This window comes from Micromonospora sp. NPDC005367, assembly GCF_040606825.1.
In the GTDB taxonomy this organism is placed as follows: domain Bacteria; phylum Actinomycetota; class Actinomycetes; order Mycobacteriales; family Micromonosporaceae; genus Micromonospora.
The window spans coordinates 1-57,154 of the sequence record NZ_JBEXFP010000031.1 but is presented as its reverse complement, the minus strand read 5'-3'; the positions used below and the strand labels follow the sequence as shown (position 1 = coordinate 57,154).

Sequence of the window (57,154 nt, the reverse complement as noted above, 5' to 3'; positions counted from 1 at the left end):
CGGCGGGGCGGCCGGCGCCGCTGGGTCCGCGGCCCTCCCGGCGGCGCGTTCGTTCTCGGCCGGTCGGTGCTCGTCCGGCGCGACGGGGTACGTGTGAACGCGTTCGACGCCCGGACGGCCCCGGTCCGGCGGTTGTTCGCCGGGCGTGCCCCGATCCGGAGTGGACGGCGGCTCCGGGGTGGGGCGGAACTCGGGTCGCACACCGCTCCCCGGCGGACCGGAGACCGGCCTGCGGTGCGCGGTCGAACCGGACGCCGGCATCCCTGAGGCGTGGCTCGGAGGCGCGGGGGAGACCGGTCGCGCCGATGCGGGGGAGACGGGTGCGGGGGAGACCGGTCGCGCTGGTGCGGGGGACACGGGTGTCCCCGGGACGTGGCCTGCCGATGCGGGGGAGACGGGTGCGGGCGAGACCGGTCGCGCCGGTGCGGGGGACACGGGTGTCCCCGGGACGTGGCCCGCCGATGCGGGAGAGACGGGCGCGGGGGAGACCGGGCGAGCCGGCGCGGGTGAGATCGGTCGGTCGGGCACGCCGGGCCGTGCGGGAGCCGGGTGCGCCGGTGGGGCCGGGGGCGCCGGCGGGTACGGCCCGCTGGCCGGCGCGGGTCCCGTGGGTCGGCCGCCCGTCGGGGCGGGCGAGACGGGCGGGCCGGACATCGGCACGTCCCGGGTGGCGGCGGCCGGAGGGTAGGGCCGGCCGGTCGGGCGCTGCGTGTCGTCGAACCGGGGCGGCATCTCCTGCCGTCCGGCGCCGCGAGGCGGTACCTCGGGCTCGACCGGCCGCCGTGGCTCCGGTCGCGGTTCGCCGCGCTGTCCCGGGTCCCGACCGGGGCGCGCAGGTCCCGGCGGCCAGGACGCGGCTCGTGCCTCGTGCTCCGGTCGCGGCCACCCTTCGCGGTGCGCCTCCGGCCGGACCTCCTCGCGCGCACGCCGGTCGGCGTACGGATCGGTGTAGCCGGCCGCCTCGCGGGGCCGCCCGCGCCGGTCCGGCTCGGGGCGCGGATTCCCGCCACGGTCGTACGCACGGTCGTCCTCGTGATGCGGGCGACCGTGCCGCTCCGGCTCGGGGCGGCGGAGGTGTTCGTCGTCGTTGCGGGGTCGCGCGGCGGGGTGCTGCGGCCCGTCCTCGTAGCGTGGCCCGTCCGGGTAGCGTGGCCGGTCGTCGCGGCGCGGGCCGCGTGCGTCGTCGGGGTGCCGGGTGTGGTCCGGGTGGCGTGGCCGGTCCATGTGGCCGGGCGGCTCGTGCCGGAGGTCGTCCGGACGGCGGTCCCGCTCCGGGGCGTGACCCCACGGGTAGCGTGTACGGCCGCCGGCCGGCGGGCGTCCCTCGTGGCCGGTGGACGGCCGCCCGCCGTCGTATCGGCGGGATGGCCCCTCGTCCGGCTCGGGCATCCAACCCGGGTGGGGTGAGCGGGGCGCGGGGGACACCGGAGGGGCGGGCGGATACCCCGAGTTGCGTTCGGCCCGGGGCGGGCGGACATCCGGCGCCGGTCCTCGCTCCCAGGTGTTCTCCCGAGTGCCGCGATCCTCGCCGCGCGAGCGGCGGTCCGCCCAATCGGTCCGGCCGTCCGGGTCGCTGCGGCGCGTCGGTGGTCGATCGTCGGGCCAGGCCGGTTCGGCGCGCGGCGCGCGGTACGGCTCGTCGTCGTACCGGCGTGTGTCGGCGCGGTCCGGCCGGCGGTCCCAGCCGTGCGGCTCCTCGTCGGGAGTCGGCTCGTCTTCCCAGGACCGGCCCACGTACGTGCCGTCCGGCCGGGTCGGGGCGAGCGGCGGCACGTCGGCGCGGCCGACCACGGCGGCCCGGCCGCGGGGTGGCGGGGTGTACCGCGCGCCGATGTCGCCGGGGTAACGCTGACCGGGGAACTGCGCGTGCCACTCGTGGGTGGGTTCGACCATCCAGGACGGTTCGGCCGGGTCCTGCCACCGGTCCGCGTACCGGCTGCTCATCCGGCGTGCCTGTCGCCTCGCCCGGGGTGCGTGCCGGTGCCCGTGCGACGCCGTCCGGCCAGGGCCGCGACACGGTGACCGCCGGACGCCGGGCCGCCGAGGACCGCGCTCCGGTGGCCGGCTCGCGTCCGCTCGCTCACGGCGTTGTCACCTCGTTGCCAATTGTCGCGCTGGGCACCCGACCCGCCGGCGGAGTTCGCCGTTCCGGCAGGGTGTGGCTGCGGATGGAGGGTAGCGGCGTGGGCTCGCCCATCGCCACTGTGGCACCGTTCACCACCTCAAACGTTATCCTACTGTTCCGGACATTTTGGGCGATAGCCGCATCCGGCCTCCGACGATACTCCACCTACCGGTGAGTGGGTCTGAGCGGGATCGTCCACCACTGTGGATATCGCTGGTTCCGCGTCTTCTGCGGACACCCGCACGCCGGCGGCGGCCGGAGCGCGAGTTCCGGGCCGACCCGGCGGGCGGGGCCGGCCGGGCGTCGCGTCAGGGGTGCTCCAGCATCAGCACCGCGAAGGTGCCCTGCGCCAGCGACTCGTACTGGTGCGGGGTGTCCGCCGGGAACGCCGCGTAGTCACCGGGGCCCAACTCGACCAGCTCCGACTCGGGGCCGACCCGCAGCCGCCCGGCCGCCACCACGACGTGCTCCACGCTGCGCGGGGTGTGCGCCTCCGCTCTGCCCACCGCACCGGGCTCCAGTCGGACGAGGTAGAGGTCGCGGCGTACCTCGGCCGAGCCGGCGCTGAGCAGGGCCCCGGCGAAGTCCGCGTGCTCGGAGCGGATCCGGGGACCCTGGCCGGACGGAATCACACGTACCTCGTGCTGCTGCGTCTCGACCAGCCGGGCGAGCGGTACGCCGAGCGCGTCCGCGAGCGCCCAGAGCGTACTCACGTCCGGGTTGCCGTCCGCCGTCTCGAGGTGGGCGAGGGTGGACTCGGAGAGCTCGGCCCGGCGGGCCAGATCGGCCAGCGACAGGCCGGCCCGCTCCCGTTCCCGGCGCAGCGCGGCGGCGATGTCGGCCAGCGGGGGAGCGGGCATGGGTCACTCCGTTGATCTCGATAGCGCATTACACATGGTGAACCATGCGTACGCTACCGCGAACGGAGGGTGATCGGACGCCGCTCGGTCCCGCGCCACCGCACCCGGCGACGACGCGCTGGGTCAGACCCGATCGCCGATGTTGACCTGCGGCTGCGGCGTCCGCATCCGGCGGAACGTGATCGACCGCATGATCGCGTACAGGTAGAGCGAGCCCATGCGCTGGCCGGTGTCGGGGTAGCGCTCGCGGACCAGCTTGCCGATCTTGCGCGAGATGAGGATCGAGTCGACCACCAGGCCGAGTGCCAGCACACCCCAGAGCAGGTTGGAGATCAGCCGAACCAACGGCGGCATCGCGGCGTTCGATCCGAGCAGCACGATCAACGCGCCGCCGAAGAACCAGGTGCCGATGTTGCGCCGGGAGTCGACCACGTTGCGGGCCAGCAGCCGCTCAGGGCCCCGGTCGCGGGGACCGCCCTCGCGGCGGAACTCCGCAGCCGACTCGGCGCGCAGCTCCCGGCGACGCTCCCGGGCCTCCTCCTTGGTGAGGGGCTTGGTGGGGGCGCCGCCCGGGCGCCGGCCCACACTCGGCCGCTTCGGCGTCTCGCGCCCCTTGGCGGGCGTGTAGCCGCGCGGGCGGGCGGACTCGGACTCCTCGTCGGGGGTCACCGAGGTGACGGCCTCGTCGGCGAGGTCGGTGGGCTTGCGGCGAAACAGCGACGGCACGGGGAAAGGGTAGCCAAACGACGGCGCCCGGTGCACATCGCGGTGCACCGGGCGCGAACTTGAGGTTCCAGACGTTACGGACGCTCGGCGTGAGCGCCCAGGTCGGCGAGCTTCGCCTCGAAGTCCTCGTAGCCGCGGTTGATCAGGTCGACGCCGTACACCCGGGAGGTGCCCTCGGCGGCCAGCGCCGCGATCAGGTGGCTGAACCCGGCCCGCAGGTCCGGGATGACCAGGTCGGCCGCGTGCAGCTTGCTCGGACCGGCGATGACCGCCGAATGCTTGAAGTTGCGCCGACCGAAGCGGCACGGGGTGCCGCCGAGGCAGTCGCGGTAGACCTGGATGTTGGCGCCCATCGAGTTCAGCGCCTCGGTGTAGCCCAGCCGCTGCTCGTAGACCGTCTCGTGGACGATCGACAGCCCGCGGGCCTGGGTGAGCGCCACCACCAGCGGCTGCTGCCAGTCGGTCATGAAGCCGGGGTGCACGTCGGTCTCCAGCGCGACCGACTTCAGCTCCCCGCCCGGGTGCCAGAACCGGATGCCGCCCTCCTGGCCCGGCCGGCCGTTGCGCGGCGGCCGCAGGTCGGTCACCTCGTACTCGCCGCCGACGGACCGGAAGATGTTGAGGAAGGTCATCATGTCGGCCTGCTGGGCGCCCAGCACCTCGACGTGACCTCGGGTGGCCAGCGCCGCGGCCGCCCAGCTCGCGGCCTCGATCCGGTCCGGGATCGGCCGGTGGGTGTAGCCGTGCAGCTTCGGTACACCCTGGATCTCGATCACCCGGTCGGTGTGCACCTTGATGATCGCGCCCATCTTCTGCAGGACGCAGATCAGGTCGAGGATCTCCGGCTCCACCGCCGCGTTGCGCAGCTCGGTGACGCCCTCGGCCATCACCGCGGTGAGCAGCACCTGCTCGGTCGCGCCCACGCTCGGGTACGGCAGCGAGAACTTGGTGCCACGCAGGCCGTTCGGCGCGGAGAGGTGCAGGCCCTCCGGCCGCTTGTCGACCGTGGCGCCGAACTCGCGCAGCGCCTGGAGGTGGAAGTCGATCGGGCGCGGCCCGATGTGGCAACCACCGAGGTCCGGAATGAAGGCGTGCCCGAGCCGGTGCAGCAGCGGCCCGCAGAACAGAATCGGGATACGGCTCGAGCCGGCGTGCACGTTGATCTGGTCGGTGCTGGCGCTCTCGACGTTGGCGGGGTCGAAGACGAGCTCGCCCTCGTCCTTGCCGTCGGTCACCTTGACCCCGTGCAACCCGAGCAGGCCCCGGACCACCTCGACGTCGCGGATCTTCGGCACGTCGAACAGCCGGCTCGGGGTGTCACCGAGCAGCGCGGCGACCATCGCCTTGGAGACCAGGTTCTTCGCGCCGCGCACGCGGATCCGCCCTTCAAGCGGAGTGCCTCCGTGCACGACCAGGACGTCGTCGGTCAACGCAACCTCCAGCGCGTCGGTGCTGCCGTGTTGATGGTGGGGCGAACGATGTTCACCGCTACCCCGGATGCGGTCATGTCAAAACGGACCGCCTGCGTCGTTGCTCCGGCAGCATAGTCCTCGGTGGCGAGAATGGAACCGGTCACACCACCCGCAGAGTGTTAAACCGGTGATCCCGCACTAATGGGTATCAACGACGCTACGGAACGTGTTCAGTTGGCGGTCGGAGCCGAGGCGCCGACGCCGGGAAGCGCCAGCATCTGGTCCAGCGCCGCGCGGGCGTGCCCGGCGGTGTCCGGATCCACGGTGATCTGGTTCACCGCCCGGCCGGCCACCAGTTCCTCCAGCGCCCACACCAGGTGCGGGAGGTCGATGCGGTTCATGGTCGAGCAGTAGCAGACCGCCCGGTCCAGGAACATGATCTGCTTGTCCGGGTGGGCGAGGGCGAGCCGGCGGACCAGGTTGAGCTCGGTGCCCACCGCCCACGCCGAGCCGGCCGGGGCCGCCTCGATGGTCTTGATGATGTACTCGGTCGAGCCGACGTGATCGGCCGCGGTCACCACCTCGTGCCGGCACTCCGGGTGGACGAGCACGTTCACCCCCGGCACCCGCTCGCGGACGTCGTTGACGCTGTCGAGGGTGAACCGGCCGTGCACCGAGCAGTGCCCGCGCCAGAGGATCATTTTCGCGTCCCGCAGCTGCTCCGGCGTCAGCCCGCCGTTGGGCTTGTGCGGGTCGTAGAGCACGCAGTCGTCGAGCGAGTAGCCCATCTCCAGCACGGCCGTGTTGCGGCCCAGATGCTGGTCGGGCAGGAAGAACACCTTCGAACCCTGCTCGAAGGCCCAGTCCAGTGCGCGCTTCGCGTTCGAGGAGGTGCAGACCACACCCCCGTGCCGGCCGACGAAGCCCTTGATGTCGGCCGAGGAGTTCATGTACGTGACCGGCACCGTCTCCTCGGCGACACCCAGCTCGGTGAGCACGTCCCAGGCGGCCTCGACCTGACCGAGCACGGCCATGTCGGCCATCGAGCACCCGGCGGCCAGGTCCGGCAGGATCACCTTCTGGCTGTCGGTGGTGAGGATGTCGGCGCTCTCCGCCATGAAGTGCACTCCGCAGAAGACGATGTACTCCGCGTCCGGCCGGGCCGCCGCCTCGCGCGCCAACTTGAACGAGTCACCGGTCACGTCGGCGAACTGGATCACCTCGTCGCGCTGGTAGTGATGCCCCAGCACGAACACCTTGCTGCCCAACGCCGCCTTCGCCGCCGCTGCCCGGGCCACCAGGTCGGGGTCACTGGGCGCCGGAAGGTCACCCGGACACTCCACCCCGCGCTCGGTGGCCGGGTCGCTTCCCCGCCCGAGCAGCAGCAGTGCCGTGGCCGTGTTGGAGGGTTCTACCCAGGTAGAAGTCACGTAGGCCATGGTCCCACAGCGCGAACGGCGCGCAGCTTCCGCCGGTGTGTGCTGCCACACTGCTCGGCATGCGCGTTCTGCTCTGCCCGGACAAGTTCGCCGGCACCCTGTCCGCCCCGGAGGTGGCCGCCGCAGTCGCGGCCGGTTGGCGCGAGATCGCCGAGAGTGACGAACTCCTGATCCGACCGCTCGCCGACGGCGGGCCCGGCTTCGTCGACGTGCTCGCCGACGCGCTCGGCGGGCAGCGGGTGGCGGTGCCGATCGTCGATCCGCTCGGGCGTCCGGCGGCCGGTGAGATCCTGCTCACCGGCGACGGCACCGCCTACGTCGAGAGCGCCCAGGCGTGCGGTTTGCACCTGCTCACCCCGCCCGAGCGCGACCCGAAGGCGACCACCTCCTTCGGGCTCGGTCTGCTGGTCGCCGCAGCGGTCGAGCGCGGGGCCGGGCGCGTGGTCGTCGGGCTCGGCGGCTCGGCCACCAACGACGCGGGGGCGGGCATGCTCACCGCGCTGGGCGTCACGCCGCTGGACGGGGCGGGCCTGGCTCTGCCGTACGGCGGTGCGGCGCTGGCCGCCGTCGCCGGGCTCGACGGGGCGCCCCGGCTGCGCGGTGTCGACCTCGTCGCCGCCACCGACGTCGACAACCCGCTGCTCGGGCTGCACGGCGCGAGCAACGTCTTCGGCCCGCAGAAGGGCGCGGACCGGGCCGACGTGCTGCTGCTGGACAGCGCGCTGGAACGCTTCGCGATGGTGCTGGAACGGGACCTGCCCGGCTGCCCGGCGTCGCTCGGTGCGCTTCCGGCTGGCGGGGCGGCCGGCGGGACAGGCGCGGCGATCCTCGCCCTCGGCGGGCGTTGTGAGTCGGGTATCGGCCTGGTCACCCGGGCCCTCGGCCTCGACGCCGCGTTGGACGCCGTCGACCTGGTGATCACGGGCGAGGGCTCGTTCGACCACCAGTCGCTGCGCGGGAAGGTGGTGGCCGGGGTGGCCGGGGCGGCGCGGGACCGGGGCCTGCCCTGCGTGGTGCTGGCCGGTCAGGTGAGCACCGGCCGCCGGGAGGCGGCCGCGGCCGGGGTTACCGACGCGTACAGCCTGGTGGAACACTTCGGGGGTGACGAGCGCGGCCTCGCGGAGGCGCTCAACCGGCCCGCCGACGGCCTGCGGGAGCTCGGCGCGCGGCTGGCCGGGCAGTGGAGCCGCACCCGGCGGGTGTGACCAACGCCGCCCGAGGTGCCCCCGGGTCACGTCCAGGGGTCAACAACGCCCGGACCGGCCTACAATCAGAAATTGGACCACAGTGGGAATCGCTGACCGACGGGTGACGTTGGTCGGGACGACCACACCACGAGCGCGCAGGGAGAATTCCACGTGACCACGCCAGCGCAGACCGAGTCGACCGAGGCCAAGGCCCCTACCACCGTCGTCCTCACCGACGTCGCGGCGCAGAAGGTCAAGGCCCTGATCGAGCAGGAGGGCCGCGACGACCTGCGGCTCCGCGTCGCGGTGCAGCCGGGCGGCTGTTCCGGCCTGCGGTACCAGCTCTTCTTCGACGAGCGCTCCCTCGACGGTGACATCGTCACCGACTTCGACGGTGTCGAGGTCGTCGTGGACCGGATGAGCGCCCCCTACCTGACCGGCGCCACCATCGACTTCGCCGACCGGATCGACGCCCAGGGCTTCACCATCGACAACCCCAACGCGGGCAGCTCCTGCGCCTGCGGTGACTCCTTCAGCTGAGTCGACCTGTACGACGACGGGGCCGCCCACCTGGGCGGCCCCGTCGTCGTTCCGGCGCGGTTCACCCGCAGACGACCGTCGCCCACCGAGCGCGGATACCGCACGTTTGCCGGGCCGGTAGGCTGACCGCGCCCCGCTCCCGACTCCGAGGGTTGACATGAAGATCGCGGTGACCGGCTCGATCGCCACCGACCACCTGATGAGCTTCCCCGGCCGCTTCGCCGACCAGCTCATCGCCGACCAGCTGCACAAGGTGTCGCTCTCCTTCCTGGTGGACGACCTGGTGTTGCGCCGTGGCGGCGTGGCGGCGAACATCGCGTTCGGCATGGGCCAGCTCGGCCTGCACCCGGCGCTCGTCGGCGCGGTCGGCGCCGACTTCGCCGACTACCGCTCCTGGCTGGAGCGGCACGGCGTCGACTGCGACTCGGTGCACGTCAGCGAGGTGGCGCACACCGCCCGCTTCGTCTGCACCACGGACCTCGACATGTGTCAGATTGCCTCCTTCTACGCGGGGGCGATGAGCGAGGCGCGCAACATCGAACTCGGCCCGGTGAATGAGCGCCTCGGCGGCCTCGACCTGGTCCTGGTCGGTGCGAACGACCCCGAGGCGATGCTGCGTCACTCCGCCGAGTGCCGCGAGCGCGGTTACGCCTTCGCCGCCGACCCCTCCCAGCAACTGGCCCGGATGCCCGGGGAGCACGTGGTCGCGCTGATCGACGGCGCCGACTACCTGATGACCAACGACTACGAGAAGTCGCTCCTGCAGAGCAAGGCCGGGCTCAGCGATGACCAGCTGCTCGACCGGGTCAAGGTCCGGGTCACCACGCTCGGCAAGGACGGCGTCGAGATCGCCGGGCGTGACTTCGAGACGATCCACGTGCCCATCGCCCGGGAGATCCGGGCGGTCGACCCGACCGGCGTGGGGGACGGTTTCCGCGCCGGGTTCTTCACCGCGCTCTCCTGGGGGCTCGGCCTGGAACGGGCCGCCCAGGTGGGCTCCCTGCTGGCGACCCTGGTGCTGGAGACCGTCGGTACCCAGGAGTACCAGGTGCGCCGGGATCTCTTCATCAAGCGACTCGGCGAGTCGTACGGCGACGTGGCCGCGGACGAGGTTCGCCCCTACCTGCTGCCCTGACCCACCGGCGGGCCGAGGCGGCCGGCGCGGGCGGGATCAGTGGATGCGGCGTACGTCGTAGGCGGGACCGTCGGGGCCGGTGACCCGGGCCACGAACTCCTGCCCCCGCATCCGGCACCACGCCGGAATGTCGACCGCCGCCGCCGGATCGTCGGCGAGCAGCCGTACGACCGTGCCGACCGGCAGTTCCGGCAGGCGACGGGCCACCGCGATCACCGGTAGCGGGCAGCGCTGGCCACGGCAGTCGAGCACCTCGTCCGGCATGGTCACAGCCCCACCACCCCTGCCTCGGCCCGCAGGTCGGCGACGATCCCGGGCAGTTCGGCGAGGAACCGTTCCACGTCTGCCGCCGACGTGTCCCGGTGCAGCGACACGCGCACGTTGCCGTGCGAGAGCACACCCATCGCCTCCAGCACGTGCGACGGGCGCAGCGTCGAGGAGGTGCACGACGAGCCGGAGGAGACTGCGAAGCCCCGCCGGTCCAGCGCGTGCAGCAACGCCTCGCCGTCGACGTAGAGGCAGGAGAACGTGACCAGGTGCGGTAGCCGGCGCTGCGGGTCACCGACGACCTCCACGTCCGGCACCTCCGCAGCCACCCGGGCCCGGATCCGGTCGACCAGCGGCGCCAGCCGGGCCGCCTCGGCCTCGGCCTCGGCCGCCACCGCGCGCAGGCTCGCCGCCGCGGCCACCACCGCGGGCAGGTTCAGCGCGCCGGGTGTACGGCCCGACTCCCGCTCGTCGGCCGGATAGGGCGACTCCCAGCGGGTGCCCTTGCGCACCACCAGCAGACCCACCCCGGCCGGTCCGCCCCACTTGTGCGCGCTCGCGGTCAGCACCGACCAGCCCGGCGGCACCGGCACCCGGCCCACCGCCTGCGCCGCGTCGACGTAGAGGGGCACCGCGGCGTCGGCGCACGCGGCGGCCGCCTCGGCCACCGGCTGGAGGGTGCCCACCTCGTGGCTGGCGGCGATCAGCGCGGCCAGCGCCACGCCCGGCGCGCGTACCTCGGCCGACCAGACGTCGAGGTCCAGGCCACCGAGCCGGTCCACGGGCACCGAGGCGGCCTCGCCGCCGTCGGCCACGTGCCGTTCGGCCGCGTGCAGCACCGCCGAGTGTTCGATGGCGGAGTGCACCAGCCGGCGACCGGTTCGCCGCCGACCGGCCAGGCCACCCAGCACGGCGGCGTGCGCGGCGGCGGTGCCGCTGGCGGTGAAGGAGAGTTCGTCGGGACGTACGCCGAGGGTTTCGGCGGCTGCGGCCCGGGCCGCGTCGAGCAGTTGGCGCGAGCGGCGAGCCTGCGTGTAGAGCTTGCCCGGGTCGGCCCAGCCGTCCTCGAGAGCGGCGAGCAGGGCCTGCCGGGCCACTGGGTGCAGCGGCGTGGCCGTGGCGGCGTCCAGGTAGACCGGGGAGGCACTCACGGCTGATTACGCTATCTCGCCGAATGAGCCAAGATCCCCCGTTGGGGGGCGGAGAGTGACCCCAACACGGTCGAGCCGGTAATGGTCGAGTAATCTGCGACCGTCGGTGACGCCTTTGCCGCCGGTGCTGTCCGCTCCGTAAACCGGAGGTCGGCAGGACAAGGACAGACACCGCGGCGCGCTAGGGAGGCAGGACCAGGTGGTCGCAAGGAGTTCGGAGGTACGGCCGTCGGCCGTACGGCACAACGCGGGAGCTGGCGGAGGCCGGCGGCGTGGTGCTGGTCGGCTCGCCGGGCTCGGCCTCGGCGGCGCGGCGTTGCTGTTCCTGCTCACGGGCTGTGACGTCGGCAAGACGTTCCACGGTTTCGGGTGGCCGCAGGGCGGCATCACGCCGGAGTCGCACCGGATGTACGACCTCTGGATCGCGTCCTGCATCGCGGCGCTCGCGGTCGGCGTCTTCGTGTGGTTCCTCATCTTCTGGTGCGTGATCCGCTACCGGAAGCGGGGCAACGACCTGCCGGTGCAGACGCGCTACAACATGCCGATGGAGTTCCTCTACACCATCGCGCCGATCCTCGTGGTGTCCGTGCTCTTCTACTACACGGCGATCGTGCAGACCGACGTGAACAAGTTGAGCCGTAACCCCGACGTCACCGTCGAGGTCGTCGCGTTCAAGTGGAACTGGCAGTTCAACTACCGTGACGGCCAGGGCCGGGACGCCAACACCGTCGCGTCGACGCTCGGCACCAGCGAGGTCATCCCGATCCTCGTGCTGCCGACCGACCGGTCCGTCCGGTTCGAGGAGACCAGCCGGGACGTCATCCACTCGTTCTGGGTGCCGGAGCTGCTGTTCAAGCGCGACGTCTTCCCCGGCAACACCCGTAACGTGTTCGAGGTCTCCAGCCTGGACAGCGAGGGCGCCTACGTCGGGCGGTGCGCGGAGCTCTGCGGCACGTACCACGCGTTCATGAACTTCGAGCTGCGGGTCGTGTCGCCGGAGAAGTACGACCAGTTCCTCGCGGCCAAGCGGGACGGCAAGACCACGCAGGAGGCGCTGTCCGCGATCGGTGAGGATCCGTACGCGCAGACCACCGAGCCGTTCGAGACCCGGCGCACGGAGCACAACTTCAACCCGGCCCCGGCCGGTGCGGGACGCTGAGGGAGCGGGCATGAAGACCGAGTGGCGTATCTTCCTGATCGTTGGTGGCTTCCTCCTCGGCATAGCCGTCCTGTATGGCGCCTGGACCGCCGGTGAGAGTGGTCGCGTCGAGTGGGTCGGCACCACCGCCCTGGCGCTGTCCTTCCTCCTCTGCGCGATGTGTGGCGGCTTCTTCTGGTTCGTCTCCCGGCGGATCGACCTGCGTCCGGAGGACCGCCCGGACGCGGAGATCGCCGACGGCGCGGGCGAGGTGGGCTTCTTCAGCCCGGGCAGCTACTGGCCGATCGGGCTGGCGCTCGCCGCCTCCATCGCCGGCCTCGGCCTGGTGTTCTGGCAGTTCTGGCTGCTCGGCGTCGGTCTGGTGGCGGTCATCTTCGCCGCCTGCGGGCTGCTCTTCGAGTACTACTCGGGCACCCGGCGCACCGCGGAGCACTGAGCCGGCCGCATCCTGAACCGCGACGAAAGCCCGCCTCTTCGGAGGCGGGCTTTCGCGTTTCCCGGGTGGGAGAACCACGCCCACCTCTGAGCGACCCGCGCTTGCGCAGGGGCACCGCGGTGCTGTGCTGGGCACTGTCGAGCTGCCCCATTTCTGGGGCACAGGCGGATCGCGCTGGACCTTCACGTGCGGGTCCCCCGGGCGGCCGTCCCTGTGCGTCCGGTGTGCGCGATCCGCCGAGGAGCCCCTGGCCTGCCGGTGGCCGTCCGTTGCCTGTCGGGTGTGCGTGTCGGCCGGGGGATCTCGGTCGCGCTGTCCGTCGGAGGGTCGTGGCGTCGCGCGGAGGATCTCGGTCGCGGCGTCCGGCGGCGTCCCCAGGGACGGTCGCGACGCCACCCGCCGCTGCCCCGTATCCGGGGCAGCCCCACAGCGCTGGTACGACAACCCGACCGCGGCGCCCTGGCGGCCGGTGCGGCGTCGTCCGTCGAACCAGCCTGCGAGGCTGCCGGACCGCCGGGATGGCGACGGCGGTGCGGGGGCCGAACCGTGTCGGCGTTCACAGGGCGGGGCGAACCGTGCCGTGTCGACGGCGGCGCGCGCCGAGGCGTCGCCGGCGTCAGTCGGGCTGGCATCGGTAGCGGCGGGCGGGAAGGCTGACACCGACATCGCGTGGCGGTGCGGCGGGGTGACCAGCGTTTGGGTCGTCAGACGGGTTGCGGCCGTCAGAGGGCCGTGGCGGGTTCCCGGCCACCGAGCAGGCGTGGCGGTGCCGTCAGGGCGCGTGCGTGGCTGTCAGGGGGCGTGCGTGGCCCTCTCAGGGGCGTGTGGCCGTAGGGCGTGTGTGTGGGCCCGCAGGGGTGTGGCGGGTAGCTGGGCAGGTGGGGGCGGGGTCGCCGGGCGTCGGGTCGGCGCGTGGCGGGATCGTCAGGCGGCCCGGCGGTGGGCCGGCGCGCGCTGCTCCCTCCGGCTGAGGCGAGGCGCGTGGAACGTGAACGTGGCGATCAGCAGGGCGTCGCCGCAGCGGGTGCAGACCAGCTCGGGGCAGTCGACACCGTGCCCGTCGACGCACGGTGGCGTCTCGAACTGCTGAACGCCCTGGCAACCGTCGCAGTACAGCTCACGGTCCGACACGGGCGCCTCCTCTCGCTGCGGTCCGCTCAGGCGACGTCCGGCCGGTCGGGGAAGGACCGGGCGTGGACGTGGTGCTCGAGCGAGGATGAATCACTCCCGTGTAGTTTGGCACGCCCCTCCGACACGACCGGTCGCGCCGGAACACGGGGGACCGGCCGTGGCGGGCGTTCAGAGTGTCTTGGCGACCTCGATCCAGCGCTCCAGAGTGGCGGCCGCCGCACCGGAGTCGATCGACTCGGCGGCGCGAGCCATCCCCGCCCGCAGCGTCTCGACGAGATCACCGTCCAACGGGCCCTGGGTGGCAAGCGCCGCCGCGGCGTTGACCAGGACCGCGTCGCGTACCGGACCGGTCTCGCCGGCCAGCACGCGGCGCGCCACGTCGGCGTTGTAAGGAGCGTCACCGCCCCGCAGGTCGGCGATGGTGGACCGGGCCACCCCCAGGTCGACCGCGTCCAGCAGCGTCTCGCGTACGGAGCCACCCTGCGCCACCCAGATCCGGGTCGGCGCCGCGGTGCTGAACTCGTCGAGCCCGTCCTCGCCCCGCATCACCAGCACCGAGTCGCCTCGGGCGGCGAACACGCCGGCCATCACCTTGGCCATCCGGGGGTCGAAGCAGCCGACCGCGCCGGCCCGCGGGCGCGCCGGGTTGCTCAACGGACCGAGGAAGTTGAACACCGTGGGGACGCCCAGCTCGCGCCGGACCGGGCCGGTGTGCCGCATGCCCGGGTGGAAGCGGGCAGCGAAGCAGAAGCCGATGCCGGCCTCCGTCACGCACCGGGCGACGGCCTCCGGGCCGAGATCCAGCGGTACGCCGAGGTATTCCAGCAGGTCAGCGGTGCCGCACAGGGACGAGGCCGCGCGGTTGCCGTGCTTGACCACCCGCACTCCCGCACCGGCGACCACGAGGGCGGCCATCGTGGAGATGTTCACCGTGTGGGCGAGGTCGCCACCGGTGCCGACCACGTCGAGGGCGGTGGACCGCACCTCGTCGCTCAGCGACACCGGGACCGCCCGGGTGAGCATCGCCTCGACCAACCCGGCCAGCTCGGCCGACGTCTCACCCTTCGCGCGCAGTCCGACGGCGAACCCGGCGACCTGCGCGGCGCTCGCGGCGCCACTCATGATCTCGCCCATCGCCCATGCCGTGTCGGCGGTGGAGAGCTCCTCGCCGCGCAGCAGCGCGTTGAGCAGGTGCGGCCAGGTCCGATCGCCCATCGCGGGCCTCCCGAGCGTGCGGATACGGGTGGGTGAACCGGCGCCGGTCGGTCCGGCGCCGTGGGTCGGTGCCGGAGCGGGGGACGTCAGGCGGGTGCGTGCGTCCGCAGCAGCTCGGCCACCGTGTTACCGGTGGTCACCGGGTCGAGTGGGTGCACCAGGGTGGCGTCGACCTCGGCGTACGCGGCGAGCCATCGGTCCGCGGCGCGGGCGATCACCACGCAGGTCGGGGGCGCGTCGGCTCGGTCGTCCTTGATCTGGCGGGCGATTCCGATGCCACCGCCCGGGGTCGCCTCGCCGTCGAGCAGAAGCAGGTCGATCTCGTAGTCGTCGACCAGCCGGACGACCTCCGCATAGCTGGAGGCTTCGACGAACTCGAGCTGGAGGCCGGGCGCGGGCCGGGTGCCGACGGCCAGCCGCATCCGGTCCCGGACCTGCGGGTCGTCGCTGTAGAGCACGACGGTGCACTCACGATCGCTCATGCCGACACTCCGCTTCGCTGCGTGCCGTCCTGAGGCACCCTTGCACTGAGCTTGATGATTCGCTCGCCGCGCTCGCTCATCGCTAGACAGGCTCCCACCTCGTAGCTGCCCGCCGATCGTACCGGTCGACGTGACACAGCCGACATCCCGCCCGGCGTCCGCCGGCCGCGGATGCTCCCGGTGCAGCTCAGGCCGTCGACTCCGCGGCGCGCTCGCGGGCCTCCTGGCGGTCGAGCTCGCGGTCGATGCGGCGGGCCTCCCGCTCGGATTGCTTGATCCACTGAACGACCAGAACGGCGAGCATCGTCACACTGACGAACTCGCCACCGGCCCAGAGGATGCCGCCGGCGAGCATCTGATCGTCCCAGGGGTCGGCCCAGCCGAGGTTGAGCGAGGGGTACCAGTCGCCGCCGAAGAGCGTGGTGCTCTGCATGACGGTGAGCCCGAGCACGGTGTGGAACGGCACCGAAAGCACCATCAGCAGCGCGCGGGCCGGATACGGCCAGCGACCGGGCAGCGGGTCGAGGCCGAGCAGCGGCCAGAAGAACACGCAGCCGGTCATGATGAAGTGCGCGTGCACCAGTTCGTGCGCCCAGGCGTGCTCCAGCGTGTACCGGTACAGGTCGCTGAAGTAGAGCACGAACGGGTTGACCACGAAGATGGCGAACGCCACCAGCGGGAAGCTGTAGATCCGGGCGATCCGGCTGTGCACGATCGCCAGCAGCCGCTTGCGGGGTCGCTGCGGCAGGGTGCGCAGGGCGAGCGTCATCGGCGCGCCCACTGCCAGGAAGATCGGCGCCACCATCGACAGCATCATGTGCTGGACCATGTGCACGCTCAGCAGCGCCGTGTCGTACGCGTGCAGACCGCTCACCGTGACCAGCGCGATCCCACCGAGGCCGGGCCCGAGGAAGAAGACGGTTCGCGAAACCGGCCAGTGGTCGCCGCGCATCCGCAGCCGGTGTACGCCGTAGAGGTAGAGGCCGGCGGCGAGCACCAGGCCGAGCGCCAGCCAGCTGTCCAACCGGGTCTCGGTCAGGACGGCGCCGATGGTGAACGGCGGCGGGATCGCCTCGCCGCCGGCCGCGATCGGTGGCGTGGTCGAGACGGCCCCGGCGACGTACGACGAGGTAGTCGAGGTGGCGGCGAAGATCGGATCGACGTGCAGCACGCTTTTCAGGCTAGGCCAGGCGAACCGGACGACCACTATCGGGCCACCCTGACCACCGGTTTGGCCCCCCGCTGATCGTGGGTGCCGGTCAGGGGCAATAATGACCGCGTGACTGCGGCCCCAGCCATTGACAAGAGCCGGATCCACTCTCTGACTCGACCGAACATGGTCAGCGTCGGGACGATCGTGTGGCTCTCCAGCGAACTCATGTTCTTCGCGGCGCTGTTCGCGATGTACTTCTCCATCCGCGCGGCGGCGCCGGAGCAGTGGGCGAAGCACACCGAGCACCTGAACATCCCGTACGCGACCACGTTCACGGTGATCCTGGTGTTGTCCTCGGTGACCTGCCAGCTCGGCGTCTTCGCGGCGGAGCGGGGTGACGTGCACGCGCTACGGCGCTGGTTCACGATCACCTTCGTGATGGGTCTGATCTTCGTGCTTGGCCAGCTGAACGAGTACCGCACGCTGGTGCACGAAGGCGTGAAGATCAACGAAGACGGCTACGGGTCGATGTTCTACCTGACCACTGGCTTCCACGGTCTGCACGTGACCGGCGGTCTGGTCGCCTTCATCATCTTCATGATCCGCACCACCATGGGTCGGTTCACGCCGGCTCAGGCCACCTCGGCGATCGTCGTGTCGTACTACTGGCACTTCGTCGATGTGGTGTGGATCGCGCTGTACGCCATGATCTACTGGCTTCAGTGATCTTGGCGCATCACGAACCGCGCCGTTGCTCCGTCCCCTGAGAAGGTCCAACCGGTTAAGGACACAGGTCATGACTTCTGACAACGACCGCCGACGCGGTCTGCTCGCGCGGCTGCGCGGGCGGCCCGCGGCGCGCAGCAGGGGCCGCCGCCGGCTGGGTGCCGCGGTCCGGCTGCTCGCCGCGCTGACGCTCGCCGGCGGCGCCTACACCCTTTTTGCCCCCGGCGCGCAGGCCCAGGACGCTCCGCCGATGAGCAGCGCCGCTGCCGAGGGCAAGGCGCTGTTCGACGTGAGCTGCGTGACCTGCCACGGTCGCAACGCGCAGGGTGTCGAGGGACGAGGGCCGAGTCTGATCGGCGTCGGCGAGGCCGCTGTCGAGTTCCAGGTCAGCAGCGGCCGGATGCCGCTGGCGCGCCAGGAGGCTCAGGCGCACCGCAAGCCGCCGCTGTTCACGGACGAGCAGACTCGCCAGCTCGCCCAGTACATCCAGGAGCTCGGCGGTGGCCCGGAGCTGCCGGAGGGCACCAACCTGCACTCCGACGGCGACGTCGCGGCCGGTGGTGAGCTGTTCCGGATCAACTGCTCGCAGTGCCACGCCTTCGGCGCCGGCGGCGGCGCGCTCTCCTCGGGCAAGTTCGCCCCGAGTCTGCGCCCGGCAACTGACCGGCAGATCTACGCCGCGATGCTCAGCGGCCCGCAGAACATGCCGGTGTTCGGCGACAACCAGCTCCGGCCGGAGCAGAAGGCCGACATCATCGCCTACGTCCAGGAGACCCTGAAGCACGACCAGGACCCGGGTGGTTTCAACCTGGGCCGGTACGGCCCCTCCACCGAGGGTCTGGCGATCTTCCTGGTCGGCATCGTCGCGCTCGTCTTCACCAGCCTGTGGATTGCGGGCAAGTCGTGACCGAGCGGACTCTTCGATCCAGTGCTGCGGTGCCGACGCACGGCACCGCCCGTAACGAGGTGACGGCATGAGCACGCACACCGAGCACCAGGCCCAGCAGGGTCGGGAACCGCTCGACGTGAACACCCCCGGGCTTACCCGCTTCGACATCGTCCGCGAGGGCGCCCGCCGGGACGACATCGAGATCGTGCACTACGAGCCGCAGGTCGTACCGGGCACGAAGGCCGAACGCCGGCTCGTCCGGCTGGTCGCCTGGTTCTTCCTGCTCTCCGGCCTGGTGGGGACGGCCTTCCTGGTCATCTACATCTGGTGGCCGTGGGAGTACGCCCCGGGCCGCGGCAGCGACAAGTGGTACAACCCGCTGCTCGGCGTCACCCTCGGCCTCGCCCTGCTCGGCATCGGTTTCGGCATCCTGACCTGGGGCAAGAAGCTGCTGCCCAAGGAGGTGTCGATCCAGGACCGGCACGAGGGTGCGGGCTCCGGGGACAGCGGCACCATCACCGGCCAGACGATGCTCTACATGGTGGACGAGTTCGGCGTGAAGCGTCGTCCGTTGCTCGGCGTGTCGCTGCTGGCAGGTCTCCTACCGGTCGGTGCGGTCGCCGCGGCTCCACTGGTCGGTGGACTGATCTCCAACCCGCACAAGAACAACCAGATGTTCACCACCGGATTCGCCGCGGCGGAGGGCGGCCAGCGGATCCGGCTGGTCCGTGAGGACGGCCGTCCGGTCCGGCCCGCGGACGTCAGCGCGGGCGGTCAGCTGACCGTTTTCCCCGGGATCGAGAACGGCGTGAGCAACCGGCACGCGGACTCGCCGACGTTGCTGATCCACCTGCGGGACGAGGACGCGCGGGAGTCGCGCCAGGCCAACGAGCGGGTCGGCCACGGCGACTACATGTGGGGCAACTACGCGGCGTTCTCGAAGATCTGCACGCACGCGGGCTGCCCAGCGAGCCTCTACGAGCAGCAGACCAACCGGCTGCTCTGTCCGTGCCACCAGTCGCAGTTCCTGATCACCGACAACGCCCGGCCCGTCTTCGGCCCCGCCAGCCGGCGACTGCCGCAGCTGCCGATCGAGGTAGACTCCGAGGGCTTCTTCGTGGCGAAGTCCGACTACACCGAGACCGTCGGGCCAGACTTCTGGGAGCGGCCATGAAGCGTCGTAAGTTCGACCTGGCGGCGGTGCCGGGCAAGGCTGCGGCGGGGGTGGACGACCGCTTCAAGGTGGCGACCCCGCTGCGCGGCCTGCTGAACAAGGTCTTCCCGGACCACTGGTCCTTCCTGCTCGGTGAGATCGCGCTCTTCTCGTTCATCATTCTGCTGCTCACCGGCACCTTCCTGACCTTCTTCTTCGAGCCGTCGATGACCGAGGTGGTCTACAACGGCAGCTACGCCCCGCTGCGTGGCACCCCGATGTCCGCCGCGTACGCCTCCAGCCTGGATCTCTCCTTCGAGGTCCGCGGCGGTCTGATCATGCGGCAGATGCACCACTGGTCGGCGCTGCTGTTCATGGCCTCGATCGTCGTGCACATGCTGCGGATCTTCTTCACCGGCGCGTTCCGCAAGCCGCGTGAGACGAACTGGATCATTGGCTCGCTGCTCTTCTGGGTCGGCTTCCTGGCCGGCTTCACCGGCTACTCGCTGCCGGACGACGGGCTCTCCGGCACCGGTCTGCGGATCGCGTCGGCGATCATGCTGTCCATCCCGGTGATCGGCTCCTGGCTCACCTCGTCGATCTTCGGCGGGGAGTTCCCGGGCACGATCATCATCAGCCGGTTCTTCATCGCGCACGTGCTGCTCATCCCGGCTCTGCTGCTCGCGCTGATCAGCGTCCACCTGGGCCTGGTGTTCACCCAGAAGCACACCCAGTGGCCCGGCCCCGGCCGGACCAACGGCAACGTGGTCGGCGAGCGGTTCTTCCCGCGGTACGCGCTCAAGCAGGGCGGCTTCTTCATGATCGTCTTCGGCGTGATCGCGCTGATGGGCGGTCTGTTCCAGATCAACCCGATCTGGCTCTTCGGCCCGTACGAGGCGTGGGTGGTCTCCGCCGCCAGCCAGCCGGACTGGTACGTCATGTTCCTGGACGGCTCGACCCGGCTCATGCCGGCCTGGCAGATCGACATCCCGCTCGGCGACGGCTATGTGATCCCGCCGCTGTTCTGGCCGACGGTCGTGCTACCCGGCATCCTGGTCGGTCTGTCCACGCTCTATCCGTTCCTGGAGGCCCGGCACCTCAAGGACTACCGGACCCACCACCTGCTCCAGCGGCCTCGCGACGTCCCGGCCCGCACCGCGGTGGGTGCCATGGCGGTCGCGTTCTACCTGGTGCTGACCCTCTCCGGGGCCAACGACGTCATCGCGGACAAGTTCCAGATCAGTTTGAACGCGATGACCTGGGCCGGCCGGGTCGGCCTGCTGATCCTCCCGCCGCTGGCGTACTACGTCACCTACCGGATCTGCCTCGGTCTGCAGCAGCACGACCGTGAGGTGCTGGCGCACGGCGTGGAGACCGGCATCATCCGGCGGATGCCGGACGGCCGGTTCGTCGAGGTGCACCAGCCGTTGAGCGCGCAGGACCACGACGGCCACGGTGCGCTGGAGTACACCGGCTGGGTGGTGCCGAAGAAGATGAACCGGCTCGGCGCCCTCGGCCCGGCGATCCGGGGCTTCTTCTACCCGATCGAGAAGCCGGTCGAGGCGCCGGTCTCGCCGGGGCACCCGCCGGTCGAACCCCGACCGGAGCGCGAGGAGATCAGCAGCGGTTCCGAGTCGCACCGCTGACCTCGACCTCACCTGGACGTGGCGTCTGCCGGATCACCCCGGTGGGCGCCACGTCCCGTTTGTACCCCCGTCGCACCCGCCGGAAGCGGGCTGAGTCGGCGCAGAGCGGACGCCGGCGCCCGACCGGGTCGTCCCCTCGCGCGCGGGGATCGCAGGAATAACCCCGGTGAGCCGGGTATCCGTGCGGTCCAACGTCTCACGGGGAGGAAGCATGTTGGGTATCAAACGTCTCGGCCTGCTGGCCGCGCTGGTGCTGGTCGGTGTCGCGCCGGCCGCCGCAGCGCAGGCCAAGGCACAACCGTCGGAGCAGGACACCCAATACCTGCAGGCGATCCACCAGGTCAACCTGTTCGAGATCACCGCCGGTGAACTGGCCCAGCAGAAGGGCCAGAACCAGCGGGTCAAGGACCTCGGCAAGATGTTCGTGACGGACCACACGCAGCTGGACCAGACGGTGCAGCAGACCGCCTCCCAGCTCAACGTGCAGCTGCCCAAGGGGCCCACCGCTGACCAGCAGGCGGTGATCGACCGGCTGAACAACGCCAGCGGCAAGAACTTCGACAAGGAGTGGGTGACCGCGGAGCTGGCCGGCCACCTGCAGGCCATCCAGGCCACCCAGACGGAGATCTCGCAGGGATCCGAGCAGTCGGTGATCCAGCTGGCGCAGACCGCGCTGCCGGCCCTCCAGACGCACTATGACGAGCTGGTCCAGCTGGCTCAGCAGCTGGGCATTCCGGTCCCGCAGGCCAGCGCCTCCGGTACGCCGAGCCCCAGCGGCACGGGGACCGAGTCGCCGGCTCCGGGCGGTACGGAGACCGAGTCGCCGGCTCCGGGCGGTACGGAGACCGAGTCGCCGGCTCCGGGCGGTACCGAGACCGAGTCGCCCGCTCCGGGCGGCGGCACCACCGAGGCCCCGGCTCCGGGCGTGAGCTGACCTCGGGAAACACGAACGGCCGGTCCATCGGGCGATGGACCGGCCGTTGCTCGTCCACCGTCAGCCGCCCGGTCCGGGAGCATCACGCCGGCCACGGCCGAGCCTGGCCGCGGCGGCCGGCGAAGGCGGGGTGGTCAGTCGGCGTTGGCCAGACCGATCGCGAACGCCTCCTCGAGGTCGTGCTGGGAGTACGCCCGGAACGCGATGTGCGACTCGGTGTTGCTCACTCCCGGCACCTTCGAGATGCTGCCCGCGATCACCTCGGCGATCTGGTCGAACTCGCGTACGCGGACCACGGCGATCAGGTCGACGTGACCGGCGACCGAGTAGACCTCGCTGACGCCGGGAAGGTTGGCCAGGGTCTCGGCCACCTCGGGAATGGAGTCGGTGGCACAGTCGATCAGCACGATCGCGGTGATCACGGGAAGGTTCTCCGTTCGTCGACGTCGTCGCTCACTCTAGGGCCTGTCCAATGAGACCACGCCCGGCCGGCCGGCACGGTCAGGTCGTCGCCGGCCCGGATCACCTCGTGCAGCCGCTCGCCGGCCCGCACCGTCGCGCCGGGCCAGACCACCGAACGGACGACCTCGCCGTGTACCACTGCGCCCGCCCCGACCACCGACTCCCGGCAGCGCCCGGTGACCGTGGCGGCCGGATCGACCAGGGCGTCACCGCCGGCCGCGTGCAGGTTGGCCGCCAGGTAGTCGGCCGGGGTGCCGGTGTCGTAGAAGGTGCCACGGTAGGGGATCACCCGTAGCGCGCCCGCCGTCTCGGCCGGTCGCCACACGGCGCGTACCAGGTCGCCGAATTCGACCGGCAGGTCGCGGACGAGCCGCCAGGGCAGTAGTGAGAACCCGGTGAACGCGTACCCGGCGAACGTCCCGGGGGCGCCGGGATCGGCGGCCGGCTGACCCAACAGTCGTACCTCGTTCCCGTCCCAGCCGGCGAGCAGCGCCGCGATGTCCGGTCCGGGTTCGGCGGCCGGGTCGGCGAGGTACGCGTCGGCGTTGCCGACCAGCACCGGTCGCCCGGCGATCCAGTCCTTCAGCTTCGCGACCCCGCCCGCGGTGCCGAGCGGGTCACCCGGCTCGACCGAGAGGTGGGCGCGGTTCCCGACGTGCTCGACCACCTGGTCGGCCAGGTAGCAGGCGTTCACCGCGACCCGGGCCGGCCCGGACGGACCGAGTCCGGCGATCCGGGCGAGCGCCCGGTCAAGCAGCGACACGTTTCCGACCGGGCAGAGCGCCTTGGGCGTCCGCTCGGTGAGCGGCCGTAGCCGGGTCCCCTCACCGGCGGCGAGCACCACCGCACAGAGGTCGTCCACGCCGGCCGGCAGCACGCTCACACCTTCGTGTCGGGTACGGGCGGCGGGAACTGCCCCACCAGGGGGCCGATGCCGTAGTGCGCGAGCAGGCGGGCCGTCGCCCAGCTGAGCTGGGGCAGGTCGTCCAGCGGATGCCAAGCGGCCTCGAAGACCTCGGCGCCGTCGACCTTCAGCTCGGTGGTGGACGCCGGCACCTCCGCGGTGAAGACGACGTCCACCCAGCCCTTGGCGTGCACGACCGCGTTGGGTACGGCCGGACTGAGCTGGGTGGGGGAGAGCCGGATGCCGGACTCCTCGTACAATTCACGGGCCGCGCCGACCACCGGGGCCTCACGCCGTTGCAGCAGCCCGGCGGGCAGCGTCCAGCCCTTGCCGGGCGGCTGGCGGAGCAGGAGCAGCCGTCCCGCCCCTTCGGCTTCGGCGTCGCGAACCAGGGTGACCGCGCCGACGATGTACTTCGGTACGGCCAGCCGGACCAGTCGACGGCGTAGCGGCAGCGGCAGCCGGTAGAAGACCTGATAGCCGATGGCCCTGCCGGTGGCGCGCGAGCGGGGGATCATGACATCAGGCTAATGGTCACGAATGCGGCTCGTGCCCGGCGGGGGCTACTGGTCACTGGCGGTGGTCGACGAGATCGATGAGCTGCCGGACCACCTCGTTCGGCTCGATCACCCGGTCGAAAACCGCGACCAGCAGCGTCTCCAGGTCGGGGTAGCCGAGTTCCTCGGCGAGGCGCAGCAGCGGCAGGTCGCTCGCCAGCCCTCGGTTGTGCTGACGGAGCGTGAGTCCGAGGGTGGCCCGGCCGAGGCGCACCTTGTCGTTGATCGAGATGCCCGGTTCGGTGTGTTCGGCGAACCAGCGGTTGATCTGCATCTGCGCGTGCGGGGACTTCACGAAGCTGAGCCACTCCCGGCGAGGACCGCGCGGCGCGGCCTCCGCCTCGAAGCCGTTGTCGGCGTCGTTCTCGGTGAAGATCTCGACGACGTCGCCCTCGTCCAGCTCCGAGGAGAGCGGGGCGAGTCTCCCGTTGATCCGGGCGGCCAGGCAGTGGTCACCCCGGTCGGTGCCGAGCTCGTATGCGAGGTCGACCGGTGTGGCGCCGGCCGGCAGCACGATCTGCCGCCCCTCGGAGAAGACCTCGATCTGGGCCTCGGCCAGGTCGCAGCGCAGCGACTCGAGGAACTGGGCCGGGTCGGCGGCGTCCTGTTCCCAGTCGAGCACCCGGTGCAGCCAGGCGAGCTGTTCGGCGCCGCCCGCGCCGCCGCCCACTCGCGGGAAGCGGTAGTCGGCGGCGATGCCGTACTCGGCAGAGCGGTGCATCTCCTCGGTGCGGATGAGCACCTCGACGGTGCGGTCCCGCGGCCCGCACACGCTGGTGTGCAGAGAGCGGTAGAGGTTGTTCTTGGGCGAGGCGATGTAGTCCTTGAACCGGCCCGGCATCGGGCGCCAGAGCCCGTGGACCGCGCCGAGCGCCGCGTAGCAGTCGGTCGGGGGGCCGTCGACCACCACGGCGATGCGCGGCAGGTCGTACGGGGCGCTGTGATCGCCGGCGACCGTGTCCTTCCAGATCGAGTAGAGGTGCCGGGGGCGGGGCGCCACCTCGGCGTCGACCCGGCCGCGGCGCAGCGCCACCTTGACCTGGGAGACCACCTGGGCGAGGTACGCGTCCCAGCCGGGTCGGTCGTGCACGTGCCGGGCGATGCGGGCGTGCTCCTCTGGGTGCAGGTGCAGCAGCACCACGTCGTCCAGCTCCCGCTTGAGCGTCTGGATGCCGAGCCGGTCGCAGAGCGGGACGAGCACCTCCTCGGTCTTGCGGGCGATCCGCTCTCGGGAGGCGGCCGACCGGACGCCGAGGGTACGCATGTTGTGCAGCCGGTCGGCCAGCTTGATGATCAGGACCCGGACGTCCCGGCCGGCCGCAATGATCATCTTGCGGATCGTCTCGGCCTCGGCGGCCTTGCCGTAGAAGGCCTTGTCGAACTTGGTGACCCCGTCGACCAGGTGGGCCACCTCCGCCCCGAAGTCGTCGGAGAGGGCCTGGAGCGTGTAGCGGGTGTCCTCGACCGTGTCGTGCAGCAGCGCGGCGACGAGGGTGGTGGTGTCCATCCCGAGCTCCGCGCAGATCTGGGCGACCGCGAGCGGGTGGGTGATGTACGGCTCGCCGCTCTTGCGGAACTGCCCGCGGTGCATGGTCTCGGCGATCGCGTACGCCCGGCGCAGCACCGCGGGGTCGGCGCCGGCGTGGATGGCGCGGTGTGCGCGTACCAGCTGGCTGACCGGGTCGGACTCGGTGGTGGGCCAGTTGAGCAGCGACCGGAGTCGGCGGGTCAGTGGCAGGTCACCTGCTCGGGTGGGAAGCGCGCCCCCCAGGGCGGCGCCGTGTCCGGCGTCGACGTCCACGAGGGACACCTCCTCACCCCGGCCCCGCGGCCGCCGGGCGACCGGCAACCGGGAGCAGGCCCACGAATCGGGCAGGAATGCACTTCTCTAACAGCCTAAGGGAGTAGACGTAGTCCGATCGGTCAGTTGGTCATGAGCGTTCGGTCGAGAGTTGATGGGCCGCAGCGGCTTCCGCCTTGGCCAGGAGGCCGCGGAACCGTGCCGCGCCACGTACCGGGGACGACCATCCGGAGGACATCTCGACCAACCGGGTCTCCGGTCGTTCCAACCAGGACAGGATCCGTTCGGACTCCTCCGCGGAGGCGCGGGGGACCGGCCCGTGACCGGGCAGGACCGTCTCGGCGGTGGCCCGGATCGCGGTCAGCGTCGGTCGGGGATGGACGCCCGGCGGGGACACGCCGGCGCCGGCCAACCGGCCGTGCCGGACCAGCGCCAGTTCCCAGCCACCGCCGGCGGCGGGACGGGCCGCGGCCAGCTCGGCGATGCCGGTGAGCGCGGCCAGCCGCTGCATCCGTACCGCCGCGCGCAACAGCGCCACCAGTCGCGCGCGGACCACCGCGGCCTCCTCGTAGCGCTGGTCGCGGGAGAGCGCCTCGATACGGGCCAGCAGAGCGTCCACCACCACCTGCGGGTCGTCGGCGGTCGCCGCGCGGAACGGGGCGGCCGCGTCCTCGTCGTACCTCTCGGGGCTGATCCGGTGCTCGCACGGCGCCGGGCAGCGACCCAGCTCGGCCAGGGCGCAGGCCGGCGTGACAGTACGCAGCGAGAGCCGGTGGGTGCACTGTCGCAACGGCACCGCGTCGTAGAAGCCGGCGGCGGCCAGCTCGGCGGTGCGCCGGGAGGTGAACGGCCCGAGGTAGGCCCGGTCGGTGGGGGCGAGCTCGCGAACCACCGACAGCCGCGGGTAGTGCCCGTCGGTGAGCTTGAGCCAGAGCATCCGCTCCGGATACTTCGACCGACGGTTGTACGGCGGGGCGTGCGCGGCGATCAGCCGCAGCTCCCGGACCTCCGCCTCCAGCGAGTGCGCGCACTCGACCGCCTCGACCCGCTCGGCGGCGGCGAGCATCTCCGAGATCCGGGCCCGCTTCTCCGCCGCGGTGAAGTAGCTGCGAACCCGGGTGGCGATGTCACCGGAGGTGCCGACGTACAGCGGCCGGTCGTCGGCGGCGCGGAAGATGTACACGCCCGGGGACTTCGGCAGCCCCTCGGCCAGGTGCCGCTTGCGGCGCTGGGTGGGGGTGACCGCCTTGGCGAACTCGATCGCGTCGCCGACGGTATCCACCCGGTGCCCGCCGAGCCGGCCGATCAGCGCGTGCAGCACGTCCACGGTCGCCTTGGCGTCGTCCAGGGCGCGGTGACTCGGCGGGGTGGCGGTGCGGAAGTACGCGGCGAGGGTGCCGAGCTTGCGGTTGGGCACTTCGTCGCGGGTCAGTACGCGGCGGGCCAGCGCGGCCGTGTCCAGCACCCGGGGGTTGGGCCAGCGGTAGCCGTGCCGGGCGCAGGCGGCCTTGAGGAAGCCGACGTCGTACGGCGCGTTGTGCGCGACCAGCACGGCGTCGGCGATGAACTCCAGGAAACTCGGCAGCACCTGCTCGATCGGCGGGGCCGGCACCACCATGGCCTCGGTGATACCGGTCAGCACGGTGATGAACGGTGGGATCGGCTGCCCCGGGTTGACCAGGGTGGCGAGCACACCCAGTTCCTCGCCGCCGCGCACCTTGACCGCGCCGATCTCGGTGATCCCACCCTCGTCGGGAGCGCCGCCGGTGGTCTCCAGGTCGACCACCACGAAGGTGGTCGCGTACAGCGGCAGGGCCGGGTCGATACCGCCGCCAGGGGTGGTGTCGAGGCCCGCCAGCGTCTGCTGGACGTACTCCGCCTGTGCCATCCGCGGCACCGTAACGCTCCGGTCCGACACTCCGTTCTCAGCAGTCCCATCAGTCACCACCAGGCTAGGATGAGAGATCGGCTCACTCACCGGGCGGTGGGCCCGGCTGCGGTGGGAGACTTGCCACATGCCCCTCACCGAGCCGTACGACGACCGCCTCCCGCCGGAGGGCCGGGCCGCCGCTGCGCGCGACGAGGGTGTGGTGGGCGGGCCGGCCGGATCGGACGAGGCGGTGACCCCTGCTGACGTCGGCGCCGAGACCGCCACGGACGCTGCCGACCCGGCGGCCGACGGCGGCGGCGCTCCGGAGCCCGAGCCGGTCCTGCCCGAGCCGGTACGGCAGCGGATCGTGACCCTCACCGCCGCGGTGCTGCCCGGTCTCCCCGCCGACGAGGTGCCCGTGCCGCTGCGCCGGGTGGCCAAGTTCGCGCCCAACCGCCGGGCCCGGCTCGGCGCTCCGGCGATCGCCGCCCAGCTCACCGCTGACCCGCTCTTCCGGCAGCGGGTCAGCGCCCGGGTGCTGACCGACGCCGGCGACCTCGGCGCCGCCGTGGTCGAGGGCACCGCCCCGGCCGCCGCCGACCCGGTGGAGGTGGCCGCCCTCGCCTACCTGGCCCGACCGCGCGGCTGGCGGGACCTCATCGAGGCGAGCGGCGCGGCGGTACGCGCCGAGGCGGACAGCGCGGTCGTCGCCGAGCTGGTACGCGAGGCGGAGCAGCGGGCCACCCGGGCCGAGCACGACCGGGCGGTGGCCCGGGTCGAGGCGGAGAAGCTCCGGGACGAGTTGGCCCGGGTCCGTGAGGAGCTCGGTCAGCAGCGTGAGGAGGCCCGGCAGCTGGCCCGTACCCTGCGCGAGACGCAGGCCCGGGAGCGGCGGGCCAACGAGCTGCTCGCCACCGAGCGTGGCCGGGCGGCGCGGGCGACCGCCGACGCCGAGGCGGAGCTGCGCCGGGTCCGGGCCCGGCTGGCCGAGGCCGAGGCCGCCGCCGGCGCGGCCCGCTCCAGCGCCAAGGAGGCCCGTTCGATCGACGACGCCCGGCTATGGCTGCTGCTGGAGACGATCAGCCAGGCCTCGGTCGGGCTGCGCCGCGAGCTGGCGCTCGATCCGGTCGACACCCTCCCGGCCGACTTCGTGGCCGAGGCGTTCGCCGACCAGCCGGGCACCGCGACCGGCGCCGCGACGCGGGCCCGGGACACCGACGACCCGGCCCGGCTGGACCAGCTGCTCGCCCTGCCTCGGGCGCACCTGGTGGTGGACGGCTACAACGTCACCAAGCGCGGTTTCGGCGAGATGTCGCTGGAACAGCAGCGCAAGCGCCTGATCACGGGGCTGGGTGGGATCGCCGCGCAGACCGGCGACGAGGTGACGGTGGTCTTCGACGGCGCCGAGCGCATCCCCGGGCTGCCGCCCACCCCGCGCGGCGTGCGGGTGCTCTTCTCCCGCAAGGGGGAGACCGCCGACGACCTGATCCGGCGTCTGGTCCGCGCCGAGCCGCCCGGCCGGCCGGTGGTGGTGATCTCCTCCGACCGTGAGGTCGCCGACGGAGTACGCCGGCACGGCGCGTACCCGCTCGGCGCGGACTCGCTGCTGCGCCGGCTGGCCCGCTCCTGACCCGCTCCGGGTCGGGTGCTGACCCGCTCCGGGTCGGGTCCTGACCCGCTCCGGGCCCTCGGTTCGCGCACCTGCGCGGCGGGCACCCACCTGCTCGGGTGATCCACTCGCGTTGCATGAAGTCGGGGTGACGCCGTGCCGCTGATGCCCCGACTTCATTGACGTCGAGTTGATCGGCGCGGGTTCGGGGCTCGTTGTCCGGTTCTGTCGTACCCGACGCATAGCGTGGGCATGACCGACGGTGGTCGGGTGGCGACGTTCCGGTCGTCCAGGCCGCCGCAACCCGTCAGGAGGCGTTCATGCTCATCGACTGCGAGCGGTGCCGCATCCGGGGAGCCGGCTGCTCCGGCTGCCTGGTGACCGCCCTGCTCGACGAGGATTCCCCCACGGCCGATCTCGGCCCGGCCGAGCACCGGGCGATCGAGATGTTCGTCCGCGCCGGGTTCGGGGTGGAGGTGCTGCCCGCGCCGCGGCCGCCGGCCGCCCAGCCCCGGCCGCTGCGCCGCCGCCGGATCGCCTGACTCCCACTCCACCGCGCCGACGCCGGCCGGCTCCGGCCCGTCCCCGGGCGGCTCCGGCCCGTCCCCGGGCGGCTCCGGCCCGTCCCCGGGCGGCTCCGGCCCGTCCCCGGCGGGTTCCGGTGAGATCGATCGGGCGGCGCTTCGAGGTGGCGCTTCGAGGTGGCGGCGGCACGACCGGCGATCCGTGGCGCGCACCGGTACGGGGACCGCGGTTGTCGCGTCCCGGCCGCCGCTCGGCGTGAGCGTGCGGGCCACGGCGCCGCGGCGGCGGGCGGGAGCCCTAGGATTGGCGGTCACAGCGGGAGGAGCGCGGAATGACGCGGGTATCGCGGGGCGGTAACGGGCGCCCGCGCGGCGGGGTGCCGCGATGAGCCCGCGCGGCTGGGCGCTGCTGGCGCTGGCCGGGCTGGCCCTCGCGCTGGTGGTCACCACCGCGCTGCTGATCCCCTGGAACCGTCCACCGGCGCCCCGCGCCGACCAGCTCGCCGCGTTGCGCGCCCTGCCGGCCGACCAGGTGGCGCACGGGCGTGAGTTCCGGGCCGCGCTGCGCCCGGCCGGTTACGCGAGCATCGTGGTGGGCCTGCTGATCGCCCTAGCCCTCGGGCTGACCCCGCTTGGTAGCCGGTTGATCGAGCTGGCCGGACGCCCCTTCGGCGGGCACTGGATCGCCCAGGCCGTGCTCGGCGGTCTCGCCGTGGTGCTCATCGCCGACCTGGTCACGCTGCCGTTGTCCGCCTGGCGGCAGGCCGTGCTCACCCGCTACGGGCTGAGCACCAACGGCTGGGCCGGCTGGGTGATCGACCTGCTCAAGTCGTACGCGGTGAGCGCGGTCGTCGGCGCGGTGGCGCTGCTCGGCTTCTACGCGGTCATCCGGCTCGCCCCACGCTGGTGGTGGGCGTTCGGCGCGGCCGGGGCGGCCGGCCTGGTGGTGCTGCTCTCCTTCGTCCTGCCGGTGCTGGTCGAACCGGTGTTCAACCGGTTCACCCCGATGGAGCAGGGCCCGCAGCGTACCGAGCTGATGGCGATGGCGGCGCGCGACGGCGTACCGGTGCGGGACGTCCTGGTCGCCGACGCGTCCCGCCGGACGCGGGCGGTCAACGCGTACGTCTCTGGTATCGGGCCGACCCGACGAGTGGTCGTCTACGACACCCTGCTGCGCGAGGCCCCGCCGGAGGAGGTGACCGCAGTCGTGGCGCACGAGCTGGGGCACGCCCGCGACCGCGACGTCACGGTGGGCACCCTGACCGGCGCGCTCGGCGCCGCCGCGGCGGTGGTCGCGCTCTACCTGATCGGCTCGTGGGCCCCACTGCTGAGGCTGGCCGGCGTTGACTCGGTCGCCCAGCCGCGCGCGTTCCCGCTGCTGGTGGCCCTCGTGACGGTCGCCGGGCTGGTCGCCACGCCGGTCCAGGCGCTGATCTCCCGGCGGGTCGAGGCACGCGCCGACGCGCACGCGCTCGCGCTCACCGAGGACCCGGCCGCCTTCGAGTCCATGCAGCGCCGGCTGGCCACGGTCAACCTGGCCGACCCCGACCCGCCGCGCTGGGAATACCTCTACTCCGCCACCCACCCGTCCACTGTCGAGCGGATGGCCGCCGCCCGCGCCTACGCCAGGGAGGCCGGCAGATGAGCCGGACGTTGTTAGTCACGAACGACTTCCCGCCCCGCCCCGGCGGGATCCAGTCCTTCGTGCACAATCTCGCGGTGCGCCAGCCCACCGGCTCGGTGGTGGTCTACGCGTCCACCTGGCGCGGGGCGGAGAAGTTCGACGCCGACCAGCCGTTCGAGGTGATCCGGGAACGCACCCGGGTGCTGCTGCCCACCCCGCTGGTGGCGCGGCGGGCCGCGCGGCTCGCCCGGGCGTACGACTGCGACACGGTGTGGTTCGGCGCGGCGGCCCCGCTCGGGTTGCTCGCCGGCGGACTACGCCGCCGGGCGGGCATCCGCCGAATCGTGGCGCAGACGCACGGGCACGAGATCGGCTGGGCGGCGCTGCCCGGCGCCCGGGCGGCGCTGCGCCGCATCGGGCGGGGCGTCGACGTGACCACGTACCTCGGTGAGTACACCCGGGTCCGGCTGGCCCGGGCGTTGACCGGGCTCACCGAGCTGCACCGGCTCGCGCCCGGGGTGGACGTCGACACGTACCACCCGGATGTCGACGGCGAGCCGGTGCGGGCCCGGCTCGGGCTCTCCGACCGCCCGGTCGTGGTCTGCGTGTCCCGGCTGGTTCCACGCAAGGGTCAGGACATGCTCATCCGAGCCATGCCGGAGATCATCCGCCGGGTCCCCGACGCCGCTCTGCTGGTGGTCGGTGGTGGGCCGTACCGGGCCACGCTCGAGAAGGTGGCCCGCCAGGTCGGGGTGGACCGGGACGTGGTCTTCACCGGGTCGGTGCCCGCTGCCGAGCTGCCAGCGCACTACGCGGCCGGCGACGTCTACGCGATGCCGTGCCGCACCCGCAACCGTGGGCTGGACGTGGAAGGCCTCGGCATCGTCTACCTGGAGGCGTCCGCGACCGGCCTGCCGGTGGTAGCCGGCGACTCCGGCGGCGCGCCGGACGCGGTACGCGAGGGGGAGACCGGGTACGTGGTGAACGGCCGCGACGTCGACCAACTCGCCGACCGGGTCTCCCGGCTGCTCGCCGACCGGGACCTGGCCCGGCAGTTCGGTGCCGCCGGGCGGGCCTGGGTGGAGCAGGAGTGGCGCTGGGAGACCCAGGCCCAGCGGATGGCCGCCCTGCTCGCCGGCTGACACCCGCCCACGGCACCGCAGGCGACGGCATGGCTGGTCCGCGGCGTGGCCGCGGCGCTCGCAAGATCACGCTCGATCCTGGATGTAGTGCGATCCCGCGCTGAGGATCCCACTACCTCCAGGACGGAACACGATCCCGGGGCCGGGAACGGGGCGTGGGCGGCACCGGGTCCCGCGCCCGTCGACGGCGAGGGCAGGGCAGGGCAGGGCGAGGGCAGGGCGGGGCGAGGGCAGGGCGGGGCGAGGGCAGGGCGAGGGCAGGGCGAGGGCGGGGCCGGTCGCACAGCGAGGGCAGGGCGAGGGCGGGGTCGGTCGGTGAGGGCAGGGCAGGGTGAGGGCGGGATCAGGCGGCCAGGGTCTCCCGCCTCGGGGCGTACCGGGGCACGTACTCCTGGCCGGTCAGCCGCTGGATCGCGGCCATCACCTCGTCGGTGAGGGTCCGGATGTCGCGTGGCCCGTGGATGCGCCCGGCCACCGGGATCGGTGGCCCGAACCGTAGCGTCACCGGGTGCCGGCGGGGCAGCCGGGCGTCGATCGGCAGCACCTGCGCGGTGCCGAGGATTCCGACCGGGATGATCGGCACCTCGGCGTCCCGGGCCAGCCGCACCACGCCGGTACGGCCGCGGTGCAGCCGTCCGTCGGGGGAGCGGGTGCCCTCCGGGAAGACGGCGACGAGACCACCGGCGCGGAGCACGGGCACGGCGGCGTCGAACGCGCTGAGCACCGCCCGGCCACCGGCGCGTTCGACCGCGATGGCGCCCATGCCGCCGACGAGGCGGCGGCTGAGCCAGCCGCGCGCACCCTTGCCGGAGAAGTACTCCGACTTGGCCCAGAAGGCGATGCGGCGGGGTGTCACGGCGGCCAGGAAGAGCTCGTCGGCGACCGAGAGGTGGTTGCCGGCGAGAATGGCACCACCGTGTCGGGGCACGTGCACGAGGCCCTCCACCCGTGGCTGCCAGGCGAGCCGCAACGCGTTTCCGACGGTCAGCTTGCCGAGTTCGTAGAGCAGGGGCACGGTTCCTCCGATCGGATGCGGGACTCGTCAGGCGGTGGCGGGGCCGAGGTGCGCGTCGAGCGCGGCCCGCAGCAACGTGTCGTCGTCGGTGGCGCCGGTCGCGAGTTGGAGGCTCCCCCACGCCCAGAGCTGCGCGAGGCCGTGCAGGTTGGCCCAGAGCGCGCCGGCGAGGACGGTGGCGTCGGCGTCGGTCGGTCGCCGGGTCTGCGCGAGCAGGTCGACCAGCAGGTTGAACAGCGGCAGGCTGGTGTCGCGTAGCCCGAGCCGACCGCTGTTCAGCAGGTCGTGGCGGAACATCAGCTCGAACATCCCGCGCTGCGCGGCGGCGTAGTCGAGGTAGGCCCGGCCGAGGGCGAGGAGACGTTCGCGCGGGTCGGGTCCGGCGTCGCGCATGGTCGCGGCGATCCGGGCGCCGAGGTCGGCGTACCCCTGCCGGGCGATCGCCGAGAGCAGGTCGAGATGGGTGGGGAAGTAGCGTCGGGGCGCGCCGTGCGAGACACCGGCCCGGCGGGCGATGTCCCGCAGTGAGACCGCCCCGTGGCCCTCTTCGCGCACCAGGTCCACCCCGGCTGCGACCAGCCGCGTGCGGACGTCCGGCTCGGAATTCGACATAGACACTGTCTACCAGTGGGGCGTAGACAGTGTCTACTGTCAGCCGACGCGCTCCAGAATCCGCTCCGCCGGCACGGGACGCCCGAAGTGCCACCCCTGGCCGGCGTCGCAGCCGATCGCCCGCAGCCGTTCGGCCTGACCGGCCGTCTCCACCCCCTCGGCGGTCACCGTGAGATCGAGCGCGTGCGCCAGCGACACGAGCGAGGCGAGGATCCGCTCGTCGGTACGGCCGCCCGGATCGGCCGCCGGCGCGCGCAGCCCGGCGACGAACTCACCGGCCACCTTCAGCTCGGTAACCGGCAGGTCCCGCAGGTACGCCAGGTTGCTGTAGCCGGTGCCGAAATCATCGATGGCGATCCGTACGCCGAGATCGGCGAGGCCGCGCAGGGCGCGTACCGGCTCCTCGTTGGTGCTCATCATGGTGCTCTCGGTGATCTCCAACTGGAGCCGTTCCGGCGGCAGCCCGGTGCGCTCCAGCAGGGCGTGCACCTCCTGCACCAGGCCCGGCCGGTGCACCTGACGCACCGCCAGGTTGACGCTGACGAAAGGCGTCCGGCCGCCCTGCGCCGACCAGCGTTCCGCCTCGCGGCAAGCCTCGGCCAGCACCCAGGCGCCGAGCGGCACGATCAGCCCGGTCTCCTCGGCCAGGCCGATGAAGCTGCCCGGTTGCAGCACGCCGAGCTCCGGGTGACGCCACCGCACCAGCGCCTCCACACCGAGCAGACTGCCGTCGCGCAGCGAGGTCAGCGGCTGGTAGTCGAGATAGAACTCGCCCCGTTCCAACGCGGGTGGGATGGCCGCCGAGAGGGCGTACCGGGCCAGCTCCCGCCGGTTGCGCTCGGCGTCGAAGACCTCCCACCGGGCACCACCGGCCGCCTTGGCCCAGTGCAGCGTGCTGTCGGCGGCGCGCATCAGGTCGCTCGGCGTGGTGTCGGCGACCTGCCGTTCCGCGATGCCGATACTCGCCGTGACCACCAGCTCGTGACCGTCCACGGTGGCCGGTTCGCGTACCGCGGCCAGCGCCGCGTCGGCCACCGCGACCACGTCGTCGGTGCCGCCGGTCCGTTCCACCAGGATGACGAACTCGTCCCCGCCGAGCCGGGCGACCAGGTGCCCGTCGAGGGCCCGGCGCAGCCGCTCGGCGACCGTGATGAGCAGCCGGTCGCCGACCTGGTGGCCGAGCGAGTCGTTGACCACCTTGAACCGGTCGAGGTCGACGAAACAGAGCCCGATCCGCTGCCCGCCCCGGCCGGGCTCCTTGAGCGCGGCGGTGAGCCGCTCGGTGAAGAGCGCCCGGTTGGGCAGATCGGTGAGCGGGTCGTGGGTGGCCTGGCGGCGGAACCGTGCCTCACTGTCGCGCAACGCGCGCTCCGCCTGCGTACGGGCCATCATGGCGGCCCGCCGGATCGACTCCTGCTCGTCGAGCGTGCGGTCGCGCAGCGCCCGGGCGTACCCGGTGGCCACCGCGGCGAGCAGCCGGGCCATCCGGTCCTCGACGTCGTCGCCCACCAGGCCCAGGTCGCGGATCAGCCGGAGCTGGAGTACCTCGACCGTGCGGCCGAGCCCCTCCACCGAGGCGATGTGGTTGGCGACCAGCTCGGCGCCGACCCGGTGACCGGGGCGCACGTCGAACGGCTCGGTCCGCAGCGCGGCGGCCAACTGGTCGGCGAGACGTTGCAGCAGTGCCTCCAGCTGCGCCTGGGGCATCGGCAAATAGCTGGTACCGCTGACCGCCTTGGCCCAGGCACGGGCGAACGTCCCGGGACGCGACGGTGCCCGCAGCGGCGCCGGCTCAGCCACCGAGCCGCCCGACGCCACCCATGAAGACGGACCGCTCCGCGTCCTCCGCGTTCTCCGGTGACTCCGGACGCCACTGCGGCACCCACACCACGCCCGGCTCGACCAGGGTGAAACCGTCGAAGAAGGTGGTCAGCTCGGGCCGGCCGCGCACCCAGAGCGGATTGTCGGTGTGCCGGTACACGTTCTGCGCCTCGGCGCGCTCGTCCTCGCTGCGTCCCTCGTCGCTGGCCTGCGAGAGCACCAGATGGCTGCCCGGCGCGAGCGCATCCCGCAGGACGCCCAGGATCTCCGCGGGCCGGTCGTCGTCGGCGATGAAGTGCAGCACCGCCACGACCATCACGGCGATCGGCTCGTCGAAGTCGAGCAGCCCGCGTACGTCCGGGTGGGCGAGGATCCGCTCGGGACGGCGCAGGTCCGCCTGGACCACCGCGGCGCGATCGTCGCCGGCGAGGATCTCCCGGCTGTGCGCCACCGCCACCGGATCGACGTCCACGTAGACGACGCGGGAGTCGGGCGCCGCCCGACGGGCGATCTCGTGCACGTTTCCCACCGTCGGTATGCCGGAGCCGATGTCCAGGAACTGGCGTACGCCCGCCTCGGTGAGGAACTGCACCGCCCGCCGGAGGAACGCCCGGTTGGCCTGGGCCATGAGGGGCGCCTCCGGAACCGCGGCCACCATCGCCTGGGCGGCGGCCCGGTCGGCGGCGAAGTTGTGCGAGCCGCCGAGGTAGTAGTCGTACATGCGGGCCACGCTCGGGCGTTCGATGTCGATCGTCTCGGGTGCCCAGTCCGGCCGCTGCATGCGCTTCACCCCTAACCGTCGGCGGCGCGGGCCGCGTTGCCCGCCCGCCACCGCGGTATTCTGCCCGCCCGAGTGCCCGGGTGACCATAGTCGGCGACCAGTTCGGGCAGCCGGCGCCGGTCGATACGCGAGATCCGCGCCGGCCGTCCGGCCGGCGCGGATCCACTGCGTCCCGGGGCGTGCCGCCGGTGGCGGCGCAACGGTCAGAACTTGGGCGCGTCCGGCGCCTCGAGCAGGCCCAGCCGCAGCGCCGTCATCAGCGCCTGCGCCCGGTTGGCCGCACCCAGCTTCTCGTAGAGCTTCGAGATGTGGGTCTTGGCGGTGGACTCGCTCACGAAGAGCTGCTTCGCGATGCCCGCCACGCTCATGCCGTCGGCGAGCAGCCGCAGCACCTGGCCCTCACGAGGGGAGAGCTGCGGCCCGGACGGGGCCAGCCGGCGCTTCATCGCCTCGGCCAGGTCGGCCGCGGTGAACGCGCTGGGCGAGGAGGCGGCATGCCGGGCGGCGGCCACCACCTCGTCGGCCGGGGCGGTCTTCGGCACGAAGGCGGAGGCGCCGGCCTCCAGTGCGCCGAAGAGCTGATCGTCGCCGGCGTACATGGTCAGCACCACGATGCCCATCGAGGCGCTGGACTTGCGAAGCGCCCGGGTCGCCTCCAGGCCACTGCCGTCGGGCAACCGGAGATCCATGATCACCACGTCCGGCTGCAGTGCCCCCGCCTGGCGGACGCCCTCCGCCGCCGTGGCGGCCTCGCCGACGACCTCGAACTGCCGGTCCCGCTCGAAGGCGTGCCGCAGGCCCTTCCGAATCAGGTCGTGATCATCGACCAGAAGGACCTTGGTACGGGCGGCCGGTGTCGGGCTTGTGGTCATCCTCGGGTTACTCCCCTTCTGCTGCTGCGCTACCGCGCACGTTATCGCGCCGGGGCGAGGTGCCGAGAACCACCGCCACGGTCGTGCCGCTCGGTCGCCGTGGCCGAATCTCCAACCGGCCCCGGATACGTTCCGCCCTCTCGGCCATGATCGCAAGACCGTACCGCCCGTCGGGCCGCTGGTCAGCGATCCCCTGACCGTCATCCGACACTTCGATCTGCGCGTACGGCGGGTCGACCTCGCAGGTGACCCAGAGGTTGGACGCCCCGGCGTGCTTGCGGGCGTTGGTCACCGCCTCCTGTGCGATGCGGAGCAGCTCCGCCTCCGTGGCGGCGGGCAGCCGGGCCGTCGACTCGTCCAGCGACAGGTGAACCCGCAGGCCGGCGGACGCGCCGACCGTGCGGGCGTACTCGGCGATCGCGGCGGCCAGTCCGCCGTGCCGGTCCACCTCGCTGCGCAGCTCGAACAGGCTCAGCCGCAGCTCGGTGATCACCCGGGTCACCTCGCCGCGCAGCGTACGCAGCGCCTCGGCGGTCTCGTCCGCGTCCTCGTGGACGGTGGCCAGGGCGTTGTCGATGCCGTAGCCGACCATCACCAGCTCCTGGGCGACACCGTCGTGGATCTCCCTGGCCAGGCGCTGCCGCTCCTCGTTGGTGGCCAGCGAGCGGACCTCGTCGAAGAGCAGCGCCGCCTCCAGCCGCAGCGCGGCCGGGCCGGTCAGCGCGGTCACCCGCGACACCACCGGCGACGGGTAGGCGTGCGAGGCATCGGCCTCCAGCACCACCAGCCCGACGGTACGGACGCCGGCGACCAGCGGCACGATCAGCGCGGAGACGTCGCCGCCCGGGTGCGACCGGGCCTGCGACCGGGCCGCGGTCTGCGGCTGCTGGCTGGCCCAGGCGTCGGCGATCGCCGAGTCCGCGTCGAGCGTCGTCTCCCAGTCGACCCGGTCGACACCGACCTGGGCGAGCACCACGAGCCGGCCCCCGCCGCTGGCCGAGAGCACGGCCGCCCGGTCGCCCGGCGCCACGTTGCGCAGTTCCTCCAGCAGATGCTCGGAGATCCCGCCGGGGTCCAGGGTCGCGCCGGGCAGCTGCCGGGCCACCGTACGCAGCTGGGTGAGCAGGCGGGTCGCCTCGGCGTACGGCTGCGGCTTGCCGTCGCCGCGCGCCTGCATCACGTGGTGCAGGGTGTGCGCGGCGTAGAGCCCGAGCACCGCGAGGATCAGCCACTGCGCGCAGACGGCCAGGTAGCCCGGTTGGATGATCTGCCGTTCCCCGTCGACCTCGGTGAGCACGCCGCTGACCAGCAGGGCGGCGGCGGCCACGGCGAGCAGCGCGGCACCCTCCCGGAACCGGCGGCGCAGCGCGGTGACCGTCACCGGCACCGCGAGGTACGGCAGCACCGCGGACGCCCCGAGGCCGTGGATCGACCCACCGACCAGGGCCACCGCCGCCACGTGGCTCGCGGCCAGTCCCAGCACCACCACCTCGGCCACCCGGCTGAGCGGGGCGATCACCGGGTGCTGCGGAGCCAGCAGGGCGGGCAGCCCGGCCACGGCGAGCAGCGCGATCCACCAGAGTTGGGCCAGCTCGCGGGTGGCGAAGAGGGTCAGCACGGCGACCAGCGCCAGCATCACCAGGCGCGCGGCGGCGGCGAGGGGGTGAGGTCGGGCGGCGGTTGTCGAGGCGGGCACGTGACGGATGGTAGTCAGCCTTGGTAGATATCGGCGATCTCCGCCGCGTACGTCTTGTGCACGACCTGGCGCTTGACCTTGAGCGACGGGGTCAGCTCGCCGGTCGCCTCGGTGAAGTCGCTTGGGAGGATCCGGAAGACCTTGATGGACTCGGCCTTCGAGACCGTGGCGTTGGCGGCGTCGACGGCCTTCTGGATCTCGGCGCGCAGCCCTTCGTGCTCGCGCAGTTCGGCCACCGGCGTGTCGGTGGGCAGCCCGGCCGACTCGAGCCACCGCGGCAGCGCCTCCTCGTCGAGGGTGACGAGCGCCGCGATGAACGGTTTCTGGTCGCCGACGACCAGACACTGGCTGACCAGCGGGTGTGCCCGGACCTGGTCCTCCAGCACGGCCGGGGCGACGTTCTTGCCGCCGGCCGTCACGATGATCTCCTTCTTCCGGCCGGTGATGCTGAGGTAGCCGTCGTTGTCGAGCCGGCCCAGGTCGCCCGTGCGGAACCAGCCGTCCGCGAGCACCTCGGCGGTCGCCTCCTGGTTGCGCCAGTACCCGTCGAAGACCAGCTCGCCGGCGATGAGGATCTCGCCGTCGTCCTCGATGCGGATGCTCACGCCGGGCAGCGGCCGGCCGACCGTGCCGATCCGGGTGGCCGAGAGCAGGTTCACGGCGGCGGCGGGCGCGGTCTCGGTCAACCCGTACCCCTCCAGCACCGTCACGCCGATGCCGCGGAAGAAGTGGCCGAGCCGCGCGCCGAGCGGGGCGCCGCCGGAGATGGCGTCCCGGCACCGGCCGCCGAGTGCCGCGCGCAGCTTGCGGTAGACCAGCCGGTCGAAGAGCGCGTGCTGGGCCCGCAGCCCGAGGCCCGGCCCGCCGGGGGAGTCCAACGCCTCGCTGTACGCGACGGCCACCCGCTCGGCGCGGGCGAAGATGCCGCCCTTCCCGTCGGCCTCGGCCTTCTGCTGGGCCGCGTTGTAGACCTTCTCGAAGACGCGGGGAACGGAGAGCAGGAAGGTGGGGCGGAACTCCTGCAACTCCGCGACCAGGTTCTTCGGGTCGCCGCAGTGCCGCATCGTGGCCCGGGCGTGCACCACGCCGACCTGGATGAGCCGGGCGAAGGCGTGCGCCAGGGGGAGGAACAGCAGCGTGGAGGCGCCCGGATTGAACAGGTTCGGCAGCACGGGCACGGCGTTGGCGATGTCGGCGTACATGTTCCGGTGCGTGATGACGCAGCCCTTGGGGCGGCCGGTGGTGCCGCTGGTGTAGATGATCGTGGCGACGTCGCCGGCGCGGCACGCCGTGCGGCGCCGGTCGATCTCCGCCGGGTCGACCGACGCGCCCGCGGCGACCAGTTCGCCCACCGCGCCGAGGTCGATCTGCCAGACGTTGCGCAGGTCCGGGAGACGATCGCTCATGCCGGCCAGCAGGGTGGCGTGGGCGTCGGTCTCGACCATGCAGGCCACGGCGCCGGAGTCGGCGAGGATCCAGGCGGCCTGCTCGGTGCTGGAGGTCTCGTAGATCGGCACCGTGACACCGCCCACGGCCCAGATCGCGTAGTCGACGAGGGTCCACTCGTATCGGGTGTGGCTCATCAGCCCGACCCGGTCACCGGGCTGGACGCCGGCCGCGACCAGGCCCCGGGCCACGGCGGCGACCTCGTCGCGGAACTGCAGGCAGGTGACGTCGGTCCAGGCCGGTCCGTCGCCGGCCCCGGTGGGCCGGACGAACTGCACGCTGTCGGGCGCGACCTCCGCGTTGTCCCAGACGGGGTCGGTGAGGTTGGCGGAGTCGCCGACGGTGACGATCGGCGGGACGGAGAACTCGCGCACCCTGCACTCCCTCGTGCTCGCACTGGTCGGCCGGCCGCCACCCACGGGTCGGCTCTGTCGAAACCTACCCGTACCGCCGTCCGGGCGCTCCGGGTAGGTTCCTGCCGGGTGTGGCGTGGGGGCGGTGACCGCCGGGCGTGCCACTGCGCCGGGTAGCCTCCCCCCATGGCGGACTCCTCCACCCAGTCGATCGTCATCGACGCACCACCGGATCAGGTGGCGGCGGTCATCTGCGACTTCGCGCGCTACCCGGAATGGACCGAGGCGATGCGACGCGTCGAGGTGGTCGAGGAGTACGAGGACGGCTACGCGAGCCAGGTCCGGTTCACCATCGACGCGGGCGTGATGGCCGACGAGTACGTGCTCGCCTACGCCTATGCCGAGGACCTGACCTGTATCGAGTGGCACCTGGTGGCGCCGTCGAAGATGCAGCGGGCGCAGCAGGGCTCGTACGACCTGGTGGGTAACCCGGACGGCACGACGACTGTGACGTACACGCTCGAGGTGGAGCTCTCCGTCGGAATGCTCGGCATGTTTCGTCGCAAGGCCGAGAAAATGATCATGGATACAGCGTTGAAGCAGCTCAAGCGCCGGGTAGAAGCACCCGGTGCGGCGCAGTGACGCGTCCGGCGGCCCGGCCGCCACGGTAGAGGAGCCGACCATGGTGGCAACGGATCCGGGCTCGGCCCGGGAGGAGGCGGAGCGACTGGTCGCCACGCTGCTGGCGACCGCGCGGTTGGCCGCCGCGAACCCCACCGCGGGGCCCTGGGGCCCGCTCGGTGGGATCTTGAGCGGTGTCCTCGGTCACAGCGGCCGGCCGGACGCGGAGTCCGGTTCGGACGGGGAGTCCCGCCCGGAAGGTGGCGGCTTCGTCACCGGAACGGCCGAGTGTTGCATCTGTCCCATCTGCCGCGGTATCGCCGCGCTTCGTGACCCGAGTCCGGAATTCGCCGAGAGACTCGCCACCGGCGCGGGCGATCTGGCGGCCGGCGTGGCCAGTCTCCTGCGCGCGTTCGCCTCCGCGAGTCCGCACCCGCAGCCCGCGTCCCCGCACCCGGAACCGGCAGGTGGCGCGTCAGACACCGACCTCGTGTGGCGCGAGGCCACCCGTAAGGGGCATGATTCTCAGCCGGTGTCGGCGGAGGACGTATGGTCCGCCGCGACCCGGGCGGACGACGTGACCGCCCCGGCCGCCACGGTGCCGCCCGTCGACGAGGCCGGGTCGGCCGCACCGGCGGCCGGCAGGGCGCCGGCCGACCGGCCCGTGGTGCCCGCGTCGCGTGCCCCCGGTGACGTGGGCGCGGACGCACCGGGCGACGGGGCCTGACCAAGGACATCCCGCACTCGCCGGCACTGCCGGCGCGGGCGGGGCAGCACAGCAGAGGGGAGCGGCAGCGGTGACGCTGACCATCGGGATCGACGTCGGTGGCACGAAGGTCGCCGGCGGTGTCGTGGACGAGACCGGCAAGGTGCTCGTGCACGCCCGACGGGACACCCCCGCCGAGAACGTCGCCAAGACCCGGGACGTCATCACGGACCTGGTCAGCGACCTCGCCGCCGGCCGGTCGATCGAGGCCGTAGGCGTCGGTGCCGCGGGCTGGATCGACGCCAGTCGCTCCACCGTGCTCTTCGCCCCGAACCTGGCCTGGCGCGACGAGCCGCTGCGCGACTACGTCAGCAACAATTGCGGCCTGCCGGTGATCGTTGAGAACGACGGCAACGTGGCCGCCTGGGCGGAGTTCCGCCACGGGGCCGCCCGGCACGCCGACGACTCGATGGTCATGTTCACCATCGGCACCGGCGTGGGTGGCGGCATCGTGCTCGGCGGCCAGCTGGTCCGCGGCGCGCACGGCATCGCCGCCGAACTGGGCCACATGCTGACCGTGCCGGACGGCCACCAGTGCGGCTGCGGGCGGCTCGGCTGCATCGAGCAGTACGCGAGCGGCAGCGCGCTGGTCCGCTTCGCCCGCGCCGCCGCCCGACAGGAGCCGGACCGGGCCGCGGCGCTGCTGGAACTGGCCGGCGGTGAGGCCGAGGCGATCACCGGGCCGATGGTCACCGCGGCGGCCAAGGGCGGCGACCCGGTCTCGATCGAGGTCTTCGCGCAGGTCGGCCGCTGGCTCGGCACCAGCCTGGCGGACATGGCCCAGATCCTCGACCCGCAGGTGCTGGTCGTCGGCGGCGGTGTGATCGAGGCCGGTGACCTGCTGATGGGCCCGACCCGGCGCTCCTACCTCGAATCGCTCGCCCAGCGCAGCCGGCTCCCGGTCGCCGAGATCCGCCCGGCCGAGCTGGGCAACCGCGCGGGCGTCATCGGCGCCGCGGACCTGGCCCGGCGGATGTAGGCGGGCGGGACGCCGTGACGGAGAGCTCCGGTGTGCCGCTGCGCGTGGTGTCGTACAACGTCCACGGCCAGCGCGACGACGTGGCCGCGCTGGCCGCGGTGGTCCGCGGCGCGGCCCCGGACGTGGTGATCGTGCAGGAGGGGCCGCGGCGGTTCCGCTGGCGGCACAAGTCGGCCGCGCTCGCCGAGTCGTTCGGCCTGGTGGTGGCCGGTGGCGGCCTGCCCGCAATGGGCAATCTGCTGCTGACCAGCCTGCGGGTCCGGGTGCTCGCCACCCGGTGCCGGCAGTTCCCGCTCACCCCGGGGCGGCACCTGCGCGGCGCCGCGTACGCCGACTGCGTGGTCCCCGGCGGCGCCCGGTTCACCCTGGCCGGGTCGCACCTGTCCACCGATCCGGCCGAGCGTCCCGGGCAGGCCGCCCTGTTCAAGCGGGAGCTGGACGCCGCGGCCACGCCCGTCGTGGCCGGCGCGGACCTCAACGAGGGACCGGACGGGCCGGCCTGGGCCGCCGTTGCCCACGGGCTCACCGACGCGGCGGTGGCGGCCGACCGCGCCGATCGGCTCACCTACTCCTGCGCGGACCCCCGCCGGCGGATCGACGCGCTCTTCGTCGACCCGCGGATCACCGTGGTCGACTACGACGTGGTGGACACTGCGCAGACCCGCCGGGCCAGCGACCACTTCCCGGTCCTGGTCGACCTGCTGCTGCCGGTCACCGGCTGAGACCGTCCGGCCACGCCGGCGCCACCGCGCCGGCACACGGTGGCGGGCACGACCACGCGGTACGCGCCAGGGCTGGACAACCGGCTCCGATGTGGAGAGGATTTCGCGGCGACCGGCGCCCGTGCCGCACGAAGGAGATGTTCCGGTGTCCACCTCCACCGACCGGCCCGATCCGGAGGCGACCACGCTCGCCCTGAGCCGCGACGGCCGTCCGGTCTCCGACCGGGGCGAAACGGTCTGCGTGATCGGCGCCGGGGCCAGCGGCCTGACCGCCATGAAGAACCTCAGGGAACAGGGTTTCGGCGTCGACTGCTACGAGCGGGAGACCGGCGTCGGCGGCGCGTGGAACTGGCGGCACGACCGCAGCCCGGTCTATGCCAGCACGCACCTGATCTCGTCCCGGCCGTTCACCCAGTTCCCCGACTTCCCGATGCCGGACTCCTGGCCGGACTACCCGCACCACAGCCGGCTGCTGGCCTATTTCGAGCGGTACGCCGACCACTTCGACCTGCGCTCGCACATCTGGTTCGGTACCGAGGTGATCCGGGTCGAACCGGTCGAGGGGGAGGGCTGGGACGTCACCACCCGCAGCACCGGGGGGTACGGCCCCGAGCGCACCTCCCGCTACGCGGCCGTGGTGGTCGCCAACGGGCACAACTGGTCGCCGAAGTTGCCGAGCTACGAGGGGCTGGAGGAGTTCCGCGGCGAGGTCATGCACGCGTCCTCGTACAAGGATCCGGCCCAACTGCGCGGCAAACGGGTCCTGGTGGTGGGCGCCGGTAACACCGGCTGCGACATCGCCGTCGAGGCGGCGCAGCAGGCGTCCCAGTGCTGGCACTCCACCCGGCGCGGCTACTGGTACGCCCCGAAGTACGTCCTCGGGCGTCCCGCCGACCAGGTCAACGACGCGTTGCTCGCGCTGCGGGTGCCGCTGCGGATGCGGCAGTGGCTCTACCACTCGACGCTGCGGCTCACCGTCGGCGACCTGACCCGCTTCGGCCTGCCGAAGCCGGACCACCGGGTGTACGAGACCCACCCGATCGCGAACAGCCAGCTCGTCTACCACGTGGGGCACGGCGCGATCACGCCGGTGCCGGACGTCGCCCGCTTCAGCCCGTACGGCGTGCAGCTCACCGACGGCCGGCAGATCGAACCGGAGCTGGTCGTCTTCGCCACGGGCTACCTGCCGCGCTTCGACTTCCTCGACCCGGTGGTGCTCGGCGACGATTCCGGCACCGGCCGCCCCAACCTCTGGCTCAACGCGTTCGCGCCGGGGCACCCGACGCTGGCCGTGGTCGGCCTGCTCCAGCCGGACTCGGGTCTGTTCACGCTGGCGCACTGGCAGGCTGTGCTGTTCGCCCGGCTGCTCCAGCTGCGCCGTACCCACCCCGATCGGGCGGCCGCGTTCGCCGCGACCGTCCAGGCCCGGGCGGGAGAGCGCTACTCGGGCCCGGTGAAGGACAGCACCCGGCACTGGTTCGAGGTCGGCCACGTGGACTACCTGCGCGCCGTCCAGCGCGCCCTCGACTCCCTGGAGGGCAAGTGAGCGGGCACAGCGGGCCTGCGAGCCCCGCGGTCGCGAACGAAGGGCTGAATCCGTGAGCAATGTCCGGATCATTCGGGGGCAGGAGTGGGCGCGGCCGGTCCGACCGGTCCGGCGCGAGGTGGTCAGCGCGACTACGGAGCTGGAGGAGGGGCGTCCGCCGCTGCTCTTCGTACCGGGCTTCGGACACGGGGCGTGGGCGTTCGCCGAGCACTGGCTGAGTCACGCCGTGTCCCGTGGGTTCCCGGCGCACGCGCTGAGCCTGCGCGGGCACGGTGGCAGCGAAGCCGCGCCGCGGACGTCGCTGCGGTCGTACGTCCATGACGTGGTCCAGGTGGCCGCGGGCCTGCCACGCCAGGCGGTGCTGGTGGGGCACGGCGCCGGGGCGCTCGTGGTGGCGCACGCGCTGGCCCGCTATCCGGCCCGGGCGGCGGTGCTGGCCTCGCCGGTCTTTGGCGGCTGGGGCACGCTCGGCGCGGCGCTGCGCCGCAACCCGGCGGGCACCCTGCCCGCGGCGTTCGGCGGGCGGTTGCGGCTCAGCCGTGCGCAGCTGTTCAGCCGTGAGTTGCCCGACACGGAGGCCCGGCGGTACGTGTCGGCGCTGGGCCGGGCGAGCCGGCGGGCCCAGTGGCAGCTGCTCTCCCGTCCCGAGCTGGAGCCGCCGGTCGGGGACCCGCCGGTGCTGGTGCTGGGCAGCCCCGACGACCGGGTCGTGCCGCCCGCCGCGCTCAACCGGGTGGCCCGCCGCTACGGCTCGGCGCCGCTGCTCTTCCCCGGGATGGGGCACGATCTGATGCTCGACGCGCGTTGGCGCGAGCCGGTCGACGCGTTGCTGGACTGGCTGGAGAAGGAGCCGGCGGCGCGCTGACCGGGTCAGCCGCCCGGCTGGTGCTCGACCCGGGCGGAGGAGCGGGCCGGTTGGGTGGGCAGGGCGTCCGTCGCGGTCACCATCCGCTGCACCAGCGGGCCGGTCTCGTCCAGCGCGCTGAGGTACGAGCGCGCCCACGCCCGGATGTCGTGCTCGTGCAGGTGCGCCCGCATGGCCCGCATCCGTCTGCTCACGTCGGCCGGGGCGGCGCGCAGCGCGGCGAGCAGCCCCTCCTTCAGCCCTTCCAGGTCGTGGGGGTTGACCAGGTACGCCTGGGACAGCTCGGCGGCCGTTCCGGCGAACTCGCTGAGCAGCAGTGCTCCGGTGTCGTCGACCCGGGCGGCCACGTACTCCTTGGCCACGAGGTTCATCCCGTCGCGCAGCGGGGTCACCGCCATCACGTCGGCGACCCGGTAGAGGGCGGCCAGCTCGGCCCGGTCGAACGGCTGGGTGAGGTAGTGGATCGCCGGCTCCCCGACGCGGCCGAACTCGCCGTTGATCCGGCCGACCTCGCGCTCCACCCGTTCCCGCAGGATCTGGTACTGCCCGACCCGCTCCCGGCTCGGCACGGCGACCTGCACCAGCACCGTGTCGCGGACCTTGACGTGCCCGCTCGCCAGCAGCTCGCTGTAGGCCTTGAGTCGCTGCTCGATGCCCTTGGTGTAGTCCATCCGGTCGACGCTGAGGATCACGCGCTCAGGGCGGCCGAGGTCCTGCCTCAGCCGCTGCGCCCGGGCGGCGACGTCGGGACGGGTGGCGAGCGCGGCCATCTCGGCGGTGTCGATGGAGACCGGGAACGCGCCGATGCGTACGACCCGGTCGCCGACGCCGATCCGCCGGTCCGTGGCGGGCAGGTTCAGCACCTTGGCCACGAGCTGCGCGAAGTTGTGCGCGGCCTGGACGCGTTGGAACCCGATCAGGTCGGCGCCGAGCATCCCGCGCAGCAGTTCGGCCCGGCGGGGGAGCTGCATGAACAGCTCCGGCGGCGGGAACGGCACGTGCAGGAAGAAGCCGATGCGCAGGTCGGGTCGCATCGCCCGGAGCAGGCCGGGGACCAGGTGCAGGTGGTAGTCCTGCACCCAGACCACCGCGCCCGGCTCGGCGACGTCCGCGGCGGCCTCGGCGAACCGCCGGTTGACCCGCTGGTATGCCTCCCACCAGCGCCGGTGGTGTTCGGGCTGCTCGACGGCGTCGTGGTAAAGCGGCCAGAGGGTCGAGTTGGCGAACCCCTCGTAGTGGTCGCGCTGGTCCTCGGCGGTGAGTGGGACGGCGCGCAGACGCACGCCGTCGACGTCGGGCAGGGTGGGGGCGGCTCCGGTGCCGCCGGCCCAGCCGACCCAGGTCGCGGGGGTGTGCCGCAGCAGCGGGTGCAGCGCGCTCACCAACCCGCCGGGGCTGCGCCGCCACTCGCAGGCGCCGTCGGGGGCGGCGTTGTCGTCGATGGGCAGGCGGTTGGCCACCACCACCAGTGAACTATGTCGCATCTCGGGCATTCCGATCAGCAGGGGACTGACCGCCACGAGGAAGGAAAAACCGGTCAGTCAGCGGAGGGACGTGACGTACAGCGGTATTCCTACTGACCGTAAGTTACACCACTCACGCGTCCGCTGCGGGCGACCGCCGTCCCGGAATGCGGTCCGTTACCTCCGGGTGACCGACCGCTCAGACGACCGCGCCGTCGTCCGGGTCGCGGTCGTCCTCGTCGCCGCCGGGACGCAGCCGCCAGACCAGCGTGACGAAACCGGCGAGGATGCCGATGAAACCGACAAGCGTGACCATCGAACGGTCGACCGGCAGCAACGACGGGAAGAGGAAGAGCACGAAGCCGACCACCACGGCGAGCACGCCGACCACCGCGTACTTGGAGATCCGGGGCAGTGGCGGCGGCGGAGGCGGGGTGTAGCGGTCGTCCTCGTCGTCCGGCAGGTCGGCGCCGAAGGTGTCCAGCCCGTCGAGCAGCGACGGCTCGTCGTGCCGGTCGGAGCGCCCGAGCGACACGCCCGAGATGTCGGCCGCGTACGGCAGGCGGCGGACGTCGGTAGCGGTCGGGCCGGTCTCGTCGGTGCCGGTTCGGGCCAGTGGGCCCCCGGTCGGGCCGCTGGACTCGTCGATGTCCTCGGCCGCCGGCCACGGGTTGGCGCCGGCGGCGGGCGTGGTGTGGAAGCCGGCCACGATCCGGGCCCACTCCGCGTCGATGTCGGGTTCGTCGGGGCGGGACTGCTCCGGCGGGCCCTCGTCGGCGAGCTGGCTCAGGTAGTCGCGGGCGGTCGTCAGATGCGAACGGTCGACGTAGAGGCGGTCCACCGGCCGGGCCGGCACCGTGGTGGTGCGGGTGACCGGGTTGAGATCGGCCGACGGCTGGAGGTACGCGGCGATACCACCGGCGGCCAGGACGTCCAGCAGGTGTTCGCCGACGCGTGGATCCACGTCGCCGGCGATCGCGTACTCGCTCGCGTCGAGCCCGTTGTCCCGCCGTCCCCGGCGGGCCCCACCCGCTGTCACCGGACACCCTCCTCAACGCGCCTTCGGCGCGGCCGCCCCAGCCCCTCGGCGCGACTCGCACGCCGTGCTTTGAATCGTGACACGTCACGACCCTGTTGCGGGAGTGCGTTGTGTCGCGTCTTCCAAACTCGGCGGGCGTGCCGCTGGTCGCGGGCGGGGTCGTATGTCCGTTTGTGCGGAGGGCGTCAGGAGGTGGGAGGGGGCGGAATGCGCCGGGACGACCCGCGGCTCGTCGCTGATCCGGCTCGTCGCCGTCGGCCGGGCGAGTCGGCCGGCCCGGGCGAGTCGGCCGCCGCGGCTTCCGCGGAGCCGAGTCGACCATGCCTCGATCGACCGTCAGCTGCGGCCGGCGACGGGTACCCGGCTCGTGGGTGCGGGCCGAGAAGTGCGCAACGGTACCGGGCGGCGTCCATGCGCCGATGATCGCAGCGAAGCACCAGGCAGGCGTACCGCCGGTCGTCGCCGACCACAGCCGGCCGGAGCGATCCTCCGCCGCCGGTTCGCCACCCGGCTGCCCGCCGTGCCGAACTTCCGAACGAGCCTGATCGATCGTTGTGGGCGGTGCCTGCGCTTCGTAGGCTTCTCACCTGACGACCGGCCGGCCTCCTGACCGACAGGCCGAGCGGCCGGGCGACCCCGCCACCGCCACTGGGAAGGGACGCCGGTGTTCTACTGGCTGATGAAGTACGTCCTCCTCGGCCCGCTGCTGAGGGTGGTCTTCCGTCCGCAGGTGGAGGGGCTGCACCACGTGCCGGCCACCGGTCCGGTGATCCTGGCCAGCAACCACCTCTCCTTCTCCGACTCGATCTTCACCCCGTTGATGGTCAGGCGGAAGGTCACCTTCGTCGCGAAGGCCGAGTACTTCACCGGCAAGGGAGTCAAGGGCTGGCTGACCAAGATGTTCTTCGTCAGCACCGGCACCATTCCCGTCGACCGCTCCGGCGGGCGGGCGGCCCGGGCCGCGCTCGACACCCAGCTCAAGGTGCTCCGGCGCGGCGGGATCGCCGGCATCTACCCGGAGGGCACCCGGTCGCCGGACGGGCGGCTCTACCGGGGCAAGACCGGGGTGGCCCGGCTGGCCCTGGAGAGCGGTGCGCCGGTGGTGCCGGTGGTGATGCTGAACGCCGATGAGATCCAGCCGCCCGGCAGGCTGATCCCGAAGATCGCCCGGGTGCGGATCCGCTTCGGGACGCCACTGGGCTTCTCCCGCTACCGCGGCATGACCGGCGACCGCTTCGTCGAGCGTGCGGTCACCGACGAGATCATGTACGAGCTGATGGAACTCTCCGGCCGGGAGTACGTCGACGTGTACGCGCAGAAGGTGAAGAACCAGCCGCCCGCCGCGGCCGAACCGGTGGCCGCCTGACCCAGGTCACCCGGCGCCGGCCAACCGGAGCAGCCCGACGGCGTCGTTGCGTACCGCGAACTCGTGCAGCCGGGCCCGGGCCGTGGCCGCGCCGGCCGGATCGATCGTCGACAGCGGACCGACCGAGAGCGCCGTCGTGATGATCTCGTCGGTCACATCGGTCATCAGGGCGTAGCTCGCCGCCGCGCCCCGCATCAGCTCGGCGGCGGTACGGGCGTCGCCGGCGCACCCCGCCAGTACGGCGTCGGCCACCTGGCCGGCCGCCCGAGCCCACGGGGTCATCCGGGGCGCCCGAGCCAGCAGGTCCCGCACCAGCCGGGCCGCGTCGGAGCCGAGCACCCCGGCGACGTGCCCGACCGCCGGCACCCACTCGGCGAACGGGATCATCTGGGTCCGCCGCCAGTCCTCGTCCAACTCGGTGAGCAGCGCCATCGCCTCGTCCCGGCGGCCCTCCACCGCGCGGCAGAGCGCGGCGTGCGCCAGCGTGGAGCGCAACACCCGGTGGAAGCCGCTGCGGCGGGCCGCGAGCACCGCTTGCTCGACCAGGTCCGCGCCGTCGCCGGCCGGCTCGATGTCCCGGCCCGGCCGGGCGGCGCGCAGCCCACGCATCCACCCCGACACCGCCACGATGTGCAGGTCCCACTCCGCCGTCGGGCGGCGCGTCGACTCCGTCGCCATGGCCAGCGCCGACGTCCACTCGCCCGCGTAGTACGCCCGGGCCCACTGATCCTCGAAGCTGGTGGCGATGCTGTGCTCACCGCCGAGGTCCAGCGTCCGCTGCTCGTCCACCAGCCGGGCCGACCCGGCCAGGTCCCCCTCCTCCTGCAACGCCCAGGCCAGGTTCTGCACCGCCCGGCGGCGGCTGGCCAGCCGCGCCACCCGGCAGTCCTCGGTCACCTCGGCCAGCTCCGCGTACGCGTCGCCGGACCCGGTTATGTAGCGCGCGACCGCGAGGGTGATCCGGGCGTTGGCCTGCGCCTCCCGCAGCTGCAGCCGCTCGGCGAGTTCGGCCGCGGACCGGGCCGCCGCGCACGCCGGCTCGGTTTCCGCGTTGAGCATGTGCACCCGGGCGAGTTCCAGCAGGGCCCCCGCCTTCTCCTGGCTGTCCGGCAGCTCGGCGTAGAGACCGATCGCCCGGTCCAGGAAGCGCAGGGTGGCCGGACGATCGGCCCGGCTCCAGGCGGCGGTGGCCAGCAGCGTCCAGGCCCGTGCGGCGCCCGTCCGGTCGCCGGTGTCGCTGAGCCGTTCGGCGAGCCGGGCCAGCGTGTCCGTGCCGCCGGCCACCAGGAACGCGTCACCGTCGCGGTAGAACGCCAGCTCGGCGTCGAACAGCTCCAGCGCGGGATCCGGCGGGAGGTCCAGCGCGAGCGCCCGGCCGACCAGCGTGGCCGCGGTGTCCAGCGCGTGCAGCTCGTACGCCCGCCGGGCCGCCCGGTGCAGGGCGCCGCGCGCCGGCAGGGCGTACGGGCTGGTGTCCACGCCGACCGTGCGGGCTATCTCGTGCGCCGCCCAGCGGTGGTTGGCCAGCACCTCGGCCAGGTCGTGGTGCCGGCTGTCGGCGAGCTGCTCCAACCAGTCGGCGGTGTGGTGGTGGCGCAGCACCCGCTCGGCCCGCGGCAGCCGCTGGTAGCAGACGTCCCGCACCAGGACGTGCCGGAACCGGTACTCCGAATGTCCCGGCATCGTGGAGCTGGGCTGCTCGTACACCAGGTCGCGGCGTTGCAGCCGGTCCAGCGCGCGCTCCACCCACGCCACCGGCCGGCCGACGGCGGTGGCCACCGGCGCGGCCCAGAACTGCACGCCGACGACCGCCGCGGCCTGCAGGACCGCCCGGTCGGCCGGGTCCAGCAGGTCGAGCCGGTTGGCGATGACCGCCTGCACCGTCCGAGGCATCTCCGCACCGCCGACCGGCCCGACCGACCCGACCCCGTCGAGAAGGCCGCCGTCGAGCAGCATCCGGGCGTACTCCTGCGCGTAGAGCGGATTGCCGTCGGCGAACTCGATCAGCGGGGTGCGCTGCGTCGCCGGCAGCGTCGCCTTGCCGAGCAGCAGCGAGTAGAGGGTGTCGATGTCGGAGTCGTGCATCGGTGGCACCGAGATGGACATGGCGCCGCTGATCGTGCCGGTCCACGCCGGCTGCCGCTCCCGCAGCTCCGGCCGGGCGGTCGCGACCACCAGCATCGGCACGCCGCGGGCCGTCGCGCCCAGCTGCTCGACGAAGGCGAGCAGTGTCTGGTCCGCCCAGTGCATGTCCTCGAAGACCAGCACGGTCGGCCCGGCGGCGGCCAGCGCGAGCAGGAACCGCCGCCACGCCGCCTCGGTCTCGACGAGGGTGAGTCGTTCCCCCGGCAGGCCGAGCAGTGGGCCGAGCGCCTCGGCCAGCCGTACGGCGTGCGGGTCGGCGAGCTGACCCAGCCGGGCCCGCAGCCGGTCGCGCAGCGCGACCGGGTCGTCGGCCCCCGGCATCCCCACCCAGCTCTTCACGATGTCGGTGAGCGCCGCCCACGTGACGTTCTCGCCGAACGGCGGACACTGCCCGACGAGCCAGGTGATCGGCGGCCCAGGCAGGCTGCCGGCGTGCCGGGCGAGTTCGCGCAGCAGCCGGCTCTTGCCCACCCCGGCGGGGCCGAAGACCGTCACCAGCTGCGACGTGCGCTCATTCACCATCCGGTGCAGCGCGTTGACCAGCAGGCCGCGTTCGTGCTCCCGGTCCACCATCGGGGTCAGCTCGGCGGTGTGCGGGTCGCGGTGCGGCCTGGCCCGGACGGCCAGCCAGATGCGGCTCACCGCCGAGCGGCCGCGCAGGGTGACCGGCGGCTGGTCGGCGTACTCGAGTTCGTGGCGCGTGGCCGACCAGGTGGCCTCGTCGACCACGACGCCACCGGACGGGGCCAGTGACTGCAACCGGGACGCCGTGTTGACGACGTCGCCGGTGACGAACGCCTGACCGCCGTCCCGGGTCGCGGACAGGTCGACCAGTGCCTCGCCGGTGGCGATGCCGACCCGGAAGCCGAGCGCCGGTTGTGGACCGGTGGGCTGGCGGGCCAGGTTGCGTTGCAGCTCGAGGCCGGCGCGCACGCACCGCAGCGCGTCGTTGTCGGTGGCGACCGGCGCGCCGAACAGCGCCATCACCGCGTCGCCGATGTACTTCTCGACCACCCCGCCGTACTGGTGCACGATCCGCCGCACCGTGGCGAAGTACGTCTGCTGCAGGCCACGGGCCTGCTCCGGGTCGGCCCGTTCGGCGTACGCGGTGAAGTCCACGATGTCCACGAAGAGGACGCTGACCTGCCGCCGGTCCTCCTGGACGGTGACGACGTGGTCGCGCAGCGGGTGCCCGCAGCTGGTGCAGAAGTTGACCTCGGTGCTGTTGGCGTGCCCGCACTGAGCGCAGCTCACGGCGAGCGGCTGGCCGCACCCGCCGCAGAAGCGGTCGTCCGGTCCAGCCGTTCGCGCGCAGTGTCCACACTTCAGCTCGATGTCCAGCTCCGTACGCGAGAGAGCCCAGTATCGCGGCGGTACGACCCAGTCGGGTACCCGACGTGCGGGCGGGCCCTCCGACCGATCGGTCGGGGCTAGTCTTCCGTACCAAGAAGTTTCACGTCAGGAGAGTGCCGTGCAGGTGCGATTGTCCGCCCCGTGGACCGATCCGGCTGGCAGGCAGTGGGCTGCGGGGGACATCATCGACGTCGACGCGGTCATTCTCGCCGAGCTGGAGGAGCAGGGCATGGTGGAAGAGCCCGAGGGTCAGGCGAGCGGGTCGGGAGAGACGACGACCACGCCCACGTCGCCCAAGCCGACCGATCCTACGAAGATCGGCCCGGGGCCCGGTGCCCCGCCGGCCGACGACACCGGCAACTGAGTAGCGACGGGTGGGGCCGGCGGGCGGGTGCTCGCCGGCCCCACCCGTCGTTTCGACGGTGCCGTCCGTGCCGGACAGGTCCGAGTCCGATGGGGACGGTGCCGGGTGCCGGGTGCCGGCTGCCCGGCGCGAGGAGCGCGGCGGGGCCGGCGTCAGCGGTCGTTCATGCCGGCGCGCCGGCGCAGCGCGGCCACATCGGTCACCACGATGCGACGCCCCTCGGTACGCAGCCAGCCCCGGTTGGCGAACGACCCGATCGCCTGGTTGACGCTCTGCCGGGAGCCACCGGCCATCTCCGCCAGCTGGCTCTGGTTGAGCTCGATGGTGATCATCGGAGCCTGGCTCTCGCCGGCCAACCTGACCAGGGTCTTGGCCACCCGGCCGGGCAGGTCGAGGAAGACGTGGTCGGCGTTCTGCTCGGTGAGACGGCGGATCAGCCCGCCGAGCGAGCGCATCACCGCGTCGAGGATGCGCGGGTTGGAGTGCACCAGCTCCATGAAGGCGCCCCGGGAGAGCGCGAGCGCGGTGCAGTCCTCGATCGCCTCGGCGGAGGCGGAACGGGTGGAGGCGTCCAACAGGGAGACCTCGCCCAGTACGTCCGGTGGGCGGATGACCGACAGCACCGCGCGTTCACCGGTCGGAGCGGTGCGGAAGACGGCGACCGCGCCGCGGCGCAGCACGATGAGTGATTCGCCCGGATCGTTCTCGACGAAGAGCAGTTGGCCTTTGCGGTACGTGCGCGGCACGGCGGCCGCGATGACCCGCTGCCGTACCTCCGGCTCGAGCCCGGCGAACATCTCCACGCCCGTGAGCGCGTCACCCGGCTCCGGAAGGCGAACCCCCTCCACGGCCCAACCCCTCCCCGGTCAAGGACCACAACTCGCACACCGGTGAACCTGACGGGCCTGTACGGCAGGTGAATTGACACCGGTTCGGCGCCGGTAAGCGGTACACATCAGATCATGACGGTCGTGTCGCTTGCTGTACACCCCTCAAATCACTTCCGTGACAGTCCCGAGCTGCGGCAACCGGCAAGGTGGGGTGGCGGATGCGCCTGGCGGGGCCTGGGGAGGGGCGCCCCGGCCGCGGCCGGCCGTGCGGGATTCGGGACGATCCCGGTCGTGGCCGGCCGCGGCGAGGGGTTTCGCGCCCGGGGCCGGCCGCGGGCGCGAAACCCCGGGCGGGGGCCCCGGGCGGCGCCGCGAACCGGCGGTGGGCGAGGATGGCGGTGATGGTCTACCGCTACTTCTACGACTGCGAGTTCATCGAGGACGGCAAGGTCGTCGACCTCGTCTCGATCGGCGTCGTCGACGAGAACGGCCGCGAGTTCTACGCCGTCTCCACCGAGTTCGACGACTCCCGGGCGATCCCGTGGGTCCGCCGCAACGTGCTGGACAGGCTGCCCTCGCCGGCCGACCGTGCCTGGCGTTCCCGGGAGCGCATCCGTGACGACCTGTACGACTTCCTGGTCGAGCCGATCCGGGGTCGTCCCAACGAACAGATCGAGCTGTGGGCCTGGTACGCCGCGTACGACCACGTGGTGCTGGCGCAGCTGTGGGGGGCGATGCCGGCGCTGCCCCGGGAGATCCCGCGGTTCACCAAGGAGCTGCGGCAGCTCTGGGACGACCGGGGCCGACCGCCACTGCCGCAGGCCGAGGCGGCCCGGCACGACGCGCTGGTCGACGCGCGGCACAACCTGGCCCGCTGGCGAGCGATGACCGCCGGCTGAGGGCGCCTCGCCACCGACGGTGACGAACCCTGCTGACCGGGTGGGTGACCGGGCGCGACGACCAGCGGCGGGCGAGGTGGAAACCGGGAGGTCCGGCACGGAACACCCCGTTCCCGGGCGGACCACGCGGGGCGCGCTGTCGCCGCCGAGGCGGGCGGACTACAGTGCGCAGTGACGGCCCGCCCCGGGCCGGCAACGGCGCCGATGTCTGATCCGACACCTAACCTGGGGCTTATCGGGCTTCACCTGACGCTCCAGGAGGATGAGCAGATCATGCGTATCGGCGTGCTCACCGGCGGTGGCGACTGCCCTGGTCTCAACGCGGTCATCCGTGCGGTGGTCCGCAAGGGCGTGGCCACGTACGGTCACGAGTTCGTGGGCTTCCAGGACGGTTGGAAGGGCCCGCTGGAGGGTCTGTCCAAGCCGCTCGGCATCGCGGAGGTCCGCGGCATCCTGCCGCGCGGCGGCACGATCCTCGGCTCGTCCCGGACCAACCCGTTCAAGATTGAGAACGGCGTCGAGCGGATCAAGGACAACCTCGCCGAGCAGGGCGTGGACGCGCTCATCGCGATCGGTGGCGAGGACACCCTCGGGGTCGCCACCAAGCTCTACGAGCTGGGCGTGCACGTCATCGGCGTACCGAAGACCATCGACAACGACCTCGGCGCCACCGACTACACCTTCGGGTTCGACACCGCCGTCAACATCGCCATGGAGGCGATCGACCGGCTGCACACCACCGCGGAGAGCCACCACCGCACCCTCGTCGTCGAGGTCATGGGCCGCCACGCCGGCTGGATCGCCCTGCACGCCGGCCTCGCCGGCGGCGCGAACGTGATCCTCCTGCCGGAGCGCAACTTCGACGTGGAGCAGGTCGCGGGCTACGTCGAGAAGCGCTTCCAGCACCAGTACGCCCCGATCGTGGTGGTCGCCGAGGGCGCCCAGCCGCTGGAGGGTCAGATGGTCCTGCAGAACCAGGAGCTCGACGCGTTCGGCCACGTCCGCCTGGGGGGCATCGGCCAGTGGCTCGCCGAGCAGCTGGAGGCGAAGACCGGCAAGGAGGCCCGCACGGTCGTGCTCGGCCACATCCAGCGCGGCGGTACCCCGACCGCGTTCGACCGGGTCCTCGCCACCCGCCTCGGCCTTCAGGCGATCGACGCCGCGCACGAGGGCGACTGGGGCAAGATGGTCGCGATGCAGAGCACGGACATCGTCCGGGTGCCGCTGGCCGAGGCGACCCGCGAGCTGAAGACCGTGCCGCTGGAGCGGTACGCCGAGGCCGAGGTCTTCTTCGGCAGCTGATCGACCGCCACGGTGGCGCGGTGGCCGTACGGCCACCGC

The 57,154-nt window shown here is 72.7% G+C and carries 50 protein-coding genes; 24 read left to right on the top strand and 26 right to left on the bottom strand.

The genetic code is table 11. From position 1 onward, the window contains the following. Positions 1 to 2,433: 2,433 nt before the first annotated feature. The 4 genes from ABZS42_RS21125 to nadA form a co-directional block, all read right to left on the bottom strand. Entirely contained in the window at positions 2,434 to 2,985 is a 552-nt protein-coding gene (locus tag ABZS42_RS21125; RefSeq protein WP_355147723.1) for an XRE family transcriptional regulator, read from the bottom strand. A gap of 123 nt (positions 2,986 to 3,108) precedes the next feature. Next, complete coding sequence (locus tag ABZS42_RS21120; protein WP_355147721.1) at positions 3,109 to 3,711, bottom strand: DUF3043 domain-containing protein; 603 nt, start codon at positions 3,709 to 3,711, stop codon at positions 3,109 to 3,111. Between the two features lie 74 nt (positions 3,712 to 3,785). Continuing rightward, positions 3,786 to 5,141, bottom strand: coding sequence for a UDP-N-acetylglucosamine 1-carboxyvinyltransferase (gene murA, locus ABZS42_RS21115; RefSeq protein WP_355147719.1), 1,356 nt, complete (start codon positions 5,139 to 5,141; stop codon positions 3,786 to 3,788). A gap of 212 nt (positions 5,142 to 5,353) precedes the next feature. Beyond that, on the bottom strand, positions 5,354 to 6,553 hold the full coding sequence (nadA, locus tag ABZS42_RS21110; protein ID WP_355147717.1) for a quinolinate synthase NadA: 1,200 nt from the start codon (positions 6,551 to 6,553) through the stop codon (positions 5,354 to 5,356). A gap of 68 nt (positions 6,554 to 6,621) precedes the next feature. Here nadA and ABZS42_RS21105 point away from each other — a divergent pair, with 68 nt between their 5' ends. The 3 genes from ABZS42_RS21105 to ABZS42_RS21095 all read left to right on the top strand — a co-directional run bounded on the left by ABZS42_RS21105 (position 6,622) and on the right by ABZS42_RS21095 (position 9,424). Continuing rightward, positions 6,622 to 7,767: a glycerate kinase gene (locus ABZS42_RS21105; protein ID WP_355147715.1), complete on the top strand. Its 1,146-nt coding sequence runs from the start codon at positions 6,622 to 6,624 to the stop codon at positions 7,765 to 7,767. A 153-nt stretch (positions 7,768 to 7,920) separates the two neighbouring features. Continuing rightward, positions 7,921 to 8,289, top strand: coding sequence for an iron-sulfur cluster insertion protein ErpA (erpA, locus tag ABZS42_RS21100; RefSeq protein ID WP_355147713.1), 369 nt, complete (start codon positions 7,921 to 7,923; stop codon positions 8,287 to 8,289). A gap of 157 nt (positions 8,290 to 8,446) precedes the next feature. Next, complete coding sequence (locus tag ABZS42_RS21095; RefSeq protein WP_355147711.1) at positions 8,447 to 9,424, top strand: carbohydrate kinase family protein; 978 nt, start codon at positions 8,447 to 8,449, stop codon at positions 9,422 to 9,424. 36 nt (positions 9,425 to 9,460) lie between these two features. Here ABZS42_RS21095 and ABZS42_RS21090 read toward each other — a convergent pair whose 3' ends face one another. Then, positions 9,461 to 9,694 carry a sulfurtransferase TusA family protein gene (locus tag ABZS42_RS21090; protein ID WP_076468020.1) on the bottom strand — a complete coding sequence of 78 codons (234 nt, stop codon included), beginning with the start codon at positions 9,692 to 9,694 and terminating at the stop codon, positions 9,461 to 9,463. Beyond that, positions 9,691 to 10,842, bottom strand: a complete 1,152-nt coding sequence (locus ABZS42_RS21085; protein ID WP_355147709.1) for an aminotransferase class V-fold PLP-dependent enzyme — start codon at positions 10,840 to 10,842, stop codon at positions 9,691 to 9,693. Before ABZS42_RS21085 ends, ABZS42_RS21090 begins: the two co-directional genes overlap by 4 nt. A gap of 199 nt (positions 10,843 to 11,041) precedes the next feature. On the opposite strand from ABZS42_RS21085, the gene coxB reads away from it, so the two are divergent. After that, positions 11,042 to 12,001: a cytochrome c oxidase subunit II gene (gene coxB, locus ABZS42_RS21080; RefSeq protein ID WP_355147707.1), complete on the top strand. Its 960-nt coding sequence runs from the start codon at positions 11,042 to 11,044 to the stop codon at positions 11,999 to 12,001. 10 nt (positions 12,002 to 12,011) lie between these two features. Beyond that, a complete protein-coding gene (locus ABZS42_RS21075; RefSeq protein ID WP_355147706.1) occupies positions 12,012 to 12,437 on the top strand; it encodes a cytochrome c oxidase subunit 4 in 426 nt (141 codons plus the stop codon). 924 nt (positions 12,438 to 13,361) lie between these two features. Here the strand turns inward: ABZS42_RS21075 and ABZS42_RS21070 are convergent. From ABZS42_RS21070 to ABZS42_RS21055, 4 genes are all read right to left on the bottom strand, one after another. Continuing rightward, complete coding sequence (locus ABZS42_RS21070; RefSeq protein WP_355147704.1) at positions 13,362 to 13,568, bottom strand: hypothetical protein; 207 nt, start codon at positions 13,566 to 13,568, stop codon at positions 13,362 to 13,364. 168 nt (positions 13,569 to 13,736) lie between these two features. Next, positions 13,737 to 14,783, bottom strand: coding sequence for an anthranilate phosphoribosyltransferase (gene trpD / locus ABZS42_RS21065; protein WP_355147702.1), 1,047 nt, complete (start codon positions 14,781 to 14,783; stop codon positions 13,737 to 13,739). A gap of 86 nt (positions 14,784 to 14,869) precedes the next feature. Continuing rightward, positions 14,870 to 15,265, bottom strand: a complete 396-nt coding sequence (locus ABZS42_RS21060; protein WP_076468010.1) for a hypothetical protein — start codon at positions 15,263 to 15,265, stop codon at positions 14,870 to 14,872. 187 nt (positions 15,266 to 15,452) lie between these two features. Next, entirely contained in the window at positions 15,453 to 16,355 is a 903-nt protein-coding gene (locus ABZS42_RS21055) for a cytochrome c oxidase assembly protein (RefSeq protein WP_355147761.1), read from the bottom strand. A 189-nt stretch (positions 16,356 to 16,544) separates the two neighbouring features. Here ABZS42_RS21055 and ABZS42_RS21050 point away from each other — a divergent pair, with 189 nt between their 5' ends. The 5 genes from ABZS42_RS21050 to ABZS42_RS21030 all read left to right on the top strand — a co-directional run bounded on the left by ABZS42_RS21050 (position 16,545) and on the right by ABZS42_RS21030 (position 21,766). Continuing rightward, a complete protein-coding gene (locus tag ABZS42_RS21050; RefSeq protein ID WP_120678320.1) occupies positions 16,545 to 17,144 on the top strand; it encodes a heme-copper oxidase subunit III in 600 nt (199 codons plus the stop codon). 70 nt (positions 17,145 to 17,214) lie between these two features. Continuing rightward, a complete protein-coding gene (locus ABZS42_RS21045) occupies positions 17,215 to 18,051 on the top strand; it encodes a cytochrome c (protein WP_355147699.1) in 837 nt (278 codons plus the stop codon). Positions 18,052 to 18,118: 67 nt separating this feature from the next. Continuing rightward, positions 18,119 to 19,207 carry a Rieske 2Fe-2S domain-containing protein gene (locus ABZS42_RS21040; protein WP_355147697.1) on the top strand — a complete coding sequence of 363 codons (1,089 nt, stop codon included), beginning with the start codon at positions 18,119 to 18,121 and terminating at the stop codon, positions 19,205 to 19,207. After that, a complete protein-coding gene (locus ABZS42_RS21035; RefSeq protein WP_355147695.1) occupies positions 19,204 to 20,832 on the top strand; it encodes a cytochrome b N-terminal domain-containing protein in 1,629 nt (542 codons plus the stop codon). The genes ABZS42_RS21040 and ABZS42_RS21035 overlap by 4 nt, the downstream gene beginning before the upstream one ends. Before the next feature lie 211 nt (positions 20,833 to 21,043). Next, a complete protein-coding gene (locus ABZS42_RS21030) occupies positions 21,044 to 21,766 on the top strand; it encodes a DUF4142 domain-containing protein (RefSeq protein WP_355147693.1) in 723 nt (240 codons plus the stop codon). Between the two features lie 134 nt (positions 21,767 to 21,900). On the opposite strand, the gene ABZS42_RS21025 is transcribed toward ABZS42_RS21030, so the two are convergent. From ABZS42_RS21025 to ABZS42_RS21005, 5 genes are all read right to left on the bottom strand, one after another. Then, positions 21,901 to 22,188: an Lrp/AsnC ligand binding domain-containing protein gene (locus ABZS42_RS21025; protein ID WP_076467996.1), complete on the bottom strand. Its 288-nt coding sequence runs from the start codon at positions 22,186 to 22,188 to the stop codon at positions 21,901 to 21,903. Beyond that, on the bottom strand, positions 22,185 to 23,102 hold the full coding sequence (locus ABZS42_RS21020; protein ID WP_355147759.1) for a sugar phosphate nucleotidyltransferase: 918 nt from the start codon (positions 23,100 to 23,102) through the stop codon (positions 22,185 to 22,187). Before ABZS42_RS21020 ends, ABZS42_RS21025 begins: the two co-directional genes overlap by 4 nt. Before the next feature lie 5 nt (positions 23,103 to 23,107). After that, a complete protein-coding gene (locus tag ABZS42_RS21015; RefSeq protein WP_355147691.1) occupies positions 23,108 to 23,650 on the bottom strand; it encodes an NUDIX domain-containing protein in 543 nt (180 codons plus the stop codon). A gap of 52 nt (positions 23,651 to 23,702) precedes the next feature. Beyond that, positions 23,703 to 25,490 carry a RelA/SpoT family protein gene (locus ABZS42_RS21010; RefSeq protein WP_355147757.1) on the bottom strand — a complete coding sequence of 596 codons (1,788 nt, stop codon included), beginning with the start codon at positions 25,488 to 25,490 and terminating at the stop codon, positions 23,703 to 23,705. Positions 25,491 to 25,620: 130 nt separating this feature from the next. Then, a complete protein-coding gene (locus tag ABZS42_RS21005; RefSeq protein WP_355147689.1) occupies positions 25,621 to 27,378 on the bottom strand; it encodes a DEDD exonuclease domain-containing protein in 1,758 nt (585 codons plus the stop codon). 127 nt (positions 27,379 to 27,505) lie between these two features. Between ABZS42_RS21005 and ABZS42_RS21000 the strand changes: the two genes are divergently transcribed. The 4 genes from ABZS42_RS21000 to ABZS42_RS20985 all read left to right on the top strand — a co-directional run bounded on the left by ABZS42_RS21000 (position 27,506) and on the right by ABZS42_RS20985 (position 32,259). Continuing rightward, positions 27,506 to 28,990 carry an NYN domain-containing protein gene (locus tag ABZS42_RS21000; protein ID WP_355147687.1) on the top strand — a complete coding sequence of 495 codons (1,485 nt, stop codon included), beginning with the start codon at positions 27,506 to 27,508 and terminating at the stop codon, positions 28,988 to 28,990. Positions 28,991 to 29,289: 299 nt separating this feature from the next. After that, on the top strand, positions 29,290 to 29,511 hold the full coding sequence (locus tag ABZS42_RS20995) for a hypothetical protein (RefSeq protein ID WP_355147685.1): 222 nt from the start codon (positions 29,290 to 29,292) through the stop codon (positions 29,509 to 29,511). A gap of 367 nt (positions 29,512 to 29,878) precedes the next feature. Then, positions 29,879 to 31,138, top strand: a complete 1,260-nt coding sequence (locus tag ABZS42_RS20990; protein ID WP_355147683.1) for a M48 family metallopeptidase — start codon at positions 29,879 to 29,881, stop codon at positions 31,136 to 31,138. Further along, entirely contained in the window at positions 31,135 to 32,259 is a 1,125-nt protein-coding gene (locus ABZS42_RS20985; RefSeq protein WP_355147681.1) for a glycosyltransferase family 4 protein, read from the top strand. The genes ABZS42_RS20990 and ABZS42_RS20985 overlap by 4 nt, the downstream gene beginning before the upstream one ends. A gap of 343 nt (positions 32,260 to 32,602) precedes the next feature. Here the strand turns inward: ABZS42_RS20985 and ABZS42_RS20980 are convergent, their stop codons facing one another. The 7 genes from ABZS42_RS20980 to ABZS42_RS20950 all read right to left on the bottom strand — a co-directional run bounded on the left by ABZS42_RS20980 (position 32,603) and on the right by ABZS42_RS20950 (position 40,876). Then, a complete protein-coding gene (locus ABZS42_RS20980; protein WP_355147679.1) occupies positions 32,603 to 33,274 on the bottom strand; it encodes a lysophospholipid acyltransferase family protein in 672 nt (223 codons plus the stop codon). A gap of 27 nt (positions 33,275 to 33,301) precedes the next feature. Beyond that, positions 33,302 to 33,886 carry a TetR/AcrR family transcriptional regulator gene (locus tag ABZS42_RS20975; protein WP_355147677.1) on the bottom strand — a complete coding sequence of 195 codons (585 nt, stop codon included), beginning with the start codon at positions 33,884 to 33,886 and terminating at the stop codon, positions 33,302 to 33,304. A 39-nt stretch (positions 33,887 to 33,925) separates the two neighbouring features. Further along, entirely contained in the window at positions 33,926 to 35,593 is a 1,668-nt protein-coding gene (locus ABZS42_RS20970) for a bifunctional diguanylate cyclase/phosphodiesterase (protein WP_355147755.1), read from the bottom strand. Positions 35,594 to 35,678: 85 nt separating this feature from the next. After that, positions 35,679 to 36,488, bottom strand: a complete 810-nt coding sequence (locus tag ABZS42_RS20965; RefSeq protein ID WP_355147675.1) for an SAM-dependent methyltransferase — start codon at positions 36,486 to 36,488, stop codon at positions 35,679 to 35,681. 203 nt (positions 36,489 to 36,691) lie between these two features. Continuing rightward, positions 36,692 to 37,360: a response regulator transcription factor gene (locus ABZS42_RS20960; RefSeq protein ID WP_076467977.1), complete on the bottom strand. Its 669-nt coding sequence runs from the start codon at positions 37,358 to 37,360 to the stop codon at positions 36,692 to 36,694. A gap of 7 nt (positions 37,361 to 37,367) precedes the next feature. Next, positions 37,368 to 39,056: a GAF domain-containing sensor histidine kinase gene (locus tag ABZS42_RS20955; RefSeq protein ID WP_355147673.1), complete on the bottom strand. Its 1,689-nt coding sequence runs from the start codon at positions 39,054 to 39,056 to the stop codon at positions 37,368 to 37,370. A gap of 14 nt (positions 39,057 to 39,070) precedes the next feature. Beyond that, entirely contained in the window at positions 39,071 to 40,876 is a 1,806-nt protein-coding gene (locus tag ABZS42_RS20950) for an AMP-dependent synthetase/ligase (RefSeq protein ID WP_355147671.1), read from the bottom strand. 165 nt (positions 40,877 to 41,041) lie between these two features. Here ABZS42_RS20950 and ABZS42_RS20945 point away from each other — a divergent pair, with 165 nt between their 5' ends. The 6 genes from ABZS42_RS20945 (at position 41,042) to ABZS42_RS20920 (ending at position 46,354) form a co-directional block, all read left to right on the top strand. Then, positions 41,042 to 41,497: an SRPBCC family protein gene (locus ABZS42_RS20945; RefSeq protein WP_355147669.1), complete on the top strand. Its 456-nt coding sequence runs from the start codon at positions 41,042 to 41,044 to the stop codon at positions 41,495 to 41,497. 40 nt (positions 41,498 to 41,537) lie between these two features. Continuing rightward, positions 41,538 to 42,203, top strand: coding sequence for a hypothetical protein (locus tag ABZS42_RS20940; RefSeq protein ID WP_355147667.1), 666 nt, complete (start codon positions 41,538 to 41,540; stop codon positions 42,201 to 42,203). A 70-nt stretch (positions 42,204 to 42,273) separates the two neighbouring features. Next, a complete protein-coding gene (locus ABZS42_RS20935) occupies positions 42,274 to 43,221 on the top strand; it encodes an ROK family glucokinase (protein ID WP_355147665.1) in 948 nt (315 codons plus the stop codon). A 14-nt stretch (positions 43,222 to 43,235) separates the two neighbouring features. Then, entirely contained in the window at positions 43,236 to 43,943 is a 708-nt protein-coding gene (locus ABZS42_RS20930; RefSeq protein ID WP_355147663.1) for an endonuclease/exonuclease/phosphatase family protein, read from the top strand. A 145-nt stretch (positions 43,944 to 44,088) separates the two neighbouring features. Continuing rightward, positions 44,089 to 45,489 (top strand): NAD(P)-binding domain-containing protein, encoded by a 1,401-nt coding sequence (locus ABZS42_RS20925; RefSeq protein ID WP_355147661.1) that lies wholly within the window; start codon positions 44,089 to 44,091, stop codon positions 45,487 to 45,489. A gap of 52 nt (positions 45,490 to 45,541) precedes the next feature. Beyond that, positions 45,542 to 46,354 (top strand): alpha/beta fold hydrolase, encoded by an 813-nt coding sequence (locus tag ABZS42_RS20920; RefSeq protein WP_355147659.1) that lies wholly within the window; start codon positions 45,542 to 45,544, stop codon positions 46,352 to 46,354. A 5-nt stretch (positions 46,355 to 46,359) separates the two neighbouring features. Here the strand turns inward: ABZS42_RS20920 and ABZS42_RS20915 are convergent, their stop codons facing one another. Together ABZS42_RS20915 and ABZS42_RS20910 are read right to left on the bottom strand one after the other, a co-directional pair. Then, complete coding sequence (locus ABZS42_RS20915) at positions 46,360 to 47,838, bottom strand: trehalose-6-phosphate synthase (protein WP_355147657.1); 1,479 nt, start codon at positions 47,836 to 47,838, stop codon at positions 46,360 to 46,362. A gap of 178 nt (positions 47,839 to 48,016) precedes the next feature. Further along, entirely contained in the window at positions 48,017 to 48,856 is an 840-nt protein-coding gene (locus ABZS42_RS20910) for a DUF308 domain-containing protein (protein WP_355147655.1), read from the bottom strand. A gap of 664 nt (positions 48,857 to 49,520) precedes the next feature. Here ABZS42_RS20910 and ABZS42_RS20905 point away from each other — a divergent pair. Further along, a complete protein-coding gene (locus ABZS42_RS20905) occupies positions 49,521 to 50,222 on the top strand; it encodes a lysophospholipid acyltransferase family protein (protein WP_355147653.1) in 702 nt (233 codons plus the stop codon). A 6-nt stretch (positions 50,223 to 50,228) separates the two neighbouring features. Here ABZS42_RS20905 and ABZS42_RS20900 read toward each other — a convergent pair whose 3' ends face one another. Next, positions 50,229 to 53,696: an adenylate/guanylate cyclase domain-containing protein gene (locus ABZS42_RS20900; RefSeq protein ID WP_355147753.1), complete on the bottom strand. Its 3,468-nt coding sequence runs from the start codon at positions 53,694 to 53,696 to the stop codon at positions 50,229 to 50,231. Between the two features lie 142 nt (positions 53,697 to 53,838). Between ABZS42_RS20900 and ABZS42_RS20895 the strand changes: the two genes are divergently transcribed. Next, the gene (locus tag ABZS42_RS20895; RefSeq protein WP_355147651.1) at positions 53,839 to 54,084 is read left to right on the top strand and encodes a hypothetical protein; all 246 of its coding nucleotides are present in this window, start codon (positions 53,839 to 53,841) and stop codon (positions 54,082 to 54,084) included. Between the two features lie 152 nt (positions 54,085 to 54,236). Here ABZS42_RS20895 and ABZS42_RS20890 read toward each other — a convergent pair whose 3' ends face one another. Further along, a complete protein-coding gene (locus tag ABZS42_RS20890) occupies positions 54,237 to 54,881 on the bottom strand; it encodes a Crp/Fnr family transcriptional regulator (RefSeq protein WP_355147751.1) in 645 nt (214 codons plus the stop codon). Between the two features lie 434 nt (positions 54,882 to 55,315). Here ABZS42_RS20890 and ABZS42_RS20885 point away from each other — a divergent pair, with 434 nt between their 5' ends. Beyond that, positions 55,316 to 55,813: a polyadenylate-specific 3'-exoribonuclease AS gene (locus ABZS42_RS20885; protein WP_355147749.1), complete on the top strand. Its 498-nt coding sequence runs from the start codon at positions 55,316 to 55,318 to the stop codon at positions 55,811 to 55,813. 273 nt (positions 55,814 to 56,086) lie between these two features. After that, positions 56,087 to 57,115 (top strand): 6-phosphofructokinase, encoded by a 1,029-nt coding sequence (locus ABZS42_RS20880; protein ID WP_076468299.1) that lies wholly within the window; start codon positions 56,087 to 56,089, stop codon positions 57,113 to 57,115. Positions 57,116 to 57,154: the final 39 nt, after the last annotated feature.

What these genes read in the sequence shown, in the direction of transcription:
- ABZS42_RS20985 (WP_355147681.1), top strand. Translation starts at nt 31,135, where the DNA reads ATGAGCCGGACGTTGTTAGTCACGAACGACTTCCCGCCCCGCCCCGGC.
- ABZS42_RS21075 (WP_355147706.1), top strand. Translation starts at nt 12,012, where the DNA reads ATGAAGACCGAGTGGCGTATCTTCCTGATCGTTGGTGGCTTCCTCCTC.
- ABZS42_RS20880 (WP_076468299.1), top strand. Translation starts at nt 56,087, where the DNA reads ATGCGTATCGGCGTGCTCACCGGCGGTGGCGACTGCCCTGGTCTCAAC.
- ABZS42_RS21005 (WP_355147689.1), bottom strand. Translation starts at nt 27,378, where the DNA reads ATGGCACAGGCGGAGTACGTCCAGCAGACGCTGGCGGGCCTCGACACC.
- trpD (WP_355147702.1), bottom strand. Translation starts at nt 14,783, where the DNA reads ATGGGCGATCGGACCTGGCCGCACCTGCTCAACGCGCTGCTGCGCGGC.
- ABZS42_RS21045 (WP_355147699.1), top strand. Translation starts at nt 17,215, where the DNA reads ATGACTTCTGACAACGACCGCCGACGCGGTCTGCTCGCGCGGCTGCGC.
- ABZS42_RS20975 (WP_355147677.1), bottom strand. Translation starts at nt 33,886, where the DNA reads ATGTCGAATTCCGAGCCGGACGTCCGCACGCGGCTGGTCGCAGCCGGG.
- ABZS42_RS21095 (WP_355147711.1), top strand. Translation starts at nt 8,447, where the DNA reads ATGAAGATCGCGGTGACCGGCTCGATCGCCACCGACCACCTGATGAGC.
- ABZS42_RS20915 (WP_355147657.1), bottom strand. Translation starts at nt 47,838, where the DNA reads ATGCGACATAGTTCACTGGTGGTGGTGGCCAACCGCCTGCCCATCGAC.
- ABZS42_RS20965 (WP_355147675.1), bottom strand. Translation starts at nt 36,488, where the DNA reads ATGCAGCGGCCGGACTGGGCACCCGAGACGATCGACATCGAACGCCCG.
- ABZS42_RS20960 (WP_076467977.1), bottom strand. Translation starts at nt 37,360, where the DNA reads ATGACCACAAGCCCGACACCGGCCGCCCGTACCAAGGTCCTTCTGGTC.
- ABZS42_RS21015 (WP_355147691.1), bottom strand. Translation starts at nt 23,650, where the DNA reads ATGATCCCCCGCTCGCGCGCCACCGGCAGGGCCATCGGCTATCAGGTC.
- ABZS42_RS20970 (WP_355147755.1), bottom strand. Translation starts at nt 35,593, where the DNA reads ATGCCCCAGGCGCAGCTGGAGGCACTGCTGCAACGTCTCGCCGACCAG.
- ABZS42_RS20995 (WP_355147685.1), top strand. Translation starts at nt 29,290, where the DNA reads ATGCTCATCGACTGCGAGCGGTGCCGCATCCGGGGAGCCGGCTGCTCC.
- ABZS42_RS21040 (WP_355147697.1), top strand. Translation starts at nt 18,119, where the DNA reads ATGAGCACGCACACCGAGCACCAGGCCCAGCAGGGTCGGGAACCGCTC.
- ABZS42_RS21035 (WP_355147695.1), top strand. Translation starts at nt 19,204, where the DNA reads ATGAAGCGTCGTAAGTTCGACCTGGCGGCGGTGCCGGGCAAGGCTGCG.
- ABZS42_RS20990 (WP_355147683.1), top strand. Translation starts at nt 29,879, where the DNA reads ATGAGCCCGCGCGGCTGGGCGCTGCTGGCGCTGGCCGGGCTGGCCCTC.
- ABZS42_RS20885 (WP_355147749.1), top strand. Translation starts at nt 55,316, where the DNA reads ATGGTCTACCGCTACTTCTACGACTGCGAGTTCATCGAGGACGGCAAG.
- ABZS42_RS20945 (WP_355147669.1), top strand. Translation starts at nt 41,042, where the DNA reads ATGGCGGACTCCTCCACCCAGTCGATCGTCATCGACGCACCACCGGAT.
- ABZS42_RS20890 (WP_355147751.1), bottom strand. Translation starts at nt 54,881, where the DNA reads ATGTTCGCCGGGCTCGAGCCGGAGGTACGGCAGCGGGTCATCGCGGCC.
- ABZS42_RS21000 (WP_355147687.1), top strand. Translation starts at nt 27,506, where the DNA reads ATGCCCCTCACCGAGCCGTACGACGACCGCCTCCCGCCGGAGGGCCGG.
- ABZS42_RS20940 (WP_355147667.1), top strand. Translation starts at nt 41,538, where the DNA reads ATGGTGGCAACGGATCCGGGCTCGGCCCGGGAGGAGGCGGAGCGACTG.
- ABZS42_RS21105 (WP_355147715.1), top strand. Translation starts at nt 6,622, where the DNA reads ATGCGCGTTCTGCTCTGCCCGGACAAGTTCGCCGGCACCCTGTCCGCC.
- ABZS42_RS21125 (WP_355147723.1), bottom strand. Translation starts at nt 2,985, where the DNA reads ATGCCCGCTCCCCCGCTGGCCGACATCGCCGCCGCGCTGCGCCGGGAA.
- ABZS42_RS21060 (WP_076468010.1), bottom strand. Translation starts at nt 15,265, where the DNA reads ATGAGCGATCGTGAGTGCACCGTCGTGCTCTACAGCGACGACCCGCAG.
- ABZS42_RS21030 (WP_355147693.1), top strand. Translation starts at nt 21,044, where the DNA reads ATGTTGGGTATCAAACGTCTCGGCCTGCTGGCCGCGCTGGTGCTGGTC.